Origin of the sequence: Methylotuvimicrobium sp., from assembly GCF_050611805.1 — a bacterium.
Lineage (GTDB): Bacteria > Pseudomonadota > Gammaproteobacteria > Methylococcales > Methylomonadaceae > Methylotuvimicrobium.
The window spans coordinates 1-47,032 of record NZ_JBNGHF010000037.1 but is presented as its reverse complement, the minus strand read 5'-3'; the positions used below and the strand labels follow the sequence as shown (position 1 = coordinate 47,032).

The following is a 47,032-nucleotide window of genomic DNA, read 5'->3' as shown; positions in this document are numbered from 1 at the left end:
CTGGAAGATACTAAATACGCTTCGAATGTAGCTTAATTAATCACGGGCTCTATAGATTCAAAATGGAAAATATATAGTGTCAAATCCCCCAAAAGTGTTTATCTCTTACTCTCATGACAACTCTTCCCATAAATCGTGGGTTAAAGAGCTTGCAACGTACCTTAGAGACAATGGGATTGATGCGATTCTTGATCAATGGGATTTGGCATTGGGTTCTGATCTTGCGAAATTCATGGAGCATGGGTTAAGTAAGTCAGAACGAGTACTGATAGTTTCAACAGACAATTACATAGAAAAAGCAGACTCGGGCAAGGGTGGTGTAGGCTACGAAAAAATGATAGCTACCGCAGAATTACTTGCGGAGCAAGATACTAATAAATTTATTCCGGTAGTTCGTAACGTTAAAGGGCATAAAAAACTTCCAGTATTTTTGGGGTCTCGATTATATATTGATTTGTCAGATGCCAATGATTCTGAAGATGAGCGTATCGAATTATTGAAAGAGATACATAAGGCTCGCGAGAGTAAACCGCCTATTGGCATCAATCCTTTTGCAGAACCAGTTGATACAAAAGAAGAAGCTTTAGTAGACGAAGAACACAAAACAGAGAAACCATCGCTGAATGTTGATAGTACAGTATTTTTTGCCGATAGATTCTCTTCTGCTTTCCCTGGTGTCAGGGGCGTTCAATGGTTCACGACACAAAGTGACATTAAAATGAGGCTAGGAAAACTGCTTGAAGAGCCATTGGACTTCAATAATGCAAGCCCTATATGGTGGTGGCGAGATGGCAATCTTCATATTCACTCGTTCAAATCAACTGATGATGGCCTTTTTTTGATGGATTGGGATGAGTATAAAATAACGAAAATAGCAGCAGTTAATGAGGGCGATTATTACCAAAAGTTCGTTTATGTTGAAACAGATAAAATGGAATCAACGGGTCTATATCCAGATATAGAAGATAGAATAGCGCATTGGATAGAGCAGCATGGATATTGTTCTGAAGAATATGGCCTTTATAAAGGTGAAACCAAGGTCAATCGGGCGGAATATGATGACAATGCGGCAGTAATAGACGGAGAACTTGTCGAGTTGGGTGGCGATGTAGAGTTACGAGTACGCTACTTGATACCGTATAACTTTGTAATTGCCGCCAATGGTTCACCTATAAACAATAATAGTTTTGACCGAAAGTTAAAAGAGTTACTAAATGCGATGCTTAGAGATGGGGAGTCAATCGATTTTCTCTCTAGAGAAGTTCTTAAGTTGCCTAAGAAGCAAAGATACAGATGAATCTAACAAGGCAAATTCACTCGGACGTTAAAAAGCGTTACTCCTCGTTCCTCGTCGCTCTGCTTTTTAACGCCGGTGATTTGCGGCGTTCCCGGCGGCTTCGCCGCCGGGAATCGCGGCGCTCACTTCGTTCGGCCTTGTCTGTCCCGTCGCCTTGCGCCGGAACGAGCGCTGGGGTCACGAGCGCTGGGGTCAGGCCTTACATTTGTCATTAATAATTGGGCACAGAGTGAAAACCCTAAATTGTTGTTTTGGCGGGTAGCTTTTTAGCCTTGGGGTTTGTTTGCCGGCCTAATAAATCGGTCAAAGGGACGCGCCCCTTACCTTAACGTTACGCAAAAAGGAAAGTAGTCATGTGGATAACTCACAGTTACGTGGGAACAACTAGGAACGGTGTTCGCTGTCTTTTTTTCTTGCTTCTGGAAGACTACATCGAAGAACAAACGCAATTTGCTCGAGAACTGAACTTGGAGCCCGAACGCTTCGCTAGAAATCTAGATGCCTTCGGAGCAGTGGTTCGGCCGTTTGGCGGCGATATAGAATATGCCAGAACGGGAGTTTTGGATAAGAACTGCAAACCAGAACAACTCAAAAAATAGCTGGGGTCAGGTACAAATTAAACGCAGGTCAATTCAGTATCATTTAACTCGTACCTGACCCCAGTTATTTAGTTATTTCGGAAAATTTGCATGAGCGCATATGCACGATCACCTGGTGGCATGAATAATGCCAACGCTCGTGGATGTTCAAAATGCGTTGCTACAGGTAAAATTACGCCCTATAACAAATAAACAGCCAATAAACTATTTTCAGTCGCCCACTTTATTGCCTAGTCGTAGCAAAGGGGCAACTGGACTCTTCGTTGGTATATTTCTATCGTATTTCTAAAAAGGTCTATCGTTATGATTTTGACAGTCGAACAAATTGCCGAAGAGGCTCTCGCTTTGCCTAGTGAAGCACGCGCTTTGCTCGCCGACCGTCTTGTAGAAAGCCTTGACCCGGCAGAAGACGGTTATATTCAACAACTTTGGTCAACCGAGGCGCGGCGACGCCGTGACGATGTCCGAGCGGGACGTGTACAGACTATCCCCGGCGATGAAGTATTGGAACGTGTGCGACGGGTGTTTACTCGATGAGGTATGAGTTCCACCCCGATGCCTTTAGAGAGTACGAAGAGGCCGCCCAATATTACGCGGGTTGTCAGGAAGGTTTGGAGTTTCGTTTCATCGCGGCGGTTGAACGCGCTGTCCAGCAGATTATCGAAGACCCAAAACGCTGAACTATTTTTGAGGACGATATTCGGCTATGCCTTACTCGTGTATTTCCCTACGCAATACTCTAACCATCGAAAAAGACTACGTACTCATTATTGCGGTTATGCATTGTCATCGTGAACCAGGTTACTGGCATCACAGAGTTTCCAATAAAGCCTAACATGGCGCTCAACCGGAGCGCGGGGACAAGGCGGTTCTGTTTTTCGGCTTTCCGGGCCGCGCCCGGTTAGCTTTACGCTAAAAATTGCATGAATACCGTGAATCCGTTAATATCGGCATCATGATTGTTTCATTCGGTGATAAGGCCACTTCAGACTTGTTTCACGGAATTTCCAGCAACAAAGCTAGAAAACTGCCCAACCAGATTCATGAATTAGCGCTGTATAAGCTGGACATAATCAATGCTGCTCAAAACCTTGACGATCTTAAATCTCCGCCTGGAAACAGACTGGAACCACTCAAAGGTGATCTCAAGGGTTTTCACAGTATCCGTATAAACAATCAATGGCGCATTGTTTTCCGTTGGGAGGCCAATGCAGCTCATGATGTCCAAATTATGGACTATCACTAATAGTGAGGTGACGTATGATTCCGACGAACAGAACTGCAACACACCCAGGTACGATATTACTTAAAGAGTTTCTTGAGCCTCTTGAGATTACCCAAAAAGCTCTGGCTATTCATTTAGGTATATCCGTTCAACGCGTTAATGAGATTGTACGTGGTAAACGTGGTATTACGCCAGATACTGCCTGGCTACTTTCTGAGGCTTTCAATACGTCCCCTGAATTTTGGCTTAATCTGCAATCGACTCATGATCTGTCGGCTCATAGACCTGAGTATCATGTCGAGTCTTTGGTTGCTGCGGGCATATAGCAATGGCTCCAATGTAAGTCGCCGCTCCGCTCCGACTCCATTGAGTCCGAGCGTTAAGTAACTTTGGGCAAATTGGAGTTCAAATGAAATTTGGAAATACAACGCCAATATTAAGAAGCTTCGATGAAATAAAAGCTAAAGAATTCTATCTGGATTTTTTAGAATTCAATTTAGATTGGGAGCATAGATTTGAGGAAGATCTACCACTTTATATGCAGATTTCAAAAGGTGACTGCGTTCTTCATATATCTGAGCATCATGGAGACTGCAGCCCTGGTGCGGCTCTTCGAATTCAGGTAAGTAATCTAGAGCAGTATCATGAGCTTTTACTTGGTAAAAACTATAAATACGCTAGGCCTGGCGTACAAGAAAAGCCGTGGGGCAGCAAAGATATGTCGATTGCTGACCCATTTGGTAATCGGCTTACATTTACAAGTTCAGTCAGCACTTAACAAGCGCTTACAGAGTAACGCGGTTCTGCCGCGCACCTGAAGCAAACGTTATGCAGTCAATCTGAATCGCTATGCATACAAGAGTAGTCAAGTTACATTTTATCGCAGAAGCACCACACTTCCGACCGGATAACGTTTGCTTATCGACCTACAAAGCACTCGGCTGTAAAGAATCGCTACGCCAATATTCAGACAAGTCTTTATCAACGAATCGTGCTATGGAAAACTCCTCAATGTCTATCGAATCGACCGGCATGCGTTTTTCAACGACTAATTCAGCGATGATCTCGCCGAAAATCGGCGCATATTTCAAAGCTTGGCCGGCGCCCAAGCAGTGATAGAGATTACTTACTTGCGTGTCAGCCCCCAGAATGAATTTTAGATCGGGCGTAATATCGAAAAATGAATGATAGCCTCCGGCATAAACGGGTTTTCCGATTCTTGGAAAACGGCTGATGATTTTGCCGAGATAGTTGTCGAGTTGCTGATGATTAACATTAAAACTCAACGCGTCGTAAATGACATTGGCACCATCGGGATTCATCGCTGCTCGGCTGAATGAACGGGCAATGTCTTTAGCATTGCGCCGTCTCGGTTGGTGCATATGCAGAATACTGCCGCGCCAGCGTCTAAAATAGGCTTGATTGACATAGTCGGCGATAATCGGCATTGATTCCGGAATATCGCTGACACTCACCAGAAAATTAGCCGCGTACACGGGCTCCAATGCCACGGGAATGTGCAAACCGATGCCGGCAAACAATTCCGAACTCCAACCGCCCGCCGCATTGACCACATGCTTCGCCAGGATTTTTCCCTGGCTGGTGTGTAAGGCGGAAATATCATGTCGAGTATCTTGCTCAAAATCGAAGACCTCGCAATGCTCTAAAATGTCGATGTTATTTTTTTGAGCGGCGGTCTGCATTGCATTCAGGATTTGCGGGGAATCTAACTGCAGGACGTCAGGCTCGTAATAGTAAATCTCCTCGGGGACGGTTTTAACCGCATTTCGAGTGAGTTCGGTCACATCTTGATGAGAAATCATCGTAAAGTCGATGCTTTCTTTTTGCATTGTTTGCTCTAAGTCCATCCAATTTTTTGAGGCCTTTCCGGAATGACTCTCGGCGATCCAAATAGCCCCTGACTGTTCAAAAAGGATATCGACACCCCAAATCGGTTGCAGGTTTTTCCAATACTGCGTGGCTATTTTGGCCATCCTTGCCGCCATTGGCGACGCATTGGCCGAGCGGACAATCGCGCTATGGCGGGAACTCAAACCCGCCCCCAATACTTTTTTCTCTACGATAGCCACCTTTTCTGCTTTGCTGCCGAGCTTGCGCCTTATCGAAAAAGCACAGGCAGCGCCCAGACAACCGCCGCCGATCACAACCGTATGGTACTTTTTACTCATGACCGCCTTCTCCTTTTCCAAAAAGTGAACCAATGAACCAGCAAATGCAAGGCTGAGGCGAATTCCAAACGACTAAGTCCTGACTGCCGATATTCCACCGTCGACACGCATAATTTGACCGGTAATCCAACCGGCTTTGTCGGACAATAAAAACAACGCCATCTGAGCGATGTCCTCGGCTTCACCGATGCGATTCAGCGCATGGCGCGCGGCGGCAGCCTGTTTTTTACTATCTTCGCGTATCAAACGTTCGGCTAACGGGGTGTTGGTCAATGACGGGGCGATCGCATTGACGCGTATCTTCGGAGCCCATTCCGCAGCCAAGGAGCGGGTCAAACCTTCCACCGCACCTTTAGCGGCTGCGACTGTGGCATGGTATGTAAAACCGGTATTCACCGCTACGGTGCTAAAAAGCACGACCGAGGCCGTCTCCGCCGCCTGAAGATTACGCTGATAATGCTGCAAGCAGCGCACCGCACCCAGCAGATTGAGTTCCAAATCCTGCCGAAACTGATCGAGCTTGATCGTTGCGAAGGGTTTTAAGTTGATACTGCCGGGACAATAAACCAAGCCGGCCAAGGGCTCGTCCAAAGCCGGTAAGGGATCGGTTAAGACATCGCAGTTAAAATGTTCCGACAAACCCGGTTCTGCGTCTGAACGACTGATGGAATAAGTTTGGAATTGCCCCTGAGCCAAGTGGGTAAGAGCTGCGCCGATACCACTACTAGCACCTATGATCAAAATTTTACGCATGATCCGTCCTCAATGGTCAATCAACCTAAAAAATCAATTGGAGTACGAAAGGTTTAACGATAAGGTTACCGTGCAAATAATGTTAGTCAATCGCGAGTATTGACAATTTAGCGAAGTGCAACATTGTCGTAGACGAATTACCCCCTAACCTGCTTTCGGCGAACGGCAGTATTACAGCAAGCGATCTAATCCATGGCAAGGTGTCATTCTACTCAGCTAGCTCAGAAAATGCCGTTGGCCTTTAAAAAATGTTCGGCCTGCAGAACGAGGTTTCGTTTGGTTTCGTCATCAAGGCGATCTAAATTACGGAAAGCCATCACCATCCGGGAATTGTTTTTGAGTTTCTGTTCGTTGACGATTAAAAAATACCAATACAAGAATGTGAAAGGACAGGCATCGGCGCCCAGTTTCAATTTCGCTTGGTAGCGGCATCCGGAACAATAATCGGACATCCGATCAATATAAGCGCCTGATGCTGCATAGGGTTTCGACGCGAAAATACCGCCGTCCGCATACAGAGCCATGCCGTGCGTGTTAGGCAATTCGACCCACTCGAAAGCATCGACATAAACGCTCAAATACCATTCTTCGACATAGACCGGCGAGATACCGGCCAACAACGCGAAATTGCCGGTAATCATCAATCGTTGAATATGATGGGCATAGGCGAAACGTAGGGTTGACGTTATGCATTCGCGCAAACAACGCATATCGGTATCGCCGGTCCAATAAAATGCCGGCAACTTTCGCTCCGCTCCTAAAAAATTGCTTCCCGCATAATCGGGCATCTTGAGCCAATAAATACCCCTCACGAATTCTCGCCAACCCAGAATCTGCCTGATAAAGCCCTCGATTGTCGATAACGGTGCCTGCATCTTTTGGTATGCGTTTAAGGCCGCCAAACATACTTCCTCGGGCTCTAACAGTCCGATGTTGAGGTAAGGGGAAAGCAACGAATGAAACAAAAAATCCCCTCCTTGCCTCATCGCATCCTGATAATCGCCAAAATTGGGCAGACAGTCATTGATGAAATGATCAAGTGCCGCCAGCGCTTGGCTTCTGGTCACAGCCCAACTGAACGAGTCGAGGTCTCCGATATGATTAGGATATCGCCGTTCTACCATGGACGTGACTTGTTTCGTGATCGAATCCTGACTGAATCCTTTTCGCAAAGGCGGTTCAATATATTTGGGCAACGCTTTGCGATTGTCCTTGTCATAATTCCAACTCCCGCCCTCCGGAAGCTTGCGGTTCATCAACCAACCGGTTTTGCGGCGCATCATGCGATAGAAAAATTCCATTCGGAATTCTTTACGGCCTTTCGCCCAATCGGTAAACTCGCTATGCGAACACAGAAAACGCATGTCTTCGCGAACCTCGACCGGCAGCTTGAGCAATTCCGGCCAATGCCGCATCATCTCGCTTACACGCCATTCACCAGCTTCGGTCACGACTATACGATCGACTCGATGCTTAAGAAGCGCTCGTTGGAGCTCGCCCGTAAACGAGCCGGTATTGCCTTCATCATCAAGCTTGATGTAATCGACCTGGATTCCCTCGGCACGTAACGATTTGGCAAAGTGTCGCATCGCCGATAAGATCAATACGATTTTTTTCTTGTGATGCTTGACATAGGTCGCCTCGTCTTGGACTTCCATCATCAGCACGACATCGAAGGTGCGATCGATATCGCTCAGCGCGCTGATGGTTCGGCTAAGCTGGTCGCCTAATATAAGTCTGAGTGTTTTCATCGAATTTAATTATTACTCTTCGTCAATCAAAAATCAGACCCCATAACGCTAACTCAATTCACTACCGAAACTAGCAATGCGATAGTCATATTAGAATCATTGAATGAAAAATCGATAGGCCTTAACAGATGCCTTATCGTCCTTCGAACAAAGCCCGCAAACGGTTCAATTGCTCTTCGCTCCAGCCTTTAGGTTCGGTCAAGGCTAGCCATGCATCGATGTAATGTTTAGCGGCAAAAACATGACCGAACCCCGGCGGCGTAGACCCGACCGCCATGTCGGCGGCTAATTGCAGCATCGTTACAACCGGATACCATCTTAGATGCGGCGAGACGTCCGGCCCTCTGGGAGCTTGCATCCATTCCGGCTCTCGAAAGAACGCATGGCTATCGAAAAACGTTATCGGATCGCTGGCATATTGCAGATAAGCGATTCTAAAAGTCCCCCATGTCGTATTATCGTCATTCAACCCCGTATATTGATTCATGAATCTAATCACGGCGCCATCACGAAAACGGGGAAGCCATACCGGAGAGTCGGGTTCCCTTTCTTGCGTCACTTTGCGCCAGGTTTCGCTACGGAATGGCGGGCCGCTCCATAGCGCTCCGTTGAATGGGTCTTGAATGATGTCGTACACATCGAAAGAACGATCGGAATTCAGCGCGCCCAAGCTCAGCCCGTGTAAATACAATTTCGGTCGATGATCGCGAGGCAAGTTCGTCCAATAGACATAAACTTTTTCGAACAGCGCTCTAGCCATTTCCAGACCGTACTCCCCTTCGGTTATCAAGGACAAGGCGCTGGGTAAATACGAATATTGCGCGGTGACCGTCGCGATGTCGCCTCGATGTAAATATTCGACGGTATCCAGTGCCGCCGGGTCTATCCAACCGGTACCCGTGGGCGTCACCAATAACAACACCGAACGGTCGAAGGCCTTGACGCGTTTTAGCTCTTGCAAAGCCAATTCGGCTCTTTCTTCAGGCGTATCCGCCGCATTCAGCCCGACATAGATGCGCACTGGCTCAAGCACCGGCTCAACGAAAAAATCGTTCAACGCCTTCTCTGTAGGGCCTGACGACATAAATATACGACCTTGCCTACCTAAGTCCGACCAAGCGATCAAGGAGGCTTCGCTACCGGTCTTCATTGGATCGTCGGGACGCTCCAAATCATCTTGAATCAAGGCATCCAATTGTTGATAAGAATTATTCGTCGCACGTAAGAACAAAGAAACCACTACACCATCGATAACCGACCAAAACAATATCCCCGCAGCCAATATGCTTATCGCATGCGCGACATGATCGGATATGTATCGCGCCAGCCTTAGAGACAAAAATTGAAACGTACGCCGAAACAATCGAGCAAACTGTATTAATACGCCAAAAACGAGTAAAGTCATCAAGGCAATGCCATAAGAGGGCATCGCACCTTCCGGCTCCATACCCATCATAGACCGCAAATCGTCTTGCCATTGCGAGGCCTGCCAAAGAAAGGCGATTGCAACGATCGAACAGACACCCGACGCGACGACCTTAACAATCCTGATCGCTTCGCGGCCAGGCAACGGCAATTGGACATAATCCCAAAACCATCGACCGAAAACGCCAAGCACGTATCCCGCCGTAAAAGACAAACCGGAAATCACACCTTGAAACGAAAAAGGACGGGGCACTAGACTTGGTGTAAGCGAAAATGCGAAAAAAAGCGTCGCCAGCAATAAGCCCGGTATTGAAAAGCCGAAGCTCAACTTCGTAATCAATTCGTCAATTTTGCGCATAGTAAAATCTTGAGCCGAAAAAATTTATCATGTCGAATAAATACGTCATCATCGTGGTTCGATTATAAGGCACGCACCTCAGCCTTCAATTCAATCTTGACTCCAACTTTCGGAGCGCGCTCTTACTCCTATTTGCGAGCGAAAAAACGTCTAATAATCTGAACGCTACAGTTGCCCATCGGCTTTTAATCCACTCTGAACAACAAACACCCTATTAATTATCTTATAATCATAACCTTACACTCATAACTTAATAAAAGTTTTGCAAAAAACCTATTTGACACAGCCTATTATCCTGAAAAGAGCAGCAGGCATGTTTTGCAGACCGTCCGTGCTGAGCCAAGTCGAAGCATGACCGGTCTACAACACTTTCACCGGCCCTCAAACTACCCTTCACCTTTCGACAGGCTCAGGGCGAACGGTAGTTTGAGGCTCTCAACTGCTCTTTTATGGATTATGAACATCATTCTCTAACCGACATGGCAAGAAGAAGACGCAAGAAAAAGCACTTTTTACTCTTTACATTCGTCACTTTTTTTAGAATCGGTAAAAAATATCCGCGTGTAAGTGTACTGACCTTACTCCCCCTGGTTGGCGGATACAGCCATGAAGTGCTGTTAGCTAGGCCGGACATGGCTTACCAAGGCGTCCCGCAAACTCAAGTCTGGTATCAGCCACTGACTTGGTCGAGGGTATTTCGCAATGATGGATTCATGGTCGGATACTCGGACATTCGTGGCAATCCGCTTTGGGTTATCTACCAAGTAACCAGTATCAAAGATAATGCCCGGATCCATAAACGGCCGCAAACATTCAGCACCGATTGGCGCAGCCTGACGCGTATCAGCCATCAAGACTATACCCGTAGCGGTTTCGACCGAGGCCACATGGCACCTAACTATGCCATAAGCCGGCTATATGGCAAACAAGCGCAGTTGGATACGTTTTTAATGACCAACATTACCCCTCAAAGATCGAATCTAAATCAAAAAGTGTGGCAGCGATTGGAAGCCGTTGAAGTCGACTACTTTCCCATATTGCATCGACACGTCTGGGTAATAACCGGCCCCGTATTTTCGAATCCTTTGAATCGATTGAAGAGCAGCTGGAAAGTGGAAGTACCGGAGGCTTTTTATAAAATTTATGCTGCGGAAACCGGATCCGGAATCAAAATGTTGGCCTTCCTGATCCCGCAAACGGTGCGAGGCAATGAGCCTTTGACCGACTTTATCGTCTCCGTGGACACTATCGAAAAATTAACCGGCTTGGACTTTTTTCATGAGTTGGACGACCCATTGGAGGATAAATTAGAGGCAGCCATCAATCCGAAACCCTGGAAATTAAATTCGGTCGCTCGTTTACCGTCACGCTATTAAGGATTTGGTCATAAATATAACCATCGTAGATCAAAATTAGGCGCCGAAGTAGACGAAAGCCTTATACAAATGCACAGCAAGTTATTGAATTAACCTCTTATTCTTTATGATCTTCATAGTGAAATGCTTTTTCTAAGATTAAAGTTTGCTATCTCAACGATCAAAAAAGCGCTATAGTCAGAATCACCCACTCTGACTTCAGGAGATACTCATGACAAACACAGAAATCGATAACGACGCCGTGATCAAAGTGCTGAATAACATTCTGGAAGCGGAACTGGCGGGCGTGGTTCGTTATACGCATTATGCCTTGATGGTTGTCGGCTACAACCGAATCCCCATCGTTTCTTGGATGCGCGGTCAAGCGAATGAATCGTTACTCCATGCCAACGAAGCCGGCGAAATGATTACCCACTTGGGCGGACACCCCTCTTTGGGAATCGGTCCGTTACTGGAAACGCACCGTCACGATATCGGAGCCATTCTCCGGGAATCGTTGGATCATGAAGCATCGGCATTGGCCGAATACCATCGTTTATTGGAATTGGTCAACGGCCGTAGCGTTCTACTCGAAGAATATGCGCGCCGAATGATCGCCCAGGAAGAGATCCATTTGGGTGAAGTGCGAAAAATGCTCAATAAACCAGCCGAATAGTCATCGCTTACTGTTAGCGTATTTGCATAGTAAGTATGGCAACCGGAAGTTTGCCCGGGCGGATTGAAAGCGACGCATTGGGTTCCATTGAAGTCCCCGCCGATAAATACTGGGGCGCGCAAACGCAGCGTTCGTTGCAGTATTTCGCGATTGGCGACGAACGCCTGTCCCGCCCGCTCATCCGTGCGCTCGGGATCGTCAAACGTTGTGCAGCCTTAAGCAATATCGCCCAAAACAGACTCGATCAAAAGCTCGGGCGCGCAATAGTCGATGCGGCACAGGAGGTCATCGACGGCGCATTGGATGAACACTTTCCGCTCGTGATCTGGCAAACTGGCTCCGGCACGCAGTCCAATATGAATGCCAACGAAGTGATCGCCAATCGGGTCAACGAACGCCTGGGCGGCGCGCTCGGTTCGAAATCGCCGGCGCACCCCAACGATCACTGCAACCTCAGCCAGTCTTCAAACGATGTCTTTCCCAGCGCGATGCATATCGCCGCGGTCGAGCAAATCCATTTCCTGCTGACCCCATCATTGCAAGGCTTACAGCAAACGCTGTATGAGAAATCCGAAGAATGGGCCGATATTATCAAGATTGGACGCACGCATCTACAGGATGCGACACCGCTGTCGTTGGGCCAAGAGTTTTCCGGTTATGCGGCACAGGTACAACTCAGCATCGAACGGCTACAAGACAGTCTCAAACGCCTGTATCCTCTCGCGCAAGGCGGGACCGCAGTCGGGACGGGCTTGAACTCGAACACAGGTTTTGCCGAACTATTCGCCGTTGAAGTTGCCAAGTTCACCGGGTATCCTTTCACATCGGCAGCCAACAAGTTCGAAGCGATAGCCGCGCACGACGCACTGGTAGAACTATCCGGCGTATTGAATTGCAGCGCGGTCAGCCTCAATAAAATTGCTAACGATATTCGCCTACTGAGTTCCGGTCCGCGCTCCGGACTCGGTGAACTGATTTTGCCGGCTAACGAGCCAGGCTCGTCGATCATGCCGGGCAAAATCAATCCGACCCAGTGCGAGGCATTGACGATGGCTTGCGCCCAGGTCATCGGCAATCACACCACAGTAACCCTGGCCGGCGCGCAAGGCCAGCTGGAACTCAATACCTTCAAGCCGGTGATCATATATAACGTGCTGCAATCAATACGCCTTCTCGGCGATGCCACGCATAGTTTTACCGAACATTGCGTGGCGGGCATCGAACCGAATACCGAACGGATAGCAGAATTGATGGAACAATCGCTGATGCTGGTCACCGCGCTGGTTCCTCTGATCGGCTACGATAAGGCTGCCCAAATTGCCAAAACGGCTTTGCAAAACGACACGACGCTTCGCGAAGAGGCCATTGCCGGCGGCCTGGTGAGTGCCGAACAATTCGACGCCATCGTCCGGCCGGAACGGATGATCAAGCCAAAATAAGCCATCCGGTCTAATAACGATAACAAGCGAGGAGAAAAACCATGCACGTAAGCCATGAACAAGCAGAAAAAGCCATTGCTTCAGCCGTCGCTGAGGCCAACAAAATCGGCACGCAAATGTGTATCGCCGTGGTCGATTCCGGCGCCGATTTGAAAGCGTTCACACGAATGAACGGCGCCTGGGTCGGCAGCATCGACATTGCCATCAAGAAAGCCAAGACCGCCTGCTTCTTCGGCATGAATACCGGTCAAATCGGCCAGCTATCGCAACCAGGCGGACCGCTTTTCGGAATCGAACACTCCAACGATGGCTTGATCACCTTTCCAGGCGGCGTCCCGATTGTCGATGAAGACGGTGTTTTGATCGGCGCGATCGGCGTCAGTGGCAGTTCGGTGGAGAACGATCATCAGGTCGCCAAAGCCGGCGTCGATGTGATCGGCCTCGCCGATTTACCGTCGCATCCCTGGCGGACCTGAAACTAACGTTCATGAAACCTGTGCATCACCACGAAACATGAACGGTAATCTCTTGTGGGAGCGACGCCTTCGTCGCGATGAGTGCGCCGCTCCCACCCTGTCCTTCACTTTACATCGATTGTAAAAAAGTATCGGCAAATAATTCCATGCCTAACGAACCAAAACTCTTCGATGACACGCCGCAATGGGTTTGCCTCGAATGCGGTTACAACATGATCGGCGAGATACCCGATATATGTCCGTTTTGCGGTGCCCGGCATGACCGGTTTTTGACGTGGGACGAGGCCGAGAAAACTTATCGAGTGATCGTACGCCCGGTCAACGATTATGTTAGCCAATTGCTTTCGGTGCCGAAATTGGGCCTGGAACATGCCGCTTATCGAATCGAAACAGAGCAAGGCGCGGCTTGGATCGATTCGCCTTCGGCTTTCAATCGGGACTTGACGCCGATGCAAGCCATCTTGTTCACCCATCATCATTTCATGGGCGCGTCGAATCAATACCGAAAACTCTGGAATGCCCAAGTACGCTTGCACGAATTGGACGCGCGGCATCCGTTGTCGGCCTCGTTCGATGTTGACTTGCGCTTTACCAGCGACTATATCGTCTATGGCATCGAAGCCTTCCACATTGGCGGGCACACGCCTGGATTTACCCTCTACATTTACCGGGACGTGCTGTTCGTCTGCGACTATGTGTTTTTGACCGAGTCGGGAATGCGTTTCAATCCGTTCGGGCCAGAGCGGGAAACCCGGACACGAGCCCAGCGCATTCATGAAGTCGTCAAAGCCAGACATTTAGAAACCGTCTGCGGCTATAACTATGTCGCAAACTTCTCAGACTGGCTGGCGCGATTCGAGTCTTTGATATCGAAACGGACCGAATGAGGCCGGCAATGCCTGAGAATTACGAACCAAGCAAAGAAATCGGCCATCAACCGACGAAACTGGTCGTCTATTACGACGGCGCTTGTCCGAAATGCATTCGCGACCGCCGCAATTATGAAAAGCTAGCAGGGCGCCATGCAAACAACGTTTATTGGTTCGATATCACCGGACAAGAAAAACGTTTACAGAAATTGGGCATCGACCCGGAAAAAGCTTTAATGGAATTACATGTCAGCGATGCAAACGGTCGGGTCGTTTCGGAACTCGATGCCTACATTCTATTGATGAAGAAGGTTCCGCTGTTGAAGCCTGTGGCCTGGCTGATTAGCTTGCCGCTGATTCGACTATTTCTTGCCAATCTGTATCATCGGCAAGTCAATCGCCGATTGCAAAAAAGAGGGCTGCTTTAGCTTCGATGCCGAAAAATGCTTGCATCCGCGCTTTTCGGCCTTTTTACCTTTTGCATGGCGAACGCCGACACTGTCAATTCGATGTTGACGGAATCGGTTTTCAGATATTTTCCCAGCCAAACACCAATCGATTACAATCAGCCCGACTCATTTCCGACAATCCCAGGTCTCTATGAACGATGCATTGGTCAGCAGCGAATGCTTACAACAGAATCCGGATGTTTCCGATCGAATCATCCTGGATGCCACCTACTTTTTGCCCCGTCAGCAACGCAATGCCCCAAAGGAATTCGATGCAGCGCATATCCCAGGCGCGCAATTTTTCGACATCGATAACATCGCCGATTCGACCTGTCCCCTGCCTCATACGCTGCCCGATGCCGTTCAGTTTGCCGAACAAGCGGGGCAATTGGGAATCGGCAATGATACGTGGGTGATCGTTTACGACAACAATCATTTTTTTGCGTCCGCCCGGGCCTGGTGGATGTTTCGGGTGTTCGGACATGATAAGGTCAGTGTCTTGGACGGCGGCTTGACCCGATGGCAACAGCTTCGGTTTCCGGTCTCGTCCGACTTCAGCCGTCCGTCGCCAAAACGCTTCGAAGCGGTATTTCGTCCCGAACTGTTTGCGGATTTAGATCAAATGAAGCTTATCCAACAACGAGGCAGCAAACAAATTCTGGATGCCCGCTCCGAGGACAGTTTCAACGGTCGGCGGCCGCTACACGATGCCGGTCTTCTGCCGGGTCATATTCCGGGCAGCCTCACTATTCCTTATAGAAGGTTATTTGCACCGGATGACTTCACGCTATTGCCGGACGAGCGGTTGCGGCGGATCTTTTTCGACGCCGGAGTGGATTTAACCAAGCCCATCGTCACCAGTTGCGGCTCGGGTGTTTCGGCGGCACTGCTACTGTTGGCGTTGTATCGGATCGGTCTGACGGATATCCCGATGTTCGACGGTTCATGGGCGCAATGGGGCAGGCAAGCGGATTTGCCGCGGCAAACCTTATCTTAACGGCAGTGCCGGGCGTCCTTATTCGAGTTCATTTTGACGGACATATAACGCATCGAAAATGGCTTCCAACTGTGGATGAATACCGCGTAAACCGCCGATCACATCGTTGGCCCAGTCGAAATACTCCCGTTTACGTTCGCGCGACCACCCCGCGGGCGGCGCCGTCAGAATATCGCGCAGATTACAGATCTTATCGGCCAACTTCACCAATTTGGCTGCTTCGGACAGCTCCGGCGCATGGTCGATCTGAAGTTGTTTACGCACCATTTTGTTCAGCGCTTTATCGTCCGTGACCTCCAAGACTACCGAGGCGACCTGTGGACCGAACACCGCTTCGAGTTCGGCTGCGGTGGTTTGTGTGTCCTCGATCGTGTCGTGCAGGACTGCCGCGCATAAAACGACGATCCGTTCGACGCCGCCCTCGTGACACAGCACATTGGCCAATTCAATCGGATGATTGATATAAGGCGAGGCCCCCGCATCCTTGCGCCGTTGATGTCGGTGCTTGTCGGCGGCAAAGGCCACGGCCTTGATGAATTCCGCCAAGGGCTTGTCTTGTGTTTTCATAATCACTCCTGATCGCGATTTCGCTTGTGTCGAGCCTAAGAATAGCGGACTCCCGAACCCTTTCGAATGACATTGGGTTGTCGGGCTCTAAAAACTACGCCGATGTTGTCGACAATCAAAATGTCGATAGGATGGCCTTCTACGCAGTCACCCATGTGATAACCATAATATAACGGTCATGAAGGCCTGGCCATCGCCACGGTAAATGAAAGTTCTTGGTGGTGGAGGGTGCGGTCACTCGCCCCCTCTTCGGAGCCGGCATTTTCTCCGCCGAGCTTCGTTTATCGAAAAAATTAGATAAAGAGTCCAAATCTACGAACTTTCACAGTAATTATCCGGAACGTGCTCTCTGAGGATCATGACCCATTCATTGTGTTAGCCGATTTCAATGGTTTCCATGTCGGTTTTGAACTGGGATTAAAGCGGTTTGGGCCGAAACTAATCATTCTTATGTTTCGAGCAGCAAATCTTGTAAACTGATGGAAAAACGAGCGAAGTTTGTCGGCAATCGCGTCAAGGATTTACAGAATTTTAGCGATTACGTTTTATCGGCTGAGGCAGAGAAATAACTGCTCTTTTTGGTGGATTATCCCGATATGGATGTAACTCAAATTATGATACAAGCTTTTGCCCCACTCTTGGACCTCGCGACCACGAAACCCACCGGTTCAATAACAGGTTGAAAAGATTGATCTTAAAAGACAGTTAATTCGAAAAAAGCCAAAATTTGCTTGAGGGATTAGTTTGGCTTATTGACGACGACAGGCTAATGAGTGACCCCTTTCGCTGCTTTATAATGGAGCTTTCCGCTAAGAAGACGTTCACAAAACTGTAAAGCTAAATCATATAAACAGAAAATATGTTGCTTCGACCTAATTAGCCCTGGCTTAGAACCGCATTCAAATCTTGCTTTGTGTCAGTGAATAGTAAGGTACTTTTGTTAAAGTGCTCGAGCTGGAATTGGAATAAGAACCAAGAAACTGGCATTCCTTGTATATCAAGCAGGTATTGGAAGACTTGCGGGTCGACAGAGATGGTTTATCCACTCAACAAGCCCAGGAACCTCTTAATACCAGTAGTCCGAATCGTTTTCCATCGCCAAAAACGCGGGGGCCTTTACTTCGTTTTCTGCTAGGAGAAAAGCATGAGTCAAAGAAATCGCTTGCAGTGGAGGGTTGCGCTCTTAAGTGGCGCTTTGTTTGTCGCTCTAGGCGTTTGGCTCTTTGGCGAGGTTTGGCGCTATGCCGGCGAATATGATAAGAATCCGTCTCATCGCAACTTGAAGAACCAATTGATGCGTCGAAAGTCAGACTCGATGCAAGATGTCCTCGATGCGATCGTTCGGGGCAGACTCAACCGTGTCAATGCCGCAGCCGTGGACATGGAAAGGTACGCCGCCACAATTGATGGCTATCTGTCCACAGACGTCTACGAGAAGCATGGCAAGTCCTTCAATGAAGCCATACACGACCTGAAACGAGCAACTGCACAAAGCGATGCAGAACTGACCAAGGAGGCAGCGCTTAGGCTCGAGCGATCCTGCTTGGAATGCCACATGCTGATCAACGCGCACAAGGGCCAACAGGTGCAGGGCAACGAATGAGTGAAGGCCAAAAATATAGGAAATTTAAAGGCATTTTCGAACCTATCCTGGCGAAAACGCCACTCCAAGCGCCTTCGTGGCAAGATTTTTTGATCGTTTCCTGGGCTTCTGAGGATGTAGAGTCCACTCTTGTGCTTGTGAACCAATAGGTTCAGACTCGATTGAAGAATTTCAATGCAATAAAATCAAGAACTAATGCCTTATAAAATGTAAAAACTCCTGACGTTGCCTATTTTCGAAATTGTAAACAATGACGGATTGGACGTCTGCTTTTGAGAAAAATTTCTAATTTTCATTGAATTTCCAACGGTCTATTTTGGCCGTGACCTGTCTGCCACTGGCTCCGTCAAGCTGTTGTTTTCTGAACAGGTTCGGAAAACGATTTTTAACACTCCATTACGTTTTAACTAATCCTAAATAGCGGCCAAGGCTTCTTTTTCGCTCACGACGGGAAGTCGCTCACGCGGTACTGGAATAGCAGAATTCCAATCGGTTTCATTAATTAATCGAAATTTAGTGATGGCTTGCTGAAATATCGGGGTCAGACCTTGTATTTGACATTTAGATCTTTTTGTTCTTGAACGAGAAGGGCATGTGGTCTTCGGGGTCTTGCATCGATCATTGATACTCATGCGTATAGATGCACATTGTTTAAGTTTGGTTAGCGATGACTAATCGCTACAATGCCTTTTTTCTATTGGCGAATAATTTGATGTGAGCTAAGCTCTAGCGTATGGCGCAATGAAACAGGCGGAAAAGGAAGCATGGATGTCACAAATGTAAGACTTAACTCCGTTTTGCAGACTGGAGAGCGCGATTCGAGTCTGTAATGCCTGACGAATAAAATGAGGTGGCAACGCCTGAGAATTACAAACCAAGCAAAGAAATCGCCCCTCACCCGACGAAACTAGTCGTCTATTACGACGGCGCCTGTCCGAAATGCATCCCCGACCGGCGCCAATATGAAAAACTGGAGTGACGTCATGGAAAAGACGTTTATTGGTTCGATATCACCGGCCAAGAAAGCCGCCTACACGAAGTGGGCATCGACCCACAAAAAGCCTTAATGGAGTAGCATGTCAGCGACGCGAAAGGCCGTGTCGTTTCGGAACTCGATGCCTACATGCTATTGATGAACAAAGTCCCGTTGTTGAAGCCTCCGGCTTGGTTGATCAGCTTGTCGCTGATTCGGCCATTTTTGGCCAATCCGTATCATCGGCAAATCAATCGCCGATTGCAAAAAAGGGGCCTGCTTTAGCTTCGATGGATCGATCACCCCCCTTCTAAACCGCCGCCGCAACAGTTTTTCCAAACCCACCGTCGTGTATACTATGAAACCGGCCGTGATGATCAATCCCCACTCCTGCCAACCGATCGGGGCGACGCCGAACAAGGCATGCATCGGCGGCCAGTACGTGAATACCAGTTGCAGCAGTGTCATCATGACCACGCCGATGCCGCTGCCGTAAGTCACTAGCGTCGACGAAAATGCCATATTGCTGCAATCGGCCAACACGGTTTCAACTGGCAGGCTAGCGAGACGCTTTTCGACCGGCATCGATTCTCCGGTAAACGCCGACTCGTCGATTTACAATTCGCGAATTTTAAGCAAACGTAAATCGGCGGGAACCTTGTCGCCGGATTGCAAAATGACGATGTCTCCCGGTACCAATTCAGAACCGGAAAGAGTCCGTCTAAGCCCGCCGCGCAGCACGGTACAATTGATGTCGAAAGCCTGAGCCAAGGCATTGATCGCTTTCAGCGCGTTGGTTTCTTGGATGAATCCGATTATCGCATTGACCAGCACGACGCCGAAAATCACGCTACTGTCGACCCATTCCTCCAAGAAGGCCGTCAAGGCTCCGGCGCAGAGCAGAATATAGATCAAGGGTTGATGAAACTGCGACAGAAACAGCCTCAGCGGACCTTTGCCGCGGCGCTTGGTCAGCTGATTCGGCCCGTATTCAGCCTGACGCCATAGCGCCTAGTCTTCGCTCAAACCTTGGCCGGCGTCGGCGTGCAATGCTTGCAGGATTGTTGAGGTTTCGAGGCTGTGCCAAACCTGAATGGGAGCTTTCTTCATCTTGGGGTTTCGTATCAAATAACTTCCCGATTGATCATCGCTCCTTCGCTCTACGCTCGCCGTTATTTACAAGTTTCTTGTAAGCTGGGCTGAGCGCTCGCGAAGCCCGGCATTTACGACATTACTTGAGCTCGCAAGGCTTCCATCGACCTCGTCAACACAAATGGGGTTAGCCATGAGGTTGAGCTAAGATGGCCTCGATGCCGTTTATTGTCAGCTAAACGCGCCCGGCTCCGAAATCGCGATCTAGGGATCGCTCCCACAGAGAACGCCCCACACCTAAAGCTAGGTGAAGGGAAGCCACTGATGCTCGACAGCCATGGTTTTCATCGAAGCCCCCGATGTGCAATGTTTCTGGTTCCCACAGTCCTCCGTGGGAACCCATAAATACTGTGAAAGTCATGGCAGGAGGGACGTTTCGTGCGACCACGCTCAGCGTTTGCCGCCGAGCAGCGACCCCATGATGCCGCGCACGATCTGGCGGCCGAGCTGCGAGCCGATGGTTCTCGCGGTGCTCTTGATCAGCGCCTCGCCGACGCTTTGCCGATTCGAAGCGCCGGACCGTCTCGTTGTCGACGCCTTGAGATCGCGTGCTGCTTGCGCCTGAAATGCCTGCTGCTCGGCTTTGTGCTTCAACATTTCGTAGGCCGATTCGCGGTCGACCATTTGATCGTAACGTCCTTTGAACGGCGAGCGACCGATCAGTTCGCTACGTTGTTCATCGCTAAGCGTTCCGATTTTCGACTCGGGCGGCCGGATCAACGTACGCTCGACCGGGGTTGGGCTGCCGTCCTTGTTCAGCACCGAAACCAGTGCTTCGCCGGTCTTCAGCTCTTGCAACACAGTTTCGGTATCGAAGCCAGAATTGGCCCTGAACGTTTGCGCGACGTTTTTTAGCACCTTACGATCGGCCGGCGTGAATGCGCGTAGCGCATGCTGGATTTTCAGCCCCATCTGGCCAAGAATCGGCGCAGGAATATCCAAGGGACTTTGACTAATGAAATAGACGCCGACGCCCTTCGAACGGATCAGCCTGACGATTTGTTCGATCTTGTCGAGCAAGACTTTCGGCGCCTGATTGAACAGTAAATGCGCTTCGTCAAAAAATAGCACCAGCTTCGGTCTATCGCTATCGCCCACTTCGGGTAAGGTTTCGTAAAGTTCCGACAACATCCATAGCAGAAAGGTCGCATACAGCCGCGGTGATTTCGTCGTCAATTCGGTCGCATCGAGAATGCTGATCACGCCATTGCCAGAAAAATCGGTCCGGCAAAAATCATCAAGCTCGATCGCAGGCTCGGCAAAGAAATGTTCTGCGCCTTGTTCCTCGAGCACCAACAGACGCCGCTGTATCGCACCGATGCTTGCCGATGTGATGTTGCCGTATTGCCTGGACAGTGCCGCTGAATTTTCACCCATCCAATTCAACATCGCGCGCAAATCTTTAAGGTCCAGCAATAACAACCCTTCGTCGTCGGCGATTTTAAAGCCACTATAAATCACACCGGTTTGCGTGTCGTTCAATTCCAACAGATTGCTGAGCAACAAAGGACCAAGATCGGACATCGTCGTACGCACCGGATGCCCGTTTCGGCCGAACAAATCCCAAAAGACCGAGGGATTTCCCCGGAATTGGAAGTCGGCGATACCGATTCCCGTCACGCGTTCTGTAATTTTTTCGTGCGCTTGCCCTGGCGTCGCGATTCCCGACAAGTCTCCTTTGATATCGGCCAAAAATACCGGTACACCCAGTCTCGAAAAACCTTCCGCCAAAACTTGCAAAGTCACGGTCTTACCGGTCCCCGTCGCACCGGAAATGACGCCATGACGATTCGCCATCGCGGCATCCATCAATAGTTGGCCGTTGGCCGTTCCGCCGATCAATACTGTTTTCATTGTAGGCTCCTTAGCCGACTCAAGTTGCTGTCATGCTATCACACGAGTTGAACCAGCCATAAGCGGGCAATGACAGGAATGTCAAATGGCTCATTATCCAAGATAGCGCCGAATATCCACTTCATCGATCTGCTCGGGGCGCAGATAACGTTTCGCGTACTCCAAATAGGCGCCGCTTCGCAGGAAAAGCTCGAAAACATCACGGTCCACATGCTGCTCTTCCACCATTTTATGCAAGATATCGAGCGCGGCACTGATCGGCTTTGCATCTTTATACGGTCGGTCGGCAGCCGTCAATGCTTCGAAAATGTCGGCCAGCACCATGATACGCTCCGGAATCGAAAGGTCTTTGGCGGTTAGTCGGCGCGGATAGCCTCGCCCATCTAGCGTTTCATGATGCGTGGAAGCATAGCGCGGCACTTGGAGCAGATCATCGGGCAGAGGCAGTTTGTCGAGCATTTTGATCGTGCTGATCATGTGCTCGTTAATCTTAAAACGATCTTCTTCGGTCAAGGTACCCCGTGGGACGGTCAGATTATGCAATTCGCCTAAATTGTAAAGATGTTCCGGTATCGCCATTTTGATACCCAAGCGCTCATCATGAATGTTGTTTCGCAGGCGCTTGATGATATGCCAAGACTTGTCCGCCAAAAGTGGCTCCGTGGCCGGCAGCGGTGTTTGCGTCTCGGGATATCGCGCAAGCTCGGTCGGAGATAAACCTAATCGGTCATCGAAATGCCGCTGCCAAGTGATGCGTGCCAATTGATTCAGTCTATCGATATCGGCCTCGCTCATGCTTTCACCGCCTAAATTGCATTCGGCTACGAAGGCAAAGTCCTCCTGGAGTTGTTGCTGGCTCCGCTGTAATTCGAGGTGACACCGTTCCTCGTCATTCGGCGCGACCAAACATTGCTTCCAATAGTCGATTTCGGCATCGCACCACAACACTTCGAAGCGCATGCGGATTTCGTGAATGCGGTTATAAATCGTCTCCAGCTTGGTGCTTTTATCGATGATGTGCTCCGGTGTCGTAATTTTACCGCAGTCGTGCAGCCAGGCTCCGATACGGAATTCGCGCCAGGCATCTTCGTTACCGAAACCGAATGTATCGAATGGCGGCCGATGACTCTCTTCAGCTTTTTGCGCCAACAAGATAGCCAACTCCGGAACCCTCGCACAGTGCTTCGCCGTGTAGGCTGACTTGTCATCGATGGCTTGGGCGATCAACTGGATGAACGACTCCATCAACTCTTCCCGTTCTTTGGCATGCCGCTGTATCGAGTGAGCCATGGTCATCATCGAACCCGATAGCTCATCGATTTCGATAATATGGCTGTCCATCGGGTCGAGTTCGCCGTATCGACGCCGTTGAATCTTTTCGTTTTCCAGAGCGAGATGCTTGATCGGCCTAACAATCAACGAAGCCAGCCAAAAAGCAAGCGGCAACAATAATAATAAACAGCCACCGGTAATCAATATCACGGTATTGACCTGAGCAACGGCAGGAGCCAGCACGGTGGATGCCGGCGTGATCACGGCAAAAAAATCGGCCGCCCGATGGTTTTCGCCAATGGCCTGCACATAGACGAAGTGCAGCTCGCCATCGAACTCCATTTTATGCAGCCTGTTGAGTTCGGAAGATTTTGAAGCCAAGCTGATAAGCGCTTGGTATGGAACCATAACATCCCGATTAGTGCCCCTTTCCGCATCGATAAGCCAGCGCGACTTTAACCAACCTAGCTGTTGTTCGGTTAAATTATCCAGAGCCAAGTTAATCAGCTCGATAATTTCTTTCCGTTGCGGTCGCACTACAAAGTGCAAACTATTGGGAATTTTAGATTCTTCCCAGTCCAGCTCCTCATAGATGGCGACATCATCGAAGAAAAACTGCCGCGCCGTGTAATGCAGAATAGCGGCAGTATCGAGGCCGGCATCGACCTCACCTCGCCGCACCGCATCGAACAACCCTCGTACGCCATCGACTTCGATAATGTCGACGTCCGGAAACATTTGCTTGAAAGGAGCGATGATGGACCAACCGGCCGGTATTGCAACCCGTTTTCCCTGCAATTGCCGGATTGATGTAACCGGCGTTTGATCCTTGCGCATCAGAATACCATCCGGTGGCTCGGCAAAGGCCTTGCTCAATATACCTAAGGCGGCGTTTTGTTCGGTACCGACCACCGGCTGTAAAATATCGATCTGACCGGCACGATACATCGCGACCAGCTGAGGCCAGCTATAACCGTTGACATAGTCGAACTGCAAGCCGGTCATTTGCTCGATTATCGATAATAGGTCGATAGCATAGCCGAATGGTTCGCCGGCGATGACAAAATCGAACGGCGGCCAATCGAGCTCGTTCGATACCGTCAATATGGGATTTTTCTCTATCAACTGTCGTTGTTGGTCGCTAAGTACAAGGGGCTCGACTTTCGGCATCGCGGTCGGCGGCATTCGGTTTTCACTAGAGGCAATAATTTCGCCATTGTTCTGATAGAGATAAATGCGGCTATCTTTGCTCAACATTTGTTCATTGAGCTTATCGGACAAAGTAGACAACGCAACATCGATCGCCAGAACCGCATCCCGACCGGCGACCGGCATCGAATAAGTCTGGCCGGGCGCTTGAAGATGCTGGAATTGATAGGGCGCGGTTTTATGGACCCGGCCCAATTTGGCTTGAATATACCAAGGGCGCTTGTTGGCTAAATAGTCGCTCCGCTCTGTTCGGCTGGTTCGGAGATTAAATTGTTCGTCATAATAGTGAAATGCCCGAATCCGCTGATCGCCTTTACCCAAGACCGTGATAACGACCCACCTGTCCTGCGGCAATGCCTGTAATTGCATGCGTACGGCTTCGCTCGTATTCAGGTTGATCAGTTCGTAAAAATCGCCATCGCCAAACCCGATATAAGCGGCATAGAACAAAGGATTCTCATTGAGTACTTCAGCAAAGATGTCGCGGGTTCGCTCCGTCACTCGATCTTCGCTCAAAATATCGGGATTACCGGCCAGTATGCGCGTGGCATCAGCCGCGCGTCGATCCATGGCTGTCAAATATTCACTGGTACTCGCAGCGGATTGGCGATAGGTAATCAGAGTCGATTCGACCGCCAATGAACTCGTAAAATAAAATTGCAAACTAATGGCGACAATCACGGCCAGCGATGTCATCAATAAAAACAGGCTGACAACAGTGATTTTGATGGAAAACTTAAATTGCTTGTTTTTCTGCGATATTGTCATTGTTCCCTTCGTGAACCGTTGGTATTGCTTTCATCAAAAACGCCGTCATCACATATCGACAAAGGTATCAGCACGGAGTAAAACTGCCTAGGAACGCCAGTTCGTATCGGAAGAATCATGAAAAATATGCCGGTCGCCGAAATTCTTTTTTACATCTGCGTTATTGAATCGGATAACCCAACGGCAGCAAATACAACGGGCGTTGATCTTTGGGCAGTTTAAGGGCTTCCGCTACACGCTTATCGTTGAACGCACCAATCGGCACGCCGGCCAGCCCTTGAGCAGTTGCTTGCAGCAATAGATTCTGTGCTGCATGCCCGACTTCGATCGGGACATAAAGATTCGCGCGCTCTCGATATTTGATGGCGGTTCTTTCGAAAACTGCTGTAAAGACAAAAACGGCCGGCGCCGAACCGAATGCATCTTGGTCTAGCGAGGCTTTTTGCAGCTCAAGGCGACGATCGCTTTCAACGGTGCGTTTGAGTTCGTGATTCCGAGGGTCATAACGATAAATTCCGGCCGGCAGCACGACATAAGTTTCTAGCGGATACAACGCACCGGCCGAAGGCGCCGCACGCAGGCTGCCCTTTGTATCGGTAATACCTTGCGCCGCCCAAAGCAATTGCCCGATCTGCTCTATCGATAACGTTTTTGCCGCAAACGCCCGTATTGAGCGTCGTGCGGCGATGCTTTGTTCCAGCGACATCGATCCGGCAACTTTCGCTTGCGGCAGATGTATCGTTTCGTCAAAAGCCATCGCTTGAGAAAGAAGTACCATCGGGATCAATCCTATTGAGTTCACGGCTTACACCTCAGTAGTCGTATAGATCCAATTTAGTGTAGCATTTCGGCACGTTTTCAATGCGGATTTAAATCATGCAACCGGTACAAGACATATTGAACCGTATAAGATGGGACGAACATTGGAAGGGGGACGAATTCAAGATCGGTTATTACGATCGGATCGAAGACAGGCTGATCGTCGTCGCATTCAACGAAATCCGTTTTCCGAAGGGAGATCATTTTACCTTCGAAGTAATCGACCGGGACGGAGAATTGCATTCAGTGCCGTATCACCGAGTCAAGGCGATCTTCCGCAACGGCGACTTGATTTGGCATCGCGAACATTAGAATTCTATATCGGGTCAGCGATAGAATCACCCGATTTTTTTACGGGATATGTCGGGTTAAGGCTATTGCCTAACCCGACCTACGACTAACTCTCGTCGCATTTTTCGCCCGGCATTGCTTTATCCATGTCACAGTGATCGAAATCGCATTCGGCTTCGAGCCACATTGCGTTGATGATGCCGAACGCGCAGGCAAAGCTGACGCCCAATATCCAACTGAAATACCACATAGTTAATTCCTCGATTCGGTTTTTAAAGCGCGCACCGTCTATTTGTCACATCCGATGCGCGCCACATTTAAGGGAATGGTCAATAATGACTCCCCAGTACAATCTACTCGATAGGGGTTTATGATCGCCTACTCTGGCTTAAATCGCACATTACGGCCCCCCCCACGACAGAGGCGCCTTTCATCTTTCATCTTTCATCTTTCATCTTGCACCTTTAACCTTCATTCAATACCAACCATGCTTATCTTCGCTAATCATTTTCTCGGTCACCGGTCCCCACATCACTTTGTAAGCCCAGCGCGTGTACATCAGCACAATAGGCAGAAATACGATCGTAATCCAAAATGTGATTTTCAGCGTCAAATGGCTTGCGCTGGCGTCCCAAATGGTCAAACTGCTTCCGGGGTCCGTGCTGGATATCAACAAAAAAGGAAACATGCCGAATCCGACTGTGAATAAAACACCAATCAAGCCTAAACAACTGGAGATAAAGGCCGCTCTGCAGGTATGTTCACGGGCAAGAAGATAAGCGGTCCACAAACCGGCATAGGCCATGATAGGTGCGAACAGCATCCACGGATGCAGGAAAAAATGCGCAAGCCAGCCGCCGCTTTGTTTTTCAACCGTTTTTGCCAACGGATTGGATGCGGCATTGAATAAGGCGTCATTTGGCAAGCGATAGACCTCCATGCTCAACAATACCCAAATCGCGAGCAAGGTCAACGCGCCTAAAATAATGACGCCGAACTTCGATATAAAGGCCCGGGCGCGGAAATAAAGCTCACCCTCGGTACGCCATTGCAGATAAATTGCGCCATGCAGCATCAACAACAATACCGCCAGCACGCCGCACAATAAAGAGAACGGATTGAGCAAGTCGAAAAAACTGCCATCGTAAAAAGAGCGCAGTTCATGATTCAAATGAAACGGCACACCGCGTATCAGATTGCCGACCAACACACCGAGCAATAGGGTCGGTACCGCGCTGCCGGTAAACAACACCCAATCCCAGGTCGAACGCCATTTGGGCGATTCCAGCTTGCCGCGATAATCGAATGCCGGCGGCCTCAGAAACAGCGTGAACAACACCAAAATCATTGCCAGATAAAGCCCCGAAAACAGCGTCGCGTAGACCAGCGGCCACACTGCAAACATCGCACCACCCAACGTGACCAGCCACACCTGATTACCTTCCCAGGTCGGCCCGATCGTGTTCAGCATCACGCGGCGCTGCATGTCGTCGCGCCCGAAAAACGGTAATAAAATGCCGACACCTAGATCAAACCCACCGCTTAAAATAAAACCGCAAATCAGCACCCCCATGAACAGCCACCAAATGACTCTTAACGTTTCATAATCGAACATAACTATCTCCTCAGTGCGCGGTTGCCGGCGTTTCGGCCGATTCGAAATGATATTTACCGGTATGCAGGCTGCTGGGTCCTAAGCGAATGAATTTAAACATCAAAAACAACTCGACGACCAGCAATGCGGTATAGAACACCGCGAATCCTATCAGGCTTAAATATACGTCGCTTGGGCTGATTTCGGAAGCGCTCAGGAAGGTCGGCAACACGCCGCTGATCGTCCACGGTTGCCGGCCGTTTTCGGCGACGAACCAACCCATTTCCGAAGCGATCCACGGCAGCGGGATACTCCAGGTCGCCATGCGCAACAACCAAATCTGCTGTCCGGCGCGTCTCGTCGCGCAGTAATAAAACGATGCAGCAAAGATAAACAGCATCAAAAAGCCGCTTGCAACCATTACGCGGAATGCCCAAAACAACGGAGCGACTCTCGGCAAACTGTCTTTCGCGGCCTGCTGAATCATCGCCTCGTCGGCCTGACTGACATCGTCGATATAACGTTTCAGCAATAAGGCATGACCGAGATTGTTTTTATGCTCTTCGAACAATGCGCGCGTTTCCGGGGTTTGATCGCCGCCACGCATTTTTTCCAATTCGCGGTAGGCGATCATGCCGTTGCGAATCTTGTCGATGTTTTCGGTGCGCAACTCAGTCAAGCCTTTGACTTCTTCATCGACCGAACGCGTGGCAATCAAGCCGAGCACATAAGGAATTTTGACGGCGAAGTGTGTTTCTTCAGCTTCTTGATCCGGAAAACCAATCACGGTAAAGCCCGCGGGCGCTTCGTGCGTTTCCCATTCCGCCTCGACTGCAGCCAATTTGACCTTTTGCGTCTCGCCGGCGCTGTAGCCGCTTTCATCGCCGAGCACGATCACCGACAGAACCGATGCCAGGCCGAATGACGTCGCAACCGCGAAAGAACGGCGTGCAAAACCTAAATCGCGCCGCTTACGCATATACCAAGCGCTGATACCCAGCACAAACATAGAGCCGGTCACGTAACCGGCCGCGACGGTATGCACGAATTTGACCTGTGCGACTGGGTTGAAGAACACGTCGGAGAAACTGGTCAATTCCATGCGTAAGGTTTCGTAATTGAATTCGGCGCCGACCGGGTATTGCATCCAGCCGTTCGCAATCAAGATCCACAGCGCCGACAAGTTGGTACCGAACGCCATCAGCCAAGTCACGGTCAAATGCTGAACTTTGGTCAGGCGGTTCCAGCCGAAGAAGAACAGGCCGACCAACGTCGATTCGAGGAAAAACGCCATCAGGCCCTCACTCGCGAGGATCGCGCCGAAGATGTCGCCGACATAGTGCGAGTAATAGGCCCAGTTGGTGCCGAACTGGAATTCTAGCGTCAGTCCGGTCGTCACGCCCATCGCGAAATTGATGCCGAACAACTTGCCCCAGAATTTGGCCATGTCCTTATAAACTTCCTTATGCGTCATCACATAGACTGATTCCATGATCGCGATGATGAAACTCAAGCCCAACGTGAGCGGCACGAATAAAAAATGATACATGGCCGTCAACCCGAACTGCAGACGCGACAGATTGACAACCTCTTCACCGGTAAACATGGCTTATTTCTCCCCTTCGGAACTAGAAAAATCGGACGATGGCCGCTCGCCGTAAAGACGAGCCGCCAAATCGGAGCGGTCTTGCGGGCGGGGTTCGGTACGGAAAAATGCGAACCACAAGCCCCACAGCAACAAAAACTTGACGGCAAGCACGCTTGCCAATTGACGTGTCAACGAGATTTTCATGCTCACCTCCTAAGTACCGACTTTCGACCAGGGCCACCTGCGTCCCTTGATCAAAGCCCGCCAATACAACTGTGGCAGCACGAAGCGTTTCAACAAATACAGCAGTAGGCTTTCCTTGCTTTGATCGAACGGAAAAGTTTCTTGAGGCTGTAATTCATAATCGAACTCGGCCAGTATCGCTTTACCGTAGCCGGTTACTAACGGGCAGGCGGTGTAGCCGTCATAAGTCGCCGTCGGCGCTTGTCCTCTGACGGCGGCCAGCAAGTTCGCGGCCAGCACCGGCGATTGCGAGCGAATCGCCGCGGCGGTTTTCGAAGTCGGCAGACCCGCGCAATCGCCGATCGCGAATACATTATCGAAACGCTTGTGCCGCAACGTGGCCTTATCGACGTCGACCCAGCCCTCGGCGTTCGAGAGCTCGCTGTTCTTAATTACATCGGGAGCGCTCATCGGCGGCACGACATGCAACAAATCGTAATCGACCCGTTTTTCCTCTCCGCTTTCGCTATTTTCGAACAGCGCCTGGCAATTGTCGGCATCGATCGATTTCAGACGCCAATTAAAATGCGCTTCGATGCCTCGCGGTTCGACGCATTGCCGCATCAATGCATCGGCGTATTTCTTGACGCTGAAGATCGTCGGCGTCGCGCAAAAATAGCTGACTTGGGTTGTGTCTCGAACATCGGCCTTACGGAAATATTCCTCGGCCAGATACAGTATTTTTTGCGGCGCGCCGGCACATTTGATCGGCGGCGGCGGAAACGTGAAAACAGCATGGCCGCCCTTGAAATTACGGATCAATTCCCAAGTCTGCTCGGAGCCTGAAAAATCGTAGATACTGCAGACGCCCTGTTGCCCCAAGCGCTCGGGCAACCCCGGGATTTTATGCCAATCGATCTGAAGTCCTAGCGCGACGACCAGGAAATCATAAGAGAGCGTCTGCCCGTCTTCGGTTTGTAATTGATTAAGTTCCGGTTGAACTCCCGTCACCGAGGTCTTCAGCCATTTGACCCCGCCAGGAATCATATCCGCCATCGGCCGAATCGATAATTCGTGATCGACGATGCCGGCTCCTGCTAAGGTCCAGAAAGGTTGATAAACGTGCCGCAAAGACGGTTCGATCAATGCGACCTCGAGGCCATGCGCCGCCAGCCGCGCCGCGATCGACAATCCGCCGGGGCCGCCGCCGGCGACGACAATACGGTGATGTTGCGTTGTTGTGCTCATAAGCCCTCATCTGCTGTAAAAATCGCAAGATGTCCGCGTCTTTCCCGACAAGACATGACTGCAGCGAGCAAAATATCGCAAGCCTTTGATAAGCATGCATGATTAGCCGAAGGACCGTTCATCATCCCGATTTCTCGGTCCTGTTTGATTCGGATTATAGGTCCGTATATTAGAGATGTCTAATATATTTTGAATCCTTCTCAACCTTTCCCAAAAAAACACTTCACTTTAACATCGTGACAAGCGTGTAAATTTATTCGGGCAACTTAATTTGAATACTATCTTGACGCAATGTCCATAACTTTGCGACATTGTTCACAAAATAATCCTCAGCCGGGAGGCTTCTCGTGACCGATAAAACTCAGATTCCGCATTGGGAACACTTCGAACACAAGGCGGATATCGGCATTCGAGGTATTGCGCCAACGCTCGCCCAAGCTTTCGAGCAAGCCGCGCTGGCGATGACATCGGTCATCTGCGATCCCGACTTAATTCTAGAACATCAATCGGTCGAAGTGTCCTGTCAAGCGGACGATATCGAGTTTTTATTTTTGGATTGGATCAATGAATTGATTTATCTGATGGCTGTCAAAGGCTTATTGTTCAAGCGTTTTCAGGTCGTGATCAATGGCAAAACTCTAATCGCAAAGGCTTCCGGCGAACCAACCGATCCCGCAAAACACCAACCCGCCGTCGAAATCAAGGGCGCGACCTTGACCGAACTTGCCGTACGCAAAACCAAAGATGGGCTTTGGCTGGCCCAATGCGTGGTGGATGTATGAATTCGACAATACGCCACCACATTCTGCATAAAGGGTAAAACCGATGGACATCAAACAATTCATTCAACGCGATGAAAGCTGCTGGGAGATTCCTGCGAAGGGCCCGATGCGGGTACCGGCAATTATTTATGCCGACCCCGGATTGCTGGAAGCAATGGATCAAAAGGTCTATGAACAGATCACCAATGTCGCGACGCTGCCCGGTATCGTCGAAGCGGCCTATGCGATGCCCGACGCGCATTGGGGTTACGGCTTTCCGATAGGTGGCGTCGCGGCGTTCGACGCGGACGAAGGCGGCGTGATTTCGGCCGGCGGAGTCGGTTTCGATATTTCCTGCGGCGTTCGCACGCTGCATACCGGTCTGACCGTGAACGACTTGCAAAACGTCAACAAAGAACTGGCCGACGAACTCTACCGCAGCGTACCAGCCGGAGTCGGCAGCCGTGGTCGGATTCATTTGAACCACGACGAAATGCGCGCGATGCTGACCGGCGGCGCGCAATGGGCCGTCGATCAGGGCTTCGGCGAAGCACGCGATCTCGAATTCACTGAAGAACAAGGTCGCGTCGACGCCGCCGAACCGAGCGATGTGTCGCCGCGTGCCCGCGAACGGCAAAAAGACGAAATGGGCACGCTCGGCTCCGGCAACCATTATCTCGAAGTGCAGCGCGTCGTCGAAATTTTCGATCAAGAGGTCGCCGAAGCCTACCGGCTCAAGATCGATGCGATCGTGATCAGCATACATTGCGGCTCGCGGGGTCTAGGCCATCAGATCGGCACCGAGTTTTTGAAGGACATGGCGCTTGCGGCGTCTCAATACCATATCAACCTTCCCGACCGAGAATTGGCCTGCGCGCCGCTGAATTCGCCGCTGGGCAAGCGCTATCTCGGCGCGATGCGCGCCGGCATCAATTGCGCACTAGCAAACCGCCAAATCATCACGCATTTGACGCGCCAAGCGATGAACAAAATTTTTCCGGGCATTTCAATCAACCTGCTCTACGACGTCTCGCATAATACCTGCAAACAAGAACGCCATATCGTTGCCGGTTCGGCACGGACAGTCTTCGTCCATCGCAAAGGTGCGACGCGAGCCTTCGGCCCCGGCCATGCCGACTTGCCTACCGAATACCAAACTGTTGGCCAACCGGTCTTGATAGGCGGCTCGATGGGCACAAGTTCCTATATTTTGTGCGGCACGAAACAGGCCGAGCAACGCTCGTTCAGTTCGGCCTGTCACGGTGCGGGACGCGCGATGAGCCGCCGACAAGCCACGAAACAGTGGCAGGGTCGAACGTTGGTCGATCAATTGGCCGAACAAGGCATCATCATTCGAAGCCCCTCCCTACGCGGAGTTGCCGAAGAAGCGCCGGCCGCTTACAAAGACGTCAGTGCGGTCGTCGATGCCGCCGACAAAGCCGGTCTTGCCAATAAAGTCGCGCGTTTGGAACCGGTCATTTGCATCAAGGGCTAACGTGACCGAGCTTTATATCGGCACCAGCGGTTGGAGTTACCGGCATTGGCGCGACTGTTTCTATCAAAAGACAACACAAAAAGCTTGGCTCAGGTTTTATGCCGAACGATTAAATGCCGTCGAAATCAACGGCACCTTTTATCGGCTGCAAAAAGCGTCGACATTCGAAAAATGGCATGCCGAAACACCGGATTCGTTCAGGTTCGCATTGAAAGCAAACCGTTATCTGACGCATAATAAAAAACTCAAAGATCCCAAGGATTCTGTCTTGATCGAGAAACAGCATGCCTTGCCGCTGGCCGAAAAACTGTCGGCCATACTTTGGCAATTGCCTCAGTCGTTAAAAAAGGACCTCGACCGATTGAAAGGTTTCATCGAGGCATTGAAACAATGGCCGGAAGTCGATCATGTCATCGAATTCAGACACGAATCCTGGTTCGACGACGAGACCGCTGAGATTTTATCCGCTTCCGGCGTCGCTTCTTGCCTCTCCGATTCGGCTTCCTGGCCGCTATGGAAACATGCGGCCGGCAATCACGTTTACATCCGTTTACACGGCCACCCCGAAACCTATGTCTCCAGCTATAGTCATGGCGAATTGGCGCAATGGGCGAAAACGATTGCCGAACACTTACAACAAGGCCGAACCGTGCACGTTTATTTCAACAATGATGCCAAGTGCGCCGCACCATTCAATGCGTTGACTCTGCAAGCTCTATTGCAGCATCGGCCCTGGATTTATACCTTTCGCACTTAAAATTTCGGCGATGCTTAAGGAGGCACCGGGGTGATCGACAAAGGCTTTGCCAGCACGGATGCTGGCATAGAGCCTACATGGACGTATTCACCCAGCACCTAAATTCCATAGCCCATTGGCTATGGTTAATTGTCTTAGATAATTTAGGTGCTGGGTTCACGGCGTCCTTTGACGGTCACCCCGGCGCCGAATTTTGATCTACGGGGTATAACTCAATTCAATAACTCCGCGCTCTATTTTTTCAACCGAAAACCGTACGCTCGGTTATCATATTCCGCCATAGTTGTTGATGTTGGTTTTGCATGAAAACGAGGTTTTTTATTTTTTTTGTGTTGCTGTGGTTGGGACTTAACAGTATTTCGCTATTGCTTCAAGTCTATAATGCTCAAGATACCGCCAAAAAAATCGCTTTCTCGCAAGGCAGGCTGTTTTTTCAACACATCGTCACGATGCGGCATTGGAATGCGCAACATGGTGGCGTCTACGTAACGGTTACCGAAGAAACCCCATCCAATCCTTACCTGGATATTCCCGAACGCGATATCGTTACTCTCGACGGGCGTCAGCTAACGCTGATCAACCCAGCTTATATGACGCGTCAATTGGCTGAACTGGAACACGATAAATCCGGCATTCAATTCCATATAACCAGCCTTCATCCGAAACGCCCGGACAATAAGGCGGACGACTGGGAAACGAATGCGCTATTGGCATTTGAAGAAGGCGAATCCGTTGTTATGGATATCGCAACCTTGCATGACGAGCCGTTTTACCGCTACATGGAACCGCTGAAAATTACCGATTCTTGTTTGCGCTGTCATCGAAATTATCAAATCGGCGACATCCGGGGCGGCATCAGCGTTAGCATTCCCAAGGCCAAGATTATCCCTTATGTCGAAAACCAATTAAGCCATATCTATCTGCTACATGCCGTAATCGCTTCACTCGGCGTTATGCTGTTGATCGTTTTTCACTACACCGAGCGACTCACCCAAAAACAACTTAGTCGAGCAAAGTCCAAATTACACCTGGCTTATATCGATTCGTTGACCGGTTTGCCGAACCGGCGTTATTACGACCAGTATGTGCAAAAAGAATGGCAACGTGCATTGCGTCATCAATATCCCTTATCGATAATCATGCTCGATATCGATTATTTCAAGAATTATAACGATGCCGAAGGGCATCCTGCAGGCGACCAATGCCTGCTCGAATTAGCCAAAGTCCTTAAACTGTTTTCCAAGCGCTCGGACGATTTCGTTTGCCGTTACGGCGGTGAAGAGTTTTGTGTGGTTACGGTTTGTAATGCAGAGCAAAGCCTATCGTTGGCCGAGAAGCTGAGAGTCGCCGTCGAAAAAAGACGATTAAGACACCCGAATTCGCCCGTGTCTCATTATGTGACATTGAGCCTGGGAGTTGCCACGGTCATTCCAAAAGATACGCTAAGCTCAGCCAGTTTGCTCGGTTTTGCCGACAAGGCGTTATATCTAGCTAAACAAAACGGCAGGAACCGCGTTGAGCAATTCGATCAGAAACAGATCGACGATGCAGAAAAGGCAACGATTGCCGGAATCTAGGCTATTGCTGAAAAAAATAATTGACCGTCCATGGCGCAGGATACTTGTATCTCGAAAGGTATAAACCAAAATTCGGCAGTTTTGGCCGGCGCAACTGGCTGATTAAGCCAAATTTTTTAATAGTAATACTGCTTCGGCGCTCTACCCTTTTTCTCAATGACTTTCGGTTCCGTATATTTTCCTCCCTCCTTGATAACCGTTTCGACTAGACACTGAAAGCGCCAGTCGTCGCCGAAATCGTAATGAAAAACAAAGGTCATACCTTCGTGTATCGGCATTTCTCCTAGTGTCATATCATCGGCCCAATAATCGCCGTCATCGGCAAAAGAATGTGCGACTCTCTCTATTAACCCTATACTGTTCTTGTAAATAAATTCATACAAGTGATCCTCATCGAAATTGAACGCATCCAGAATGCTTGAAGCCAAGTCGTCGAGAAACGTATCGTGAGGAACAGCCAGTTTTCGCACCGCGTCACGCACCTTGACTGCGATCACCGAATAGCCTTCCGTCAAGACCTCTCGTTCTTTTATCAATAAACGGTTTTGCCAATCCGGAATGAGTGGGTTCAAATCCTTGGCACAAAAATCGTACAATTCATCCGATAAATAATTTCCAGTTTCATTCATGAAGCGAGAGACAGCATCGCCAAGATAAGTGAGCATTACTTTGCCAAACGAAGAGAAAACAACTTGCATGTCTGCCGTATCGACACTCTTATTCGATTTTTTCGGCACGGCCTCAATAAAACCGAACAAAGCCAACAGTGCGATATTATGGGGTCCATAATAACGACATTCAGTCACAATCGAGGAGTTACCTCCTTGACTAGCTGTCCGATAAATATAAACGGCATTCAAAAAACTCGAACCATAGATTCCTGATCGTTCGCCGAGTACTTCTTCCTCACCGCGTGAAACCCAAAAAAACAACAATGAAAAATAGCGTTCCTTGGTATTAAGACTCCGCCAAGAAGTCAATATGTCCTGATCGAGCACGATTAGGGTTTTACTCTTTTGTGCGACCAAGCGCCCCAAACCGGACGTGCGCAACAATAAATACAATCCATGGATGACGGGAAACGTCTTTTGTTGAGGCCGCTTCAATTCGGTTTCGACAGGCCGCGTCATCCGTTCATTGAGTTCAAACAAGTATTTCATGCCGATATGGTGAGTCGTCTTGGTCGCATCGATACCGTCGTCACCAATGAAATCCAACAGCGCCTGAAAATCCTTCAACAGGCTTCCAGGCTGAGTATCGCTGAAAGTCTGATTTTTTATGATCTCGGCATTTTCGGGCGATAAATGTTGATTTTTGTTGCTCATATCTATGCTCTGTTAATCCTGCCTTCGGCAGAGTGATTATGGGTACTATCATTGACGAGCTTGGTTGCTTGAACCGGTGCTCTGCCACGTTTCGTAAAAGGTTTTTCGCTAATCATGACGAGAAAAGCCGTCGGTCGGGCTTGAAATCGAGCAGGCGCGCGTGCTGCTTAACGACATCGGCAAAGGCACGATGTTTCGTGTTGACGATGAAGCTCCATTCCCGAGGTACAATGACGCTCGGCACCGCTAAGGCCAGCCCGGCGCCTTCAGTCAAACAGGCATCGCCGATCGCGGCGGTTTCAGGCGGCGCTGGCTCGTCGCGCCAACAGGCCGGCAATTTTTCGGCGTCGAGATAGACGACATCTTGTTTCGGTAAGTGCAGTTCGAACAATGCGTAATGCGTCAAAAATTGCTGTTTGTCGAGATGGACCAGTATTTCCAATATCGCGAGCGATTCGGAGCCTGCCAGATAGACGCAGGACTTGCCGCGATTGTTCCAGCGTCCGCCGTAACGTTTACTCCCTTTATACTCAAAAATTAGCTAACTTTATGAAGGTATGGGGTGGCTAGCGAGGATGTCGGCAGCAGGGAGCTGCCGTCAAGCCCCATGGATGGGTTTACGGCGGTCCTCGATAGAAACATCCCATACCTTTTATTCTTAGACGGTTTTTCGATCAAAAGGGAGTAGCACCTTCGCCTTCGAAAGCGCTGTCGATCCATTTTTGTTTGACGATTCGATAGGCTTTGATGCCCCTCAAACGACTACTCTATGTTCTAGCCGGCCGATCAAATCCATAACCGCCTCAGTCTCGGCGGTCGTAGCCAACATGTCGACCGGTCTGCGCCCGCCCAACCCGAGCGCGGGTTTATGTAGCCACTCGCGCGCAGCATCCTGATCGCCTTCGAACAATTCGGCCGCCGCGCCCAAGAGCTCTACGAGACGATAAAGCCGATCGCTCTCCTGTTGATTGAAACGACCGGCTTTGGCGCGCCGCTGTAATGTCGACGGCGCTATCGAAGCACATTTGGCTAAGTCTTTTTTCTCCAGTCCGGTAAGCTCCGCGAGTTTTCCATAAACGCTGAACGACAACCCCTTGTGCAAGGCATCATGAAGTTTCGCGCCGCGCGACGGCATCCCGATCAAATGCCATACATCGCGCCGCTCACTGAATTCAGACTCGTAAATCTTCAAGGCTTCCGACATCTCGGCTTCTCCTTCTCATTTTTTGTAATCACGATCGCTTATTGGTTATCACAGACCTGATCATTGCTTTACGCTAATTGATTTCGTGCCAGGAATAAGTGATTGCTTGCATCGTTTACTCAATAAACTTAATGACTCTAATTTACCGATTGTTAGTGAATAGTTTTTTCTTTTCAGATTCAAACTCTTCCTTTGAAATTAAACCTTTTTCTAATAAATTCCCTAAACGCTCTAATTGCTCATAAGCATCCGCAACATTTTTACTTTTGCTTTTGCTAGCTTCTTCACATACAAATATAAGCTCGACTCTAGGAAAGTTTCCGAGTATGTGAGGAGGAACGGAAGTTGTTTCTTGAACTGTCCTTGCGCCCAAACCACGTTGCTCACAAAAACGATTAGCACGGTCTTCGGTATCTTCGCGCACCTGATTTAAACTTGTAAATCCAGTATCAGCATGATGAAAAATTCGATATTCAGTTAATTTTTGAGTGTTTTCAGACACAAATGTTTTTTTCCCTTTGAAAACAGCTTCCTCAAAATTTGATTTAGAACGCTTTACTTCCATTATAGGGGTAGCTGTACCACAACCATTGAGAAACAATAAACTTCCTAAAACTAAAAAATTACTAGATTTTGTAATTTTCATGTATTCCTCAGTTTTGAATAAAAATTATCATGAGGTATGTCGAGCTTTCAGGCTATATAGCGCATTTTGTCCACGAAAATCACGAAAACATTCAATTACTATACCTTGCAAACTATTGATTAATTTCGTGATTTTCGCGGCCTAACTTCCGAATTTAGAGTCAGGATATCCTCAACCACGATACGCGAGGTAATATCATTGACTCGTGTCGGTTCGAACCGGCCCGGTTCCGGCGAAAACATATTCGCCGTACCGCAAGCCACGCCTAGTTTCAACGCGGCCTCCGCATCCAACCCCCGCCACGCCGCGACCGCCAAACCGGCCACCAGCGCATCGCCGCAGCCGACGCGACTGACGATTTGTTCCGGTGCTGTATTAAAATAAGCCGATATCGTCATGTTCTCGTAGGCGGCAATGCAGCCGTGCTCGCCTCGCGAGACATAAACCCGTTGAATGCCTTGACCGACCAGTTCCCTCGCAGCCTCGGCGATACTGCGTTCGTCCGGCAAGGGCTTGCCGAGCAAGGCTTCAAGCTCTTGTTGATTCGGTTTGATCACATCAGGCTTGGCTTCGATGCCGCGACTCAAGCCGGGGCCGCTGGCATCCAAAAAGGTCGTCACCCCACGTTCGCGGCAGACTTCGATGAGATGTCGATAGAAATCGTCCGGCGCGCCAGGCGGCAACCTGCCGGAAATAATCACGATAGCGCCGGGCACGGCATGAGACTCGACGTTTTCGCACAAGCGGCGGCAATCGTCATGCGTCACGCGAAACCCTGCGGTTCGAATATGGGTTTCCCGGCCGCTCGCCGAATCATGCAAGGTAATGTTGGTGCGCGTCTTGCCGGAAACCTTGGTCAAATCGGTGTTAAACCGTTCGGTTTGCAAGGCATGAAATGCATCGATCGAGCGCGCTCCCGCAAAGCCCAAACACAAAACGGCATGCCCCAGAGACTCGATGGCCTTTGCGACATTGATGCCTTTGCCGCTGGCGAATTCCTCGGCACGTTCGGCCGACAGCGTTTCGCCCGGCACAAAACTTTCGACCTCGAGCAATAAATCGATCGCCGTATTGACGGTCACGGTAATGATTTTCGCCATATCCGGCTACTCAAACCCGCTTGAAAATCAATGAAGTATTGATGCCGCCGAAGGCGAAGTTATTACTCATCAAATAGTCGCATTCGAGCCTACGCACAGACCCTTGAATATAATCGAGTTCCGCACATCTGGGATCAGCAGCATCCAGATTCGCGGTCGGATGAAACCAGCCTTCGTTCATCATTCGAACCGCTACCCAGGCTTCGATCGAGCCGCAAGCGCCGAGCGTGTGGCCGGTATAACTTTTCATCGAGCTGATAGGAATCTTGTTGCCCAATACGGCCGCCGTGGCATGACTTTCGGCGATATCGCCCAACTCGGTCGCGGTGCCGTGCGCGCTGACATAACCGATTACCGCAGGATCCAGACCCGAATCTTGCAGTGCCAATTGCATCGCGACCTGCATGCTGGCGCTGTCCGGTTGCGTGACATGCAGACCATCGCAATTGGTGCCGAAACCGACGATCTCGGCATGGATCGTTGCCCCCCGGCTCAAGGCATGCTCGCGCTCTTCCAGAATGAAGGTGCCGCCGCCTTCGCCGATGACCAGCCCGTCGCGGTCACGGTCGAACGGGCGCGGCGATTTATCCGGTTCGTCGTTGCGCAGACTAGTCGCGAACAAGGTATCGAATACCGCCGCTTGCGAGGCGGATAATTCATCGCTGCCGCCGGCGATCATCACGGTCTGCTGGCCATGTTTGATCGCTTCGTAGGCATAACCGATGCCCTGGCTGCTCGATGTACAGGCGCTCGAGGTCGGAATGATGCGGCCGTTGACGCCGAAATGCAGGCTGATATTGACCGGACAGGTGTGTCCCATCATGCGGATATAGGATGTCGCGTTCAAGCCGCCCTTGTCGAAATTCAGCAACATCTTGGTAAAGTCGATCAAGCCGTCGAAACTACCGGACGAACTGCCGTAAGAAACGCCGGTGCGACCGCTTTTCAAAACCGGGTCATCCAATAATCCGGCATCCTGCAAAGCCAGTTCGGTGGCATAGGTCGCCAGCATCGCGACCCGGCCCATGCCCCGCACTTGTTTGCGCGAATAATGCGCGGGCCGCGCGAAATCGACCGGGCCGCCGAGCCGGGTGTTCAAGCCGTTGTATTTATCCCAGTCGTCCATCCGTCGAATGCCGGTCTTTTGCGCTTTCAGATTATCGGCGACCGTCGTCCAATCGTTGCCGATCGGCGTGATCGCGGCCATGCCCGTTACCACGACGCGTTTCATCAGCATAGCCCTCCGTTAACCGAAATCACCTGCCGAGTGATATACGCGGCTTCCTCGGACAATAAAAAACCGACCATGGCCGCGACTTCATCGGCCGAGCCGACCCGGCGCATCGGGATCATTTTTTTGATTTCCTCGAGCGGCAGCTCGTCGAGCATTTCGGTATCGATCAAGCCCGGCGCGACGCAATTAACCGTGATATTGCGTTTGGCAAGTTCCAATGCCAACGCCTTGGTCGCGCCGATGATGCCGGCCTTCGCGGCACTGTAATTGACCTGACCGCGATTGCCGATCAGCCCCGAAACGGACGATAATGTCACGATGCGGCCTGGCTTGCGCCGCCGGATCATCGGCATGATCAGCGGGTTCAAGACATTATAAAAACCGTCCAGATTGGTATGTATGACGCTGTCCCATTCCTCGCCGGTCAAGGCCGGAAAAGCGTTGTCAGCGTTCACGCCGGCATTGCAGACCACGCCGTAATAAGCGCCGTGTTCGTCGATATCTTGCTCGATCGCCGCACTGCATTGCTTGCGGTCCGCCAGATCGAATTGCAAAATACGCGCCGTGCGGCCGATTCCCTCGATTTCCTGCGCGACTTGCTCGGCCTCGCTTCGGCGGCTGCGGCAATGCACGACCACATCGTAACCCTTGCGCGCCAGATACAAAGCGATTGCCTTGCCGATGCCCCGGCTGGAGCCCGTCACTAAAACTGTTTCATTCATGCTGTTTCTTTAGTAAGTGTCCAAAATTTCTTTCCCGATTTGGCTAGTATCAGGTAACGCTGGAAGAAGTGTTCGCGGCATGGACGCCGCGCCCAAGCCTATAGGGATATATTCACGGCGTCTTCTGGAAGCGTTACCTGATACTGGTCGATAAAACCGGGTAATTATTTTGAAACAATTACTTAGTTTGTGATGACCCGATTGATTGCCGTATCGGGTTGATAAACACTCAGTTTAGCCGAAATTTCCACGCCGTCGCCGTCCACGCGGCAATCGAAAACGCCCAAGCCTTGATCCTGTATGAGGCGCTTGACCGTCACGGTCAGCACTGCCCCGGCAGCAAGCCGGCTCACATTGCAATGATAACGCCGCGTACCTAATAAAAAGCCGGGATTGAGCGGTTTTCCGGCCAAACGGCACATCAAGCCGCCATGCGCTGCCACCGTTTGCGCCATGTATTCGATACCCAACCAAGCCGGAACGCCAGTATCATTGCCGAACAGACCGTCGCCGCGCACGGTTACTTGCGCGGTCATCGACTCGTCATCGTAGGTTAGCACACAATCCAACAACATCATCTTGCCGGCATGCGGCAATAATTGTTCTATCGAATACGCGATCATACGCGCGACGCGACGATCGAAATGTTATTACCGCCGAAGGCGAAGGAATTGCTCTGGCAATGTTCGATGCGCTTGCCCAGCCGTTGACCGGTCTTGACCAGATTCAATGCTGGCAAGGCCTCATCGAATTCGTCGTCATTGCTATTCGGCGGCAACGAACCCCCTTCATCATCGCTATTCAGCAGCAGCCAACACAGACCCAGCTCGAGTGCGCCGGCCGCGCCCAAGGCGTGTCCAGTCATGCCTTTGGTCGAGCTAGCCGCGACCGAACGGCCGAAAACTTCAGCAACCGCCGCGCTTTCCATTGCATCGTTCAACGGCGTGGCCGTTCCATGTAGATTAATATAATCTATTTGCTTAGGCCTCATCCCAGCCTCGTTCAATGCCGTTTGCATTGCTTTGACCACGGCCCCGCCGCCGGGGTCGGGCGCGGAAAAATGATAGGCGTCGCTGCTGGCACCGATTCCTGCGAGCCTGACGGGACCTTCATCCCGGCTCAAGACGAACAAGGCTGCGGCTTCCGATAAATTGATGCCGTCCCGGTGCTTGCCGAAAGGCTTGCACAAGCCCGCCGATACCGATTCCAAGGCCGCGAAACCGTTCACGGTGAAGCGGCACAGACTATCCGCGCCGCCGACGATGACGGCATCGCAAATATCCAACTCGATCAATCTTCGAGCCGAAGCGAAAGCCCGGCCGCTGGAAGAGCAGGCCGTCGATACCGAATAGGCTGGTCCTTTCAAATCGAGTCGATGCGCCAAAAAATCAGCTCCGCCAGCCAATTGCTGTTGCTTGTAATGAAATCCGGGCGGTTTTTCGAGACCGCCGGCAACTGCGGCAATCGCCAGCTCGGTATTTCTGACACCGGAAGTACTGGTGCCGATCACCACGCCGATGCGATCCGCGCGGTATTTCCGTTTGATGCGGTCGACGCCCACCTGAATTTGGCTCAAGGCCGCGAGTAACAAGCGATTGTTTTTGCAATCGTAAACGCTGTATCGTTTTTCGATTTCGGGCAGTTCGGCACGAATCTCACCGACATAAAACGGCTTACCCGGCGAGTATTCATCGGTCTTGATCAAGCCGGAACGGTCTCCCGTCAGCAGTCTCGACAACATTTCGGAACCATTGCTACCGGCCGCCGATAGGATACCGAGATCATTGAGATATAAGGTCATTTTCTCAAGGCTCGCGGCACAATTCGACCAGGGTCTTCAACCGGGGGCCTGAGTTTTTGACATACGGATTGTTTTCATCCCAAACATAGCCGGCCAGAATCGAACAAATCATTGCTTTGATATTGGGCTGTTGTTGTTGATAAAGCACCACATCCTGCAAGCCGCCGTCATACCATGAGCTGACGAAGGTGCGGAAGGTATCGACGCCTTTTTGCAAGGGTTCGGCAAATTCCTGCTGCCAATCGACCGCGATGCCGCCGAGCTGCCGGTCCAATACCTCGGCGGCGAGACTCGCCGATTTCATTGCGATCGTGACGCCCGAGGAAAAAACCGGATCGAGAAACTCGCCGGCATTGCCCAATAGCGCGTAGCCTTTGCCGTAAAGGCTTTTGACGTTGGCGCTGTAACCGCCGATGCTGTTGACCGGCGTATCGAACACGGCATTATGCAGCAGCGCCGACAAGCCCGGTTCGGCGTCGACGAATTGCTTCAGCACCGCTTGCGGCTCGCGCTGCGGAACTTTGAGAATCTTATCTTCGCCGACCACGCCGAGACTGCAATGTCCGTTGCTGAACGGAATCAGCCAATACCAGACATCGGTTAATTCGGGATGCACGATGATGCGAATTTTGTTGCGATCGTAGCGCGGATCGTCGATCCTGTCTTCGATATGCGTGAACACTGCTTGCCGCACCGGAAACCCGGACGGCTTTTCCAAATCCAACAAACGCGGCAACACCCGTCCGAAACCGCTGGCATCGAGCACGAAGTCGGCGGCCATGCGGTAGCTGTCTCCGCTGTCCCTATCCTTGACCGTCAACAACGGTTGCTCGCCGCTGAAGTCGGCCTCGACGACTTCCTGACGCCAGCGTATGTCCACGCCCATACGTTGCGCCTCCGCAGCTAGCAACGCATCGAAGCGGTCGCGTTGCACTTGATAGGTCGAATCGAAACCGGATGTGAATTTGTCGGCGAACCAGAATTCGCAGTGCTTGTCTTGAAATAAAAAAGCCGCGCCGTCCTTCAATTGAAAACCGGCATTGCGCACGGCATCGAGCATGCCGGCCTGTTCGATGAATTCCATGCATTGCGGCAGCAGGCTTTCGCCGATGCTGAAGCGCGGGAAAGCCTCCCGCTCCAAGATCACGGTCCGGTATCCTTTGTTATTGAGCAATGCCGCGGCAATACTGCCCGCAGGGCCCGCTCCGATAATAACGATATTGCCTTTTTCAGCTCTCATGCGGACCCGCCTGTATTGCCATTGCTAACCTATTAAGTTGCTATTAAAGAATGTAGCCCGTATGCAGCATAGCGTAATACGGGAATAGCGTGGCGCCGAGCTTCCCGGATGGAGCGCAGCGCAATCCGGGAAACGCTGCTTGGTCAATGTGGCCTCGATGCCATTTATTGTAGCTTGACATTTTCGGCCTCGAAATCGCGATCTGGGGATCTCTCCCACGGTGCATCAATCACCCGCCGTGGGAGCGACGCCTTCGTCGTCCCTCACCTAACGCTAGGTGAGGGAAAGCCACCGACGCTCAACTTCCACAGTTTATTTCGAAGTCCTAAGTCCTGAATTCAATGAATTTGCCTCTACACGAAACTCGAAGCGAATCAGGAAGTTAATTTTAGCCACATCCCTGGCTTGATGCGTATGGTTAAATAACCCGCCCCGCGCGATGTTCAGTACCTAATCCCAAAGGGTATCGCCCTTTTCCGTGACTATGCCTGCCCTAATCGGCTATCATTTAAACGACAAATTATACCTTACCTGAGTCATGAAAAAGAAACTGCGCGACTTTATCTTTCAAGAGCTCGTTTTCGTCGCCGAGCCGAATCAATTCGGCGACGACGACGATTTGCTCGAAGCGGGCCTGGACAGCATGGGCATCATGCGCTTGATTATGTACATCGAAAACGAATTCGGTGTGACCCTACCCGATACCGAAATCGAACCGGACAATGTGCAATCCTTTAATGCATTGGAATGTTGGATATTAAGGCATAAAAACTCATGAGCGTCGATAAGTCCGCTATTTTAGAAAGGCTGAATCCGGCCGACAGTTTCACGTTGGCGATGGATGAAGAAATCCGCCGCGACGGCTTAGCCGGCAGTTTGGCGTGTTACGGACTGGAACTCGCCAATACTCCGGACATCGACGCATTGCGACAACGGATCGACGAATTTGGCCGACGTTTTCCAGTAGCCCGTGCCAGCCTGAGGCAAATCGGCAAGCGTTTCTATTGGTGCAAACGCTCCGATCCGCCCGAACTGTTTTTTCAGCATCACTGCCCGATCGGCGCAAATGAAGCGGAATTCCGGCGCGCTACTGTCGACCGAATCATGAACGAGAAACAGCCTCGAGAGAGCGCCGCGCCGCTCGAGTTTCATCTCTTGGCCGGTGCATCCGAAAACGTTTTTGTGATGCGCTGGCTGCATCCTTTTTGCGATGCGCGCGGCGCGGATCTGATCATCAAATATCTGTGTACCGCCGATGCAGACCAACGCCAACGCTTCGGCCACCCCGAAACCGGTCCGCTGGTATTCGAACAGCTGCGAAAATACCGCTGGTGGCAAAAAATTTCGCTCCTGCTGAAAGGCAAACGCTATATCGATAGGCTGGATAGACTCAGCAGCGTTCAGCCGCTGCGCCACGAACAGTCGCCGCAACGCCTCGAATTCGCGGTTCGCAGGCTCAGCGAGGAACAAACCGAACGGATCGTCAAACTGGCCAGGCAACAGGTCAGCTTGACAGGTACCAGTCTTTATTACATCGGCTGTTTGATGCGCGCCCTCGACAAATGGCGCCCCGACAGTCCGGGCGAGGCTTATTGTGTGCCTTATGCTTTCAATTTGCGCAAACAGCGCGCCTTATCGCCGGTAACCGGCAATCATCTCAGCGCACTATTCGCACAGGCGCCTCGAGAAATCGTCAAGGACCAACAAAAACTGTTCGAACATTTGAAACAACAAAACGCCCAGGTGATTCGTCAACAAGAAGACTATGCCTTTCTGCCGCTCATGTGGGCCGGCAGCTGGCTGTCGCTGGCCGAATACGGCAAAGTCTTGCGCCTTTCGTACGGCTCCGGTCAAGAGCGCAGTTCGTTTTGGTTTTCCGATATCGGCCGTCTGGATCTTCCGGCGGACAGTTTTCCCGGCGCCGAAATTACCGACGTGTTTCATGCTTGCCAAGTCACGTCGCCGCCGTCACTGGCTTTTCTGAACTGCATTTTCCGCAATCGTTTGACCTTAAGCTATAACTATGTCGAACCGATAGCCGATGCCGAAACTATCGATGCATTGCATCGGCTGATGCTGGCGGAACTGCTAGGAGAGACGGATTGAATCGTTTTAGGAATATGCACAAAATAACTGCTACAAGTAGTAGGCTTTGCGGCGGTTCGGTGACTCGCTTGACAGGACGCCGTGA

Annotated in this window: 48 protein-coding genes and 1 pseudogene; 23 read left to right on the top strand and 26 right to left on the bottom strand. The window is 50.5% G+C overall.

The genetic code is table 11. The features are described from left to right. Positions 1-76: 76 nt before the first annotated feature. From ACRJJO_RS16175 to ACRJJO_RS16145, 7 genes are all read left to right on the top strand, one after another. Positions 77-1,297, top strand: a complete 1,221-nt coding sequence (locus ACRJJO_RS16175; protein ID WP_431066697.1) for a toll/interleukin-1 receptor domain-containing protein — start codon at positions 77-79, stop codon at positions 1,295-1,297. A gap of 353 nt (positions 1,298-1,650) precedes the next feature. Next, positions 1,651-1,896: a hypothetical protein gene (locus ACRJJO_RS16170; protein ID WP_431066696.1), complete on the top strand. Its 246-nt coding sequence runs from the start codon at positions 1,651-1,653 to the stop codon at positions 1,894-1,896. 303 nt (positions 1,897-2,199) lie between these two features. Continuing rightward, a complete protein-coding gene (locus tag ACRJJO_RS16165) occupies positions 2,200-2,433 on the top strand; it encodes an addiction module protein (RefSeq protein ID WP_216844572.1) in 234 nt (77 codons plus the stop codon). Further along, positions 2,430-2,576 carry a hypothetical protein gene (locus ACRJJO_RS16160; RefSeq protein ID WP_431066695.1) on the top strand — a complete coding sequence of 49 codons (147 nt, stop codon included), beginning with the start codon at positions 2,430-2,432 and terminating at the stop codon, positions 2,574-2,576. Before ACRJJO_RS16165 ends, ACRJJO_RS16160 begins: the two co-directional genes overlap by 4 nt. A 239-nt stretch (positions 2,577-2,815) precedes the next feature. Further along, entirely contained in the window at positions 2,816-3,142 is a 327-nt protein-coding gene (locus ACRJJO_RS16155) for a type II toxin-antitoxin system RelE/ParE family toxin (RefSeq protein WP_216844573.1), read from the top strand. 14 nt (positions 3,143-3,156) lie between these two features. Beyond that, positions 3,157-3,447, top strand: coding sequence for a HigA family addiction module antitoxin (locus ACRJJO_RS16150; protein WP_014150329.1), 291 nt, complete (start codon positions 3,157-3,159; stop codon positions 3,445-3,447). 83 nt (positions 3,448-3,530) lie between these two features. Further along, positions 3,531-3,899 (top strand): glyoxalase superfamily protein, encoded by a 369-nt coding sequence (locus ACRJJO_RS16145; RefSeq protein ID WP_431066694.1) that lies wholly within the window; start codon positions 3,531-3,533, stop codon positions 3,897-3,899. 148 nt (positions 3,900-4,047) lie between these two features. On the opposite strand, the gene ACRJJO_RS16140 is transcribed toward ACRJJO_RS16145, so the two are convergent. From ACRJJO_RS16140 to ACRJJO_RS16125, 4 genes are all read right to left on the bottom strand, one after another. Then, the gene (locus tag ACRJJO_RS16140) at positions 4,048-5,310 is read right to left on the bottom strand and encodes an NAD(P)/FAD-dependent oxidoreductase (RefSeq protein WP_431066693.1); all 1,263 of its coding nucleotides are present in this window, start codon (positions 5,308-5,310) and stop codon (positions 4,048-4,050) included. A 72-nt stretch (positions 5,311-5,382) separates the two neighbouring features. After that, positions 5,383-6,063, bottom strand: a complete 681-nt coding sequence (locus tag ACRJJO_RS16135; protein WP_431066692.1) for an SDR family NAD(P)-dependent oxidoreductase — start codon at positions 6,061-6,063, stop codon at positions 5,383-5,385. 221 nt (positions 6,064-6,284) lie between these two features. Next, positions 6,285-7,814, bottom strand: a complete 1,530-nt coding sequence (locus ACRJJO_RS16130) for a cryptochrome/photolyase family protein (RefSeq protein ID WP_431066691.1) — start codon at positions 7,812-7,814, stop codon at positions 6,285-6,287. Between the two features lie 133 nt (positions 7,815-7,947). Further along, a complete protein-coding gene (locus ACRJJO_RS16125; protein WP_431066690.1) occupies positions 7,948-9,597 on the bottom strand; it encodes an alpha/beta hydrolase in 1,650 nt (549 codons plus the stop codon). 479 nt (positions 9,598-10,076) lie between these two features. Between ACRJJO_RS16125 and ACRJJO_RS16120 the strand changes: the two genes are divergently transcribed. From ACRJJO_RS16120 to ACRJJO_RS16090, 7 genes are all read left to right on the top strand, one after another. Then, on the top strand, positions 10,077-10,973 hold the full coding sequence (locus ACRJJO_RS16120; RefSeq protein WP_431066689.1) for a DNA/RNA non-specific endonuclease: 897 nt from the start codon (positions 10,077-10,079) through the stop codon (positions 10,971-10,973). Between the two features lie 211 nt (positions 10,974-11,184). Continuing rightward, complete coding sequence (locus ACRJJO_RS16115) at positions 11,185-11,628, top strand: ferritin-like domain-containing protein (RefSeq protein WP_431066688.1); 444 nt, start codon at positions 11,185-11,187, stop codon at positions 11,626-11,628. A 35-nt stretch (positions 11,629-11,663) separates the two neighbouring features. After that, positions 11,664-13,067, top strand: coding sequence for a class II fumarate hydratase (gene fumC, locus ACRJJO_RS16110; RefSeq protein ID WP_431066687.1), 1,404 nt, complete (start codon positions 11,664-11,666; stop codon positions 13,065-13,067). A gap of 41 nt (positions 13,068-13,108) precedes the next feature. Further along, on the top strand, positions 13,109-13,543 hold the full coding sequence (locus ACRJJO_RS16105) for a GlcG/HbpS family heme-binding protein (RefSeq protein WP_404359492.1): 435 nt from the start codon (positions 13,109-13,111) through the stop codon (positions 13,541-13,543). A 146-nt stretch (positions 13,544-13,689) separates the two neighbouring features. Further along, complete coding sequence (locus tag ACRJJO_RS16100; RefSeq protein ID WP_431066686.1) at positions 13,690-14,430, top strand: rubredoxin-like domain-containing protein; 741 nt, start codon at positions 13,690-13,692, stop codon at positions 14,428-14,430. Positions 14,431-14,438: 8 nt separating this feature from the next. Beyond that, entirely contained in the window at positions 14,439-14,840 is a 402-nt protein-coding gene (locus tag ACRJJO_RS16095; protein WP_431066685.1) for a thiol-disulfide oxidoreductase DCC family protein, read from the top strand. 172 nt (positions 14,841-15,012) lie between these two features. Beyond that, complete coding sequence (locus tag ACRJJO_RS16090; RefSeq protein ID WP_431066684.1) at positions 15,013-15,858, top strand: sulfurtransferase; 846 nt, start codon at positions 15,013-15,015, stop codon at positions 15,856-15,858. 18 nt (positions 15,859-15,876) lie between these two features. Here the strand turns inward: ACRJJO_RS16090 and ACRJJO_RS16085 are convergent, their stop codons facing one another. Then, positions 15,877-16,425, bottom strand: a complete 549-nt coding sequence (locus tag ACRJJO_RS16085; protein WP_431066683.1) for an HD domain-containing protein — start codon at positions 16,423-16,425, stop codon at positions 15,877-15,879. 990 nt (positions 16,426-17,415) lie between these two features. On the opposite strand from ACRJJO_RS16085, the gene ACRJJO_RS16080 reads away from it, so the two are divergent. Together ACRJJO_RS16080 and ACRJJO_RS16075 are read left to right on the top strand one after the other, a co-directional pair. After that, a complete protein-coding gene (locus ACRJJO_RS16080; protein ID WP_431066682.1) occupies positions 17,416-17,682 on the top strand; it encodes a cation-transporting P-type ATPase in 267 nt (88 codons plus the stop codon). Next, the gene (locus tag ACRJJO_RS16075) at positions 17,570-18,028 is read left to right on the top strand and encodes a hypothetical protein (protein ID WP_404359411.1); all 459 of its coding nucleotides are present in this window, start codon (positions 17,570-17,572) and stop codon (positions 18,026-18,028) included. Before ACRJJO_RS16080 ends, ACRJJO_RS16075 begins: the two co-directional genes overlap by 113 nt. 1,126 nt (positions 18,029-19,154) lie before the next feature. On the opposite strand, the gene ACRJJO_RS16070 is transcribed toward ACRJJO_RS16075, so the two are convergent. From ACRJJO_RS16070 to ACRJJO_RS16045, 6 genes and pseudogenes are all read right to left on the bottom strand, one after another. Beyond that, positions 19,155-19,586 carry a cation transporting ATPase C-terminal domain-containing protein gene (locus tag ACRJJO_RS16070; RefSeq protein WP_431066681.1) on the bottom strand — a complete coding sequence of 144 codons (432 nt, stop codon included), beginning with the start codon at positions 19,584-19,586 and terminating at the stop codon, positions 19,155-19,157. Positions 19,587-19,616: 30 nt separating this feature from the next. After that, positions 19,617-19,886 carry a hypothetical protein gene (locus tag ACRJJO_RS16065; protein ID WP_431066699.1) on the bottom strand — a complete coding sequence of 90 codons (270 nt, stop codon included), beginning with the start codon at positions 19,884-19,886 and terminating at the stop codon, positions 19,617-19,619. Between the two features lie 9 nt (positions 19,887-19,895). Then, positions 19,896-19,991 (bottom strand): annotated as a pseudogene (locus ACRJJO_RS16060) (cation-transporting P-type ATPase); the annotation flags it as partial. Positions 19,992-20,543: 552 nt separating this feature from the next. Continuing rightward, positions 20,544-22,007: a helicase HerA-like domain-containing protein gene (locus ACRJJO_RS16055; protein WP_125217350.1), complete on the bottom strand. Its 1,464-nt coding sequence runs from the start codon at positions 22,005-22,007 to the stop codon at positions 20,544-20,546. 93 nt (positions 22,008-22,100) lie between these two features. Continuing rightward, entirely contained in the window at positions 22,101-25,256 is a 3,156-nt protein-coding gene (locus tag ACRJJO_RS16050; protein WP_431066680.1) for an HD domain-containing phosphohydrolase, read from the bottom strand. Positions 25,257-25,416: 160 nt separating this feature from the next. Continuing rightward, positions 25,417-26,034 (bottom strand): SagB/ThcOx family dehydrogenase, encoded by a 618-nt coding sequence (locus ACRJJO_RS16045; RefSeq protein ID WP_431066679.1) that lies wholly within the window; start codon positions 26,032-26,034, stop codon positions 25,417-25,419. Positions 26,035-26,132: 98 nt separating this feature from the next. Between ACRJJO_RS16045 and ACRJJO_RS16040 the strand changes: the two genes are divergently transcribed. Further along, on the top strand, positions 26,133-26,387 hold the full coding sequence (locus tag ACRJJO_RS16040) for a DUF504 domain-containing protein (RefSeq protein WP_431066678.1): 255 nt from the start codon (positions 26,133-26,135) through the stop codon (positions 26,385-26,387). Positions 26,388-26,472: 85 nt separating this feature from the next. Here ACRJJO_RS16040 and cydX read toward each other — a convergent pair whose 3' ends face one another. The 5 genes from cydX to ACRJJO_RS16015 all read right to left on the bottom strand — a co-directional run bounded on the left by cydX (position 26,473) and on the right by ACRJJO_RS16015 (position 30,979). After that, positions 26,473-26,616: a cytochrome bd-I oxidase subunit CydX gene (gene cydX / locus ACRJJO_RS16035; protein ID WP_125217353.1), complete on the bottom strand. Its 144-nt coding sequence runs from the start codon at positions 26,614-26,616 to the stop codon at positions 26,473-26,475. Between the two features lie 225 nt (positions 26,617-26,841). After that, positions 26,842-27,981: a cytochrome d ubiquinol oxidase subunit II gene (cydB, locus tag ACRJJO_RS16030; RefSeq protein ID WP_431066677.1), complete on the bottom strand. Its 1,140-nt coding sequence runs from the start codon at positions 27,979-27,981 to the stop codon at positions 26,842-26,844. 10 nt (positions 27,982-27,991) lie between these two features. Further along, entirely contained in the window at positions 27,992-29,566 is a 1,575-nt protein-coding gene (locus ACRJJO_RS16025) for a cytochrome ubiquinol oxidase subunit I (protein ID WP_431066676.1), read from the bottom strand. Positions 29,567-29,569: 3 nt separating this feature from the next. Beyond that, positions 29,570-29,752 carry a cytochrome oxidase putative small subunit CydP gene (gene cydP, locus ACRJJO_RS16020; RefSeq protein WP_404359390.1) on the bottom strand — a complete coding sequence of 61 codons (183 nt, stop codon included), beginning with the start codon at positions 29,750-29,752 and terminating at the stop codon, positions 29,570-29,572. Between the two features lie 9 nt (positions 29,753-29,761). Continuing rightward, on the bottom strand, positions 29,762-30,979 hold the full coding sequence (locus tag ACRJJO_RS16015) for an NAD(P)/FAD-dependent oxidoreductase (protein WP_431066675.1): 1,218 nt from the start codon (positions 30,977-30,979) through the stop codon (positions 29,762-29,764). 347 nt (positions 30,980-31,326) lie between these two features. On the opposite strand from ACRJJO_RS16015, the gene ACRJJO_RS16010 reads away from it, so the two are divergent. From ACRJJO_RS16010 to ACRJJO_RS15995, 4 genes are all read left to right on the top strand, one after another. Continuing rightward, positions 31,327-31,761, top strand: a complete 435-nt coding sequence (locus ACRJJO_RS16010) for an archease (protein WP_431066674.1) — start codon at positions 31,327-31,329, stop codon at positions 31,759-31,761. A gap of 43 nt (positions 31,762-31,804) precedes the next feature. Beyond that, on the top strand, positions 31,805-33,235 hold the full coding sequence (locus ACRJJO_RS16005) for an RtcB family protein (protein WP_431066673.1): 1,431 nt from the start codon (positions 31,805-31,807) through the stop codon (positions 33,233-33,235). Between the two features lies 1 nt (position 33,236). Continuing rightward, positions 33,237-33,992: a DUF72 domain-containing protein gene (locus tag ACRJJO_RS16000; RefSeq protein WP_431066672.1), complete on the top strand. Its 756-nt coding sequence runs from the start codon at positions 33,237-33,239 to the stop codon at positions 33,990-33,992. A gap of 302 nt (positions 33,993-34,294) precedes the next feature. Next, entirely contained in the window at positions 34,295-35,569 is a 1,275-nt protein-coding gene (locus tag ACRJJO_RS15995; RefSeq protein ID WP_431066671.1) for a diguanylate cyclase, read from the top strand. Between the two features lie 116 nt (positions 35,570-35,685). Here ACRJJO_RS15995 and ACRJJO_RS15990 read toward each other — a convergent pair whose 3' ends face one another. The 10 genes from ACRJJO_RS15990 to ACRJJO_RS15945 form a co-directional block, all read right to left on the bottom strand. After that, positions 35,686-36,894 carry an IS1096 element passenger TnpR family protein gene (locus ACRJJO_RS15990; RefSeq protein ID WP_431066670.1) on the bottom strand — a complete coding sequence of 403 codons (1,209 nt, stop codon included), beginning with the start codon at positions 36,892-36,894 and terminating at the stop codon, positions 35,686-35,688. Between the two features lie 112 nt (positions 36,895-37,006). Then, positions 37,007-37,432: an RES family NAD+ phosphorylase gene (locus ACRJJO_RS15985; RefSeq protein ID WP_431066698.1), complete on the bottom strand. Its 426-nt coding sequence runs from the start codon at positions 37,430-37,432 to the stop codon at positions 37,007-37,009. A gap of 216 nt (positions 37,433-37,648) precedes the next feature. Then, on the bottom strand, positions 37,649-38,098 hold the full coding sequence (gene parS / locus ACRJJO_RS15980; protein WP_431066669.1) for a type II RES/Xre toxin-antitoxin system antitoxin: 450 nt from the start codon (positions 38,096-38,098) through the stop codon (positions 37,649-37,651). Positions 38,099-38,240: 142 nt separating this feature from the next. Beyond that, positions 38,241-38,744 carry an SHOCT domain-containing protein gene (locus tag ACRJJO_RS15975; RefSeq protein WP_431066668.1) on the bottom strand — a complete coding sequence of 168 codons (504 nt, stop codon included), beginning with the start codon at positions 38,742-38,744 and terminating at the stop codon, positions 38,241-38,243. A 119-nt stretch (positions 38,745-38,863) separates the two neighbouring features. Beyond that, positions 38,864-39,844: a 1-phosphofructokinase family hexose kinase gene (locus tag ACRJJO_RS15970; protein ID WP_431066667.1), complete on the bottom strand. Its 981-nt coding sequence runs from the start codon at positions 39,842-39,844 to the stop codon at positions 38,864-38,866. 10 nt (positions 39,845-39,854) lie between these two features. After that, positions 39,855-41,081 (bottom strand): beta-ketoacyl-ACP synthase, encoded by a 1,227-nt coding sequence (locus ACRJJO_RS15965; protein WP_431066666.1) that lies wholly within the window; start codon positions 41,079-41,081, stop codon positions 39,855-39,857. Beyond that, positions 41,075-41,800: a 3-oxoacyl-ACP reductase FabG gene (gene fabG / locus ACRJJO_RS15960; protein ID WP_431066665.1), complete on the bottom strand. Its 726-nt coding sequence runs from the start codon at positions 41,798-41,800 to the stop codon at positions 41,075-41,077. The genes ACRJJO_RS15965 and fabG overlap by 7 nt, the downstream gene beginning before the upstream one ends. A 182-nt stretch (positions 41,801-41,982) precedes the next feature. Continuing rightward, positions 41,983-42,423: a 3-hydroxylacyl-ACP dehydratase gene (locus ACRJJO_RS15955; RefSeq protein ID WP_431066664.1), complete on the bottom strand. Its 441-nt coding sequence runs from the start codon at positions 42,421-42,423 to the stop codon at positions 41,983-41,985. Next, a complete protein-coding gene (locus ACRJJO_RS15950) occupies positions 42,420-43,601 on the bottom strand; it encodes a beta-ketoacyl-ACP synthase (RefSeq protein WP_431066663.1) in 1,182 nt (393 codons plus the stop codon). Before ACRJJO_RS15950 ends, ACRJJO_RS15955 begins: the two co-directional genes overlap by 4 nt. A gap of 4 nt (positions 43,602-43,605) precedes the next feature. Further along, positions 43,606-44,841 (bottom strand): NAD(P)/FAD-dependent oxidoreductase, encoded by a 1,236-nt coding sequence (locus ACRJJO_RS15945; protein ID WP_431066662.1) that lies wholly within the window; start codon positions 44,839-44,841, stop codon positions 43,606-43,608. Positions 44,842-45,379: 538 nt separating this feature from the next. Here ACRJJO_RS15945 and ACRJJO_RS15940 point away from each other — a divergent pair. Together ACRJJO_RS15940 and ACRJJO_RS15935 are read left to right on the top strand one after the other, a co-directional pair. Next, positions 45,380-45,619: a phosphopantetheine-binding protein gene (locus ACRJJO_RS15940; protein ID WP_431066661.1), complete on the top strand. Its 240-nt coding sequence runs from the start codon at positions 45,380-45,382 to the stop codon at positions 45,617-45,619. Continuing rightward, positions 45,616-46,947, top strand: a complete 1,332-nt coding sequence (locus tag ACRJJO_RS15935) for a hypothetical protein (protein ID WP_431066660.1) — start codon at positions 45,616-45,618, stop codon at positions 46,945-46,947. The genes ACRJJO_RS15940 and ACRJJO_RS15935 overlap by 4 nt, the downstream gene beginning before the upstream one ends. Positions 46,948-47,032: the final 85 nt, after the last annotated feature.

Coding starts and splice junctions, on each gene's coding strand:
- ACRJJO_RS16145 (WP_431066694.1), top strand. CDS start 3,531: ATGAAATTTGGAAATACAACGCCAATATTAAGAAGCTTCGATGAAATA.
- ACRJJO_RS15970 (WP_431066667.1), bottom strand. CDS start 39,844: ATGGCGAAAATCATTACCGTGACCGTCAATACGGCGATCGATTTATTG.
- ACRJJO_RS16055 (WP_125217350.1), bottom strand. CDS start 22,007: ATGAAAACAGTATTGATCGGCGGAACGGCCAACGGCCAACTATTGATG.
- ACRJJO_RS15935 (WP_431066660.1), top strand. CDS start 45,616: ATGAGCGTCGATAAGTCCGCTATTTTAGAAAGGCTGAATCCGGCCGAC.
- ACRJJO_RS16140 (WP_431066693.1), bottom strand. CDS start 5,310: ATGAGTAAAAAGTACCATACGGTTGTGATCGGCGGCGGTTGTCTGGGC.
- ACRJJO_RS16115 (WP_431066688.1), top strand. CDS start 11,185: ATGACAAACACAGAAATCGATAACGACGCCGTGATCAAAGTGCTGAAT.
- ACRJJO_RS15965 (WP_431066666.1), bottom strand. CDS start 41,081: ATGCTGATGAAACGCGTCGTGGTAACGGGCATGGCCGCGATCACGCCG.
- ACRJJO_RS16085 (WP_431066683.1), bottom strand. CDS start 16,425: ATGAAAACACAAGACAAGCCCTTGGCGGAATTCATCAAGGCCGTGGCC.
- ACRJJO_RS16170 (WP_431066696.1), top strand. CDS start 1,651: ATGTGGATAACTCACAGTTACGTGGGAACAACTAGGAACGGTGTTCGC.
- ACRJJO_RS16105 (WP_404359492.1), top strand. CDS start 13,109: ATGCACGTAAGCCATGAACAAGCAGAAAAAGCCATTGCTTCAGCCGTC.
- ACRJJO_RS15955 (WP_431066664.1), bottom strand. CDS start 42,423: ATGATCGCGTATTCGATAGAACAATTATTGCCGCATGCCGGCAAGATG.
- ACRJJO_RS15975 (WP_431066668.1), bottom strand. CDS start 38,744: ATGAAAATTACAAAATCTAGTAATTTTTTAGTTTTAGGAAGTTTATTG.
- ACRJJO_RS16130 (WP_431066691.1), bottom strand. CDS start 7,814: ATGAAAACACTCAGACTTATATTAGGCGACCAGCTTAGCCGAACCATC.
- ACRJJO_RS16100 (WP_431066686.1), top strand. CDS start 13,690: ATGCCTAACGAACCAAAACTCTTCGATGACACGCCGCAATGGGTTTGC.
- ACRJJO_RS16090 (WP_431066684.1), top strand. CDS start 15,013: ATGAACGATGCATTGGTCAGCAGCGAATGCTTACAACAGAATCCGGAT.
- ACRJJO_RS16120 (WP_431066689.1), top strand. CDS start 10,077: ATGGCAAGAAGAAGACGCAAGAAAAAGCACTTTTTACTCTTTACATTC.
- ACRJJO_RS16095 (WP_431066685.1), top strand. CDS start 14,439: ATGCCTGAGAATTACGAACCAAGCAAAGAAATCGGCCATCAACCGACG.
- ACRJJO_RS16160 (WP_431066695.1), top strand. CDS start 2,430: ATGAGGTATGAGTTCCACCCCGATGCCTTTAGAGAGTACGAAGAGGCC.
- ACRJJO_RS15940 (WP_431066661.1), top strand. CDS start 45,380: ATGAAAAAGAAACTGCGCGACTTTATCTTTCAAGAGCTCGTTTTCGTC.
- cydB (WP_431066677.1), bottom strand. CDS start 27,981: ATGTTCGATTATGAAACGTTAAGAGTCATTTGGTGGCTGTTCATGGGG.
- fabG (WP_431066665.1), bottom strand. CDS start 41,800: ATGAATGAAACAGTTTTAGTGACGGGCTCCAGCCGGGGCATCGGCAAG.
- ACRJJO_RS16045 (WP_431066679.1), bottom strand. CDS start 26,034: ATGGTACTTCTTTCTCAAGCGATGGCTTTTGACGAAACGATACATCTG.
- parS (WP_431066669.1), bottom strand. CDS start 38,098: ATGTCGGAAGCCTTGAAGATTTACGAGTCTGAATTCAGTGAGCGGCGC.
- ACRJJO_RS16005 (WP_431066673.1), top strand. CDS start 31,805: ATGGACATCAAACAATTCATTCAACGCGATGAAAGCTGCTGGGAGATT.
- ACRJJO_RS15950 (WP_431066663.1), bottom strand. CDS start 43,601: ATGACCTTATATCTCAATGATCTCGGTATCCTATCGGCGGCCGGTAGC.
- fumC (WP_431066687.1), top strand. CDS start 11,664: ATGGCAACCGGAAGTTTGCCCGGGCGGATTGAAAGCGACGCATTGGGT.
- ACRJJO_RS16075 (WP_404359411.1), top strand. CDS start 17,570: ATGAGTCAAAGAAATCGCTTGCAGTGGAGGGTTGCGCTCTTAAGTGGC.
- ACRJJO_RS16165 (WP_216844572.1), top strand. CDS start 2,200: ATGATTTTGACAGTCGAACAAATTGCCGAAGAGGCTCTCGCTTTGCCT.
- cydP (WP_404359390.1), bottom strand. CDS start 29,752: ATGAAAATCTCGTTGACACGTCAATTGGCAAGCGTGCTTGCCGTCAAG.
- cydX (WP_125217353.1), bottom strand. CDS start 26,616: ATGTGGTATTTCAGTTGGATATTGGGCGTCAGCTTTGCCTGCGCGTTC.
- ACRJJO_RS15990 (WP_431066670.1), bottom strand. CDS start 36,894: ATGAGCAACAAAAATCAACATTTATCGCCCGAAAATGCCGAGATCATA.
- ACRJJO_RS16050 (WP_431066680.1), bottom strand. CDS start 25,256: ATGACAATATCGCAGAAAAACAAGCAATTTAAGTTTTCCATCAAAATC.
- ACRJJO_RS16125 (WP_431066690.1), bottom strand. CDS start 9,597: ATGCGCAAAATTGACGAATTGATTACGAAGTTGAGCTTCGGCTTTTCA.
- ACRJJO_RS16150 (WP_014150329.1), top strand. CDS start 3,157: ATGATTCCGACGAACAGAACTGCAACACACCCAGGTACGATATTACTT.
- ACRJJO_RS16025 (WP_431066676.1), bottom strand. CDS start 29,566: ATGTTTACCGGTGAAGAGGTTGTCAATCTGTCGCGTCTGCAGTTCGGG.
- ACRJJO_RS16015 (WP_431066675.1), bottom strand. CDS start 30,979: ATGAGCACAACAACGCAACATCACCGTATTGTCGTCGCCGGCGGCGGC.
- ACRJJO_RS16135 (WP_431066692.1), bottom strand. CDS start 6,063: ATGCGTAAAATTTTGATCATAGGTGCTAGTAGTGGTATCGGCGCAGCT.
- ACRJJO_RS15995 (WP_431066671.1), top strand. CDS start 34,295: ATGAAAACGAGGTTTTTTATTTTTTTTGTGTTGCTGTGGTTGGGACTT.
- ACRJJO_RS16070 (WP_431066681.1), bottom strand. CDS start 19,586: ATGCCGGTCGAAAAGCGTCTCGCTAGCCTGCCAGTTGAAACCGTGTTG.
- ACRJJO_RS15945 (WP_431066662.1), bottom strand. CDS start 44,841: ATGAGAGCTGAAAAAGGCAATATCGTTATTATCGGAGCGGGCCCTGCG.
- ACRJJO_RS16040 (WP_431066678.1), top strand. CDS start 26,133: ATGCAACCGGTACAAGACATATTGAACCGTATAAGATGGGACGAACAT.